This is a genomic window from Sphingobacterium tenebrionis (assembly GCF_037126265.1).
Classification (GTDB): Bacteria; Bacteroidota; Bacteroidia; order Sphingobacteriales; family Sphingobacteriaceae; genus Sphingobacterium; species Sphingobacterium tenebrionis.
Map to the genome: position 1 here is coordinate 173,014 of NZ_JAYLLN010000001.1, position 57,671 is coordinate 230,684.

Below are 57,671 nucleotides of genomic sequence, written 5' to 3' on the forward strand. Positions count from 1 at the left end.
ACGTTAGAGTTGTTAGCTTTCAATTCTTGAGCTAATTTATCTAAGGTAGCGTAAGATTCAGTTTTCAATACAGAGCTATCAAATTCGAATTGAATTGGAGCGTAGTATCCTGAAGAAACAGTACCATCAGTTAATTGTTGCTCTGGGAATTTGATTGGACATCCTGAACCATCAACTACAGTACCTGCAGGAGTTCCTGGACATTTATCAAATTTATCAGATACACCGTCACCATCAGAGTCTTTGCTCAATTGATCAACAGTACCTTCTAAAGTGGATACACGTTGTTTCAAAGCTTCAACTTCGTTACGTAATGAAGGGTCTTTCAACTCATCATATAAAGTAGCAACTGGGTTAGTGAACGTTAAGTTCTCTTTATCACGAGATCCTAAAGTGAATTCTAAACCACCGTATAGGTTAGAGAATTTTTGTTTTCCGTCGTAACGAACTGGTCCGTATAACAAGTTATCATCAGTGAAGTTCATTGTGTAACCTAAGTTCAAGGCAACAACTTCAGATAATTTGAATTTAACACCAACACCTACAGGGATAAATCCTGTTAAACGGTTGTCGCGGTCACCTGTTTCAGTACGGTCACCGAATACTTCTTCTCCCCAGTTACCTGCATTATCATACTCAGTACCTGTGAAGTCGTTGTTCGAGAATTGAACTGGGTTATGAGCCATAACTCCCATACCTACTTTAGCGTAGAAGTTAACAGCATTCTCTCTTCTCATGAAGTCGATAGTACCTAATTGGAAAACTCCGTTTAAGCTAGCAGCCCAGTTAACTGAAGTTTCAGCAGATTTAGCACCAGCTGGAATCCATGCAGTACTTTCTACACCATTGTTTGGAGCTAAGTCATGGTTGTAAGTTTTGATACGACCACGGTTACCTTCTAATTCTAAACCGAATAGGTGAGAGAATTGTTTACGGATAGTTAAACCATAGTACTCACCTACTTTATTTTGGAAGTAACCTACTTTTTGACCAAAACCGTTTTGACCACCTAAGATAGTGTTAGGAGTAGTAATACCACCTTGAACACCGATAGACCAAGTTCTGTATTGACCTCTACCACCAAATACTGTTGGGGTTTGTGCTTGTGCAGTCTCAGCGAAACCTAAAGCGGCTACTAAAGAAGCTGCAACAGCTGTTTTTTTAATTGTAGAATAGTTCATACTCTTTTTTTTAAGGTTATTAAAATTTTTAATTGTTTCTAGTTGTTAATCAATTTAACATAACTTAACAATAACGATGCCAAAAAATGTTAAAACTTAAAAAGCGTATTTTCAATACTAAAAACGCTGCTTTTTCAGCGTAAAAATAGTTATTAACATTTTATAACGCAAATTTTTTGATAAAACTTTGTTCCAATTCAATAAAATTGACACAATGTTAATCCCCATGTAGCCTTTTTGCTACAAGATGTAATGGATAACAGCCAAGGTAAGGCCACCTAATAAGGCACTCACAGGTATGGTTAGAATCCATGCCCATAATAAACTAATGGTTACTCCCCATCTCACAGCTGATACCCTTTTCACCACACCAACCCCAATGATCGCACCGGTAATAGTATGTGTTGTAGAAACAGGAATACCAAAATGTTCCGTAATACCTAAGGTAATCGCACCTGCAGTTTCCGCACTGACCCCTTCCAAAGGCGTTACTTTTGTAATCTTGGTTCCCATGGTCTTCACGATTTTCCAACCGCCACTCATGGTTCCAGCAGCGATGGCTGCATAACAGGCCAATGGCACCCACTCAGGCATTTCTTCAAATGTACCTATTACGCCTTGCGCAATCAATGCCGTAGCGATGATACCCATTACCTTTTGTGCATCATTACCACCATGCGCAAAACTCAACCCCGCGGATGAAATCAACTGCAGGATCTTGAACCAACGTTCAGCAACTGCCGGGCGAGCTTTTTTACAGATATTGATAATAATTAAAGTAATGATGATCGAAATCGTCATACCTACTAGAGGCGCTAGGATAATAAAAGATAAGATCTTTAATGTAGCGCTCAAGTTAATGGCCTCGATTGGATTTACACCTTGGAAAACAGCGAAAGCCATCCCCGAACCGGCAAAACCACCGATCAATGTATGGCTCGAACTGGATGGAATTCCATAATACCAAGTAAATAAGTTCCAAGAAATGGCCGCGACGAGGCCGGCGAATATCACCTCGAGGGTGATGTACTCTTCAATTACCGTCTTGGCGATCGTATTGGCAACCTTATGGTCAGTAAATACGAAATAAGCAACGAAATTGAATATTGCCGCCCAAAGAACCGCCATAAAAGGCGTAAGGACTTTGGTCGATACGATGGTCGCGATTGAGTTTGCGGCATCATGAAAACCATTGATATAATCAAAGGCAATCGCCAAAACAATCACGACAACTAATAATGTGGTTATCCCCATGATAAAAATTTGTAATGAAATAAAGGTAAAAAAACGATTACGCGTTTTTCACTAGGATACTTTCTAATACGTTGGCAACGTCTTCACATTTATCGGTAGCATCTTCCATGGCCGATAATACCTCTTTGTTCTTGATCAGGTTGATCGCATCCTTTTCATATTCGAAAAGATCAGCTACAGCTTTATCAAAAATATAATCTGCTTTGTTCTCCACGCTGTTGATACGAACGCAAGAATCCGTAATATTTCTGATGTTCTTCAGGTCTTTCAGTTCAAATAATGCTTTAGCAACATGTTCAGTAGCTTCTACGATAAGATCAGAGATCTCTTTCATCGCATCACTCGGGTTTTCTACCTTATATAATTCCATACGGTTTGAAGCACCATGGATAAAGTCAGCAACATCATCCAATGAGCTCGCTAGAGCGTGGATATCTTCACGGTCAAATGGAGTAATAAAGTTTTTTCCAAGTTCTAAATGGATCTGGTGGGTTAGGTTATCCCCTTTGTGTTCTAGGTCTTCCAACAATTTAGAATTGTTTTTTCTAAGTTGTAGATCAGAGGTATGAACACTCTCTTTTAATAACTTAGCCATTTCGATCAAATTCGAGCCAGCTTGCTCAAATAAAGGGAAGAATTTTTTGTCCTTCGGAACGAAGTATTGAAAAATGCTATTCAACGACATATTTTGAATTTTAGTAGCGCAAAAATATGGACTTAATGTTAAGTTAATGTTAAGTTTTTATAAATACCCCCAATTAGGCCTTTTCCAATGTAAAAGAAAAGGTGGTCCCAATACCCTCGGTACTACGCACATGCACATTTTGATGATGAGCTTCAATGATGTGCTTCACAATCGCTAAGCCCAAACCTGAACCGCCAATCTCCCTCGACCTACTTTTATCTGTCCTAAAAAAACGCTCAAAAACCCTTGGCAGGTTCTTTTCCTCTATCCCAACTCCATTATCCGTAATCTCGATCAAAATTTGATCGATTAAAGGATGAGTCTTAATGCTCGTTTTTCCGTTTCTCTTTCCATATTTGATGGAATTGTCAATCAGATTCACCAAAACCTGCTGTATCTTCTTCCGATCAGCTTTTACAAAAATCGGATGATTTCCTTTTGAACTAAAATCTAAAACAATGTTCTGTTCGTTGGCTTTATATTCCAAGTCATCCAGCGTCTCCTTGATCAACACCTGCAGATCAAATTTTTCCTTTTCAATCAGCACAGCTCCGGATTCCAATTTAGCGATTTCATCCAGGTCATGGATCAAATAGCTTAACCTGTCCAGGTTCCGAGAGGCCTTATTCAGAAAATTAACAGCCATTTCCGGATTATCCTCCATCATCCCATCCTGCAAGGTTTCTATATAACCCTGAATAGCGAACAGTGGAGTCTTAAATTCGTGTGATATATTGGAAAGAAATTCTTTACGGAATTTCTCCTGAGCTTTAAGTTGATCGATTTCGGATGCCTTCTGTTTCGCCCAATCCCTAACCTCCTTCTCCGCATCCCCGATAGGGTCGTCAGACTTATGGTCACCTAAGGCGTCCTTTAGCTCTTTTCCCAACTTCAGGTTGTGGATCAATTTATAGACAGATTTTATCCTTTCGTATACAAATTTCTGAAAAACATAGTTCAGTAGGGAAAACGAAAGAATAAAACTCAGGATGAGAATAAAGATGAAAGTTGGGAAATCCCGTTCATAATAAAAGTTCATGCCCGCCAGGATCAGCGAGAACACAAAACTGATGATCAATATGAGCGATCTGAAATTCATGGATTATACGCGAGCGATAACCGTTTTTCCACCTACCACTTTATCGTTGATTTTAACATTGATTTCGGCATTCAAAGGCAAGAATAAATCCACACGAGAACCGAATTTGATAAATCCGAATTCATCGCCCTGTTTTACTTCCTGACCCTCTTTTACATACCATACGATCCTTCTGGCCAAGGCTCCGGCGATCTGGCGGAACAACACTTCTACACCATCTTTACGTTTAACCACAACCGTCGTACGTTCATTATCCGTGGAAGACTTCGGATGCCAAGCCACCAAAAATTTACCGGGATGATATTTGAAGAAACTTACCATTCCAGAAACAGGATTTCTATTCACATGCACATTCACTGGCGACATAAAGATCGAAACCTGCAATCTTCTTTCCTTGAAATATTCCGTTTCCTCCGCTTCTTCGATAACCACTACTTTTCCATCCGCCGGGCATAAAATTACACCATCATCGATGCTGATCTTTTTGATAGGGCTCCTGAAGAACTGCACAATCGTGATAAATAAGATCGCAGATATTATATAAAGTATCCAAGTAACTACCTTGCCCGCATCAAAATAATGCGCAATGGCCAAGATCACGAATATGAATAAAACAACAAGTGCTAAACTGGTATATCCTTCTTTATGGAATTTCATGATTAAAAATTTCTCCAAATATAATTAAACTTAGGAAATCCTAAGGGTTCTCTGCTTTTCTAATGATTTTAACCGAATGAAAGAGCAACGAACCATCCCCAGCTTTTTGCGCTATGAGATTCACTGTCAATTCATCATCCACATATTCCCCATTTACAAATGAGGGAATATAATTTCCAATTTCCCCCAAGGCAGAAGCAAAAATACGGTCAAAATCCGGATTGAACTTGGTCGCTACCTTTGCCTTTTTGGGAATTCCCCTCTTATCCACCTCCACGGTATAGGTGATTTCATATTTGGATAGATCAGGGATTTCTGCGCCCTCAAAATAATCGCTGATGGCCTTTCCTAAATACATGGTATATCCCGTAAAGTCATCAAATGTACAATCTTTGGACACAAAATGTTCGCCGCGCATAAAAGGCTCTATAGGCCAAAGTGGATATCGAGCAGCATCATATACTTCTTGTGTATAGTAATCGTAGCCCTCCCTGAATGCGCCATTAGGCGCATAATATTCTTCGCCGGCTTCAACCGTCCCTTTGTCATCCTCAAATAATACCTGCCATTTACCAACTGCAAATCCATCCCTGATATTTCCGCGCAAACGCACAAATGGAAATCCATAGGGGTTATAGCCTGCGTAAGGCACCTTGAAATTATACTTTCCATTGCCATCCATCACCAAACGGCGACCCCGGTCATCCATCAATGTCATTAATTTCACGGTTTCACCCTGATGCAGCACCGTCATCAAAAGATTGCCATCAGGATAGAAGAAATTCAATTCGCCAACAGGGACACCCTGTTGATAGGTCATCTGCCATTTTAATTGTCCATTCGGATGATAGGCTTTAAAAATACCCTCTTTGATGCCTTGACGGTAACTCCCTTCCAGCAATAACTTACCATCCAGTGAATAATCCTTGAACTCCCCAATAAAAAAGCTTGTTTTGGCATTAAATTCGGCAATCCGTTCAATGGAATGGAACTCACAGTTTTTATCGACCAAAAAGTAGTTCTTGTCGTAATAAAAACGGACCAGATTACTATCCGCCCTTTCCATAAATACAGGTTTCGCTTCCTGAGCTTGGGCGTTCCACCCAAGGACAAAAAGCATGATCCCTATTAAGATTGCCTTGAATATCTTCATGATTATTATCCTTCCAACACAGTTAATTAATGTGCCTCTAACCAGTTTCTTCCTTGACCAATTTCGATCTCAATAGGAACTTCCATATTGATCGCAGATTTCATACGATCTGAAATGATCGCTTTAAAAGTTTCAATTTCGTGATTCGGAACATCAAACACAAGCTCATCATGCACCTGCATGATCATTTTCCCCGCCAAGCCCTTCTCCTCAATATCCTGTTGGATATTGATCATCGCAATTTTGATCAGATCTGCCGCAGAACCTTGAATAGGTGCATTGATCGCATTTCGTTCCGCAAAACCACGAACCGTCATATTGGCCGAATTGATATCCCTTAAATAACGACGTCTTTTTAAAATTGTTTCCACATAGCCATTCTCCTTTGCGAATTCGATCACCTCACTCATGTATTGGCGAATACCTGTATATTGTAAGAAATATTGGTCAATGATCTCAGCCGCTTCTTTTCTTGGAATCCCCAAACTTTGCGATAGGCCGAATGCCGATTGCCCATAGATAATCCCGAAGTTCACCGCCTTTGCATTCCTACGCATATCCGAGGTCACCTCATCCAGGGCTACCCCATAAACCCTTGCTGCTGTCGCACGGTGAATGTCCAAACCTTGATGGAAGGCATCTTGCATATTCTTGTCCTTGCTCAATTCGGCCATGATCCGCAGCTCAATCTGCGAATAATCCGCCGATAACAGTGTCCAATTCTCATCCCTACTGATAAAAGCTTTTCGAACCTCCCTGCCTTTTTCCGTACGGATAGGGATATTCTGAAGGTTCGGGTTGGTTGAACTCAAACGTCCCGTTGCGGCCACAGCTTGGTTGTAGGAAGTATGGATCAATCCGGTCTGCTGGTTGACCAAAGTTGGCAGCGCATCCACATAAGTTGATTTCAATTTCTGTAATTGCCTAAAGGAAAGGATGTCCTGAACAATGTCCGACTTGTTGGCCAGTGCCAACAATACATCCTCTCCGGTTTTATATTGTCCGGTCTTTGTTTTCTTAGCCTTCGGATCCAATTGAAGTTTATCGAACAACACTTCGCCCAATTGTTTTGGAGAAGCGATGTTAAAGGTACAGCCAGCCTTTTCATAGATCTGCTGTTCCAATAATTTCACATCCTTTTCGATCTCTTTCGAGAAATTCTGCAAGGTCAGCTCATCTATCTTTACCCCATTGCGTTCTACCGAAGCCAATACCCTTAATAACGGAAATTCCACATCCTCTGCCAATTGCAAGGTCGAAGTTTCCTGCAATAAAGGTTCAAATTTATGTTTCAGCTGCAGTGTAATATCTGCATCCTCACCCGCATATTCCTTGATCTTCGCCAATTCCACATCGCGCATATTGCCTTGGTTCTTTCCCTTGGCACCTATCAGTTCGGTAATAGAAACCGGACTATATTTCAGGTACGTCTCGGCCAGATAGTCCATATTATGGCGCGTATCCGGATCGATCAGGTAATGAGCCAACATCGTATCAAATAATTTCCCTTTTACCTGTACATCATAGCGGGAAAGGATAAGCATATCGTATTTGATGTTCTGCCCGATTTTCTGAATCTGTTCATTCTCAAAAATCGGTTTGAACAGGTTAACAGTTTCCTGAGCCTGAAGCGGATCCGAGGATACCGGTACATAATAGGCTGTCCCAGGTTCAAAACTGAAAGACATTCCGACCATCTCCGCATTTAGCGCATCCAATCCGGTCGATTCCGTATCAAAAGAAAAAGAAGGTTGCGAAGCTAAAAGTTTCACCAACTTCTCCTGTTCAGCAAATTCATCGGCCAATATATACGTATGCGTGGTGTTTTCAATGGTATTCAATGGGGAAGAATCTTCTATTTCCTCCGCTACAATACCAACACCAGCATCCGTTGGAATGGCAAAAAGATCCATCTGTCCGCCTTTCGGCACCGCATTTTCGGCCATATTAAATCCATCGCCAAAAATCCGTTTTCCTAAGGTTTTAAATTCAAGTTCCACAAAAAGTGGCTCCAAAACGTCTTTATTAGGCTCTTCCAGTTCCAAGCCCTTTTCGTCCAATTCCACAGGTACATCCAATAAAATGGTCGCCAATTTTTTAGAGATCAACCCTTGATCCGCAAAATTCTCCACATTTTCCTTCAGCTTTCCCTTCAATTTGTCGGTATTCTGGATCAGGTTCTCCACGGAACCAAATTCTTGGACCAATTTTTTTGCGGTCTTCTCGCCAACTCCAGGGATCCCTGGGATATTATCCACCGCATCACCCCATAGACCCAATATATCAATCACTTCATGTACGTTATTGATCTCCCATTTCTCCAATATCTCCGGAACACCCAATACCTCCGCGCCATTACCCATCCGAGCAGGTTTGTAGATGAAGATGTTTTCCGATACCAATTGGCCGAAATCCTTATCCGGCGTCATACAATAAACAGTATACCCTTCTTTCTCACCCTTTTTCGCCAAGGTACCGATGATATCATCGGCCTCATAACCATCCATGGTGATGATTGGGATGTTAAATCCTTCAATCAAACGGAAAATATAAGGAATCGAAGCAGCTAGATCTTCCGGCATTTTTTCCCGTTGTGCCTTATAGGTTTCAAACTCCAGATGCCTGTTGGTAGGGGCTTCTGTATCGAATACAACGGCAATATGAGAGGGTTTCTGGTTTTTTAATACATCCAATAGGGTATTGGTAAAACCCATGATGGCACCTGTATTTAAACCGTATGAAGTTAACCGTGGGGTCTTGCTCAAGGCAAAGTAGGCACGGTAGATCAATGCCATCCCGTCGAGAAGAAATAACTTTTTCAAATTTTTAATATTTACGATATAAACAAAGTTAACAAAATCATTAGACCCAAAGATTAACAAAATTTTTCCATTTTTGCGAAAGGATATGCGGATTCATCTGTTAATGAAATAGAAAATGAGAGGAATAGTAACAAAATCTACAGGAAGCTGGTACCAGGTCATGGACGATGATGGGCAGAACTACGAATGTCGTATCAAAGGGAAGTTCAGGACCCAAGGCATTAAAACAACCAATCCCATTGCGGTGGGCGATTTTGTGGAGTTTGAACTCGAACCCGGGCAACAATCCGGTGTCATCAATACCTTGCTGCCGAGAAGAAACTATATCATCCGCAGATCAGTGAACCTTTCTAAACAGACCCAGATCATTGGTGCTAATTTAGACCAAGCGGTATTGGTTGTTACTTTAGCATCTCCGGCCACCTCCACCGGTTTTATCGACCGTTTCTTGGTTACGGCCGAAGCGTACAGCATTCCGGCGATCCTTGTCTTCAATAAATTAGACCTCTTCTCCGAGGAAGGATTGGAAATCCTAGCAGAATACATGGCTTTATACGAAGGCCTTGGCTACCCTTGTTATGCCGTATCGGCTTTGAAAGGAGAGCATATCCAAGAACTTCAAGAACTGTTGAAAGACAAGACCACTTTGGTTTCCGGACATTCAGGCGTAGGAAAATCGACCTTGATCAATGCCGTAGTGCCTGGGTTGGAACTGAAAACAGGGATCATCTCCGAGTGGTCCGACAAAGGTAAACATACCACCACCTTTGCCGAAATGATCATGCTTCCATTTGGGGGAAAACTCATCGATACTCCTGGAATACGCGAATTGGGGATCGTTGATATCGAACCGCAGGAACTCTCCCATTATTTCCCCGAAATGAGGGCTTTGATGAACCAATGTAAATTCCATAATTGCCGACATATCAACGAACCTGGATGTGCTGTTCTGGAGGCTTTGGAGAATGGCGAGATCGACCCTTCCCGCTACGATAGCTACCTCAGCATCTACAATAACGAAAATAATCGCAAATAACTAAACATATTGGCCATAAATTTGTTTCGTATTATTGAACGACAATAAACCATCGTTTACAGAATCGTATGAAACCAGTTTGGAAATGGATTATAGGGGTATTAGTAGTTATTATTATCGCCGTTATTGGGGTGGGTTGGTATTTTAACCGAAACTGGAAACCTTTATTGGAAGAGCGATTGAAGGAAGTGGTGCATAACTCCACCAACGGCCTCTATTCGCTTCGTTACGACGACCTGGACCTGAATATCACCCTTGGAAATGTGACTTTGAAGAACGCCGAGCTCATTCCAGATTCTGCTGTTTACCAAAAGATGGTCCTGGCCAAGGAAGCACCGAACAGCCGTTTTCATATCAAACTGACCAATCTGAAAGTACGCAGCTTCAACCTTTGGGATGTGATCCGGAAAAGGAAATTGTTCATAAAGAACATCACTTTCGAATCACCCGATATCCACATGATCTCCGAATACCATGCCTATAACGATACGATCAAACCTAAGGAAACTAAAACCTTATACGACAATATCAAGGATGTGTTCAGTTCCGTGAATGTAAGGGATATCAAGATCGATAACGTCAAATTTAAGTTCTCCAAAATTGAAGAGGGGAAATCTTCCGACATTCAATTGGATAGCATCGGGATCAAGGTGCATGATGTACTCTTGGATGAAACCTCCATCAAGGATACCACCCGCTTGTTCTACACAAAAATGGTGGAAATCGATGTCCCTGGTTTTGAATACGACCTTTCCAACGGGTTATATGTGGCCAAATTCGACCGCTTGACCATCAATACGCAAGAACAGAACGTGCTCTTGACCAAGGTGGTATATAAACCCAAAATGAGCAAAGGGAACTATTTTAAGACAAGGGGCCAGAATGTAACCATGGCCGATCTCCGCTTTGATACCCTTCGTTTTGAAAAACTGGACTTCAAACGGGTGATCGATGACCAGCAGACCATTGCCAGGAATGTGCAGATCAAAAATGGATCGATCTCCTTATACAACGATAAACGATATCCAAAGAAGAGCTCCAATAAAATTGGGAAATCACCACACCAACAATTGTTGAAACTGAAGCAATTGATCCATATTGATACTGTTTTCTTAAGCAATGTAGATGTCTTATATGGCGAATTCTCTGCGAAATTCCATCAAGAAGGGGTTATAACCTTCAACAATGCGTCGGGGATCATCACCAATGTCACCAACGATAGCCTTCACCTGAAGAAAGAGCCTTGGATGCGGGCAGATCTGAGCGCTAAGATTATGAACCAAGGATTGCTAAAGATCAATTTTGGATTCAATATGATGAGCAAGGCCGGTGAACATACCTATAAGGGAACCTTGGGAAGGATGCAGGCCACCGCTTTCAATAAAATATTGAAACCTTTGCTGAACGTAGAAATCGGCGAAGGAAATATCCGTGGAATCAGCTTCAACATGCAAGCGAATGATCGACGTAACTGGGGTGATTTCCGTTTCGATTACGACCATTTGAAAATCAACCTGCTCAACAAACCGGGAGAGGATATGAACAAAACCAAAAAGGGGATCTTATCCTTTGTGGTCAATAATGTCCTGATCAATGATAGTAACCCCGACGCCAATGAAGTTTATCATATTGGAAAAGTCAACTATACCCGTGTTCCTGAACATACCTTCTTCAAAACTTTGTGGCAAAGTCTTTTGGAAGGAATTAAGCAATGTGCAGGAATCAGTAAGGAACGTGAGGCGAAACTCCTAGGGGCGGCGGAAAACGTGAAGGAAATAACAGAAGGCTCTAAAAACGTCATCAAAAAAACCGGTAATTTCTTTAAAGGACTGTTCAAGAAGAAAGATAACGAAGATAAAGAAGAAAAAAAGGAGAAGTAATCCTATGTTTGTAGAATGGATTCATTTTTCAGCTTCCTAAAATTCATATTCCGGTACCATAATAAGGTGGTGGATCAGGTGCTGTTCTACATCAGCCTCATCTGTACCATCACGATGGTACTGCACGTAGGTTATATTACGGATCCAGAATTAGCGCGTTATACTGAAACGACTGTTGTTTTCATGTATTACGGGCTATTTTTATTTGAGGCCATCCGTACGATTTCCTCCATTCTGGTGGCTCGCAGGATCAATGTTTCCCATTATTCGGGGGTCGTTGTAACAGCCTACTTTTTGCTGATCACCCTCGCGCGTTTTACCGGTGGATTCCTTGAAAACTTCGCAAAAGATGAATGGCTTTACCTGGGGATTTTCATCATGTTTATCTCAGAACTATCCCGAAGCAGCCTCTTTTTTGATAACTTCTACTTTAATCCGACTATTTTATTCGTCGTTTCCTTCCTGGGACTGATCGTCTTGGGATCCTTTTTATTGATGCTCCCTAGAACGACCATTGAAGCTCCACTCAGTTTTGTAGATGCTTTTTTCATGGCCACAAGTGCCGTCTGTATTACCGGGCTAACCGTAACAGATATATCGACCAATTTCTCTGTTTTCGGGCAATCGGTGATCATGGCTTTGATACAGATCGGGGGTTTAGGGATCATGACCTTTACCGGCTTTTTCGGATATTTCTTTTCCGGCGGCTTTTCCTTTAAGAACCAATTGATGTTCGGGGAGATCTTGGGCGAGGATAAATTAAACTCCGTTATTTCAACCTTATTGACCATTATCTTTATCACTTTCCTCTTTGAATTTATCGGTGGAATATTGATCTTCTTTTCTTTGGATCCCAAATTATTTGAATCCATTGGAGAACAGATTTTCTTCTCCGCATTCCATGCCATATCCGGATTCTGTAACTCCGGATTTACTATCATTAAAGATGGGGTAACCAATGAGAATTACCGATTCAATTATAATTTTCAATTGGCCGTATCTTCCATGTTCATTCTTGGTAGTTTAGGTTTTGGAACCATCTTTAATTTCTATACCCTGGTAAAGGAAAAAATCATTTCCTTTTGGTGTAAGGTTATCCAAAAAGGAAACTATCGACATAAGCCCATGGTCTTCTCCTTCAATTCGCGCTTTATTGTATTGTGCAATATCGTGGTGATCATCCTGGCTACGATCTCATTTTTTTTCCTGGAGAGAAACCATACCCTGATGGAGGATAAGTCTACTTACGGGCAATGGGTATCTTCCATTTTTATGGCCAACTCCTCCCGATCTGCAGGATTCAACAGTGTGGATCTGAACTTTGTGAATATTCCAACCTTGATCATGATCGTGACCTTGATGTGGATAGGGGTGTCTCCAGGCTCTACGGGTGGGGGTGTGAAGGTAACAACGGTGGCTATTTCCCTGATGAACATTGTCGCACTGGCAAAAGGAAAGGAATCCATTGAAATCTACAAAAGAAAAATTGCCTCCGAATCGGTCAATAAGGCATTTGCCATTATCCTCTTATCGATCTTGACCATTTCGTTGAGCTTTATCTTATTGAATTTTTCCGATCCAAACCAGGACATGATGTCCCTGCTTTTTGAATCGGTATCGGCATATACCACTTGTGGGCTTTCATTAGGCATTACGCCTTCCTTGAGTTCCACCAGTAAGATTATCCTGATGGTCACCATGTTCGTCGGTCGTGTCGGGATGTTGACCCTTTTGGTGGCCTTCATCAAGAATACCAAGAACAAAAGTTATATTTATCCAACTGAAAAAATTCTGTTTTAAGCGCTATGAAATATATTGTATTAGGATTAGGACATTTTGGGAGATCCTTGGCGATCCACTTAACGGAGTCGGGACATGAGGTCATCGCGGCTGATATTAACATGAATCTGGTCGAGCAGAACAAAGATAAAATTACCCATACCGTATGTTTGGATAGTACGGATAAAGAAGCGGTGAGTTCGCTCCCTCTTCGGGATAGCAATGCCGTGATCGTGGCGATCGGTGAAGATGAAGGTGCATCCCTATTGACCATCGCGCTGCTGAAACAGCTTAAAGTAAAGCGGATCATCGGTAGGGTGGTCTCCGACCTGCAAAAAACCGTATTGGAAGCGATGAACATTGAGGAATACATCATGCCGGAAGAGGAAGCCGCAGAACGATTGGCCATGCGCTTGGACAATATCGATATCGTAGATTCCTTCAAGGTTTCCGAAAAATACAGCATCATCGAGACCAAGGTTCCTGCCAAATATATCGGCATGACCTTGAAAGAAGCTGATCTGACCAATAAATATAAGGTTATCGTCCTGACTACCGTTCAGGTAGAAACAGAAACCTCAGGGGATGGAGTGACCCGAACCTCCAAAGAAGCATCCGGTATTGCCAAAGCCGATATGGTACTGCGGGAAAATGATCTTCTTGTCCTCTTTGGGGAATTGTCCAATATTAAGAACTTGATTCAAAAAGCATAAATATTAAAATCATTTCTATATTTTTGGGCGTATATCATTAATAACCCTTTATTACAATTCATGAAAAATTGGTTTAAGGAAAATCAGACACATTTGTTTATCATCGGGATTTTCCTCCTTATCGTTGTATTTTACTTTACGCCTGTATGGCAGGGTAAAACCTTGTTGCAGAGTGATGTAATGCAAGCCAGAGGAAGTCAGAAAGAGATTTTTGATTTCAGAGAAAAAGACGGTAATACGCCCTTGTGGACCAACTCCATGTTCGGCGGAATGCCAACCTACCAAATATGGTACGACCATGCCAACAACGTGGCAAGTTATATAGGTCCAGCTTTGCGTAAAGCTTTCCCTCCACCGGCAGATGTTCTTTTGTTGTTCTTATTAGGGGGTTATTTCCTGTTTTCGGTATTAAAGATTCGACCTTGGTTGGCCGCCATCGGTGCGGTGGCCCTGGCGTTCTCCTCGTATAATTTTATGTACATTGAGGCTGGGCATATCAATAAAGCCTATGCCATCGCCTATATGGCGCCCATCATCGGGGCGGTCATTCTCTGTTATCGGGGGAGCCGACTCTGGGGGCCTGCTATCTTAGCCTTATTCCTAGCCTTAGAGATCCGTTCAAACCATATACAGATGACTTATTATCTGTTTATTGCCTTACTGGTATTAGTGGGCTTTGAACTGTACTATGCGATTAGGGACAAGAAACTTAAAAACTTTTTGCAGGCAACGTCCATGCAGCTGATCGGGGTATTGGTCGCGGTTCTGGTCAATGCTTCGGTATTATTCCCAACCTACGAATATTCCAAACTGACCATCCGCGGAAAGGCGAATATCACGAAAGTGACAGAGCCAGGCAAAGATGCACATGGCTTGGATAAGGAATATGCCTATGCTTGGAGCCAGGGTATTGGCGAGACCATTACCTTCTTGATTCCACATGCTTATGGTGGTAAAACATCGGGGCTGTTGGATGAGGAATCCAATGTGGTAAAAACGTTTTCCAAAATGGGTATTCCAGCGGATCAAGCCCTGCAATATGCCAATGGCTTAACACCAACCTATTGGGGTGAAAAAAGCTTTACCCAAGGGACTTGGTATTTTGGTGCAGGAATTATCTTCCTGTTTATCCTGGGTTTGGTGATCGTAAAGGATCGATTGAAATGGTGGATCCTTGCTGCAACCTTATTGACCATCTTCTTATCCTTCGGACGCCATTTCCCACTGATATCCGATCTTTTCTTCGATTATATCCCGATGTACAACAAGTTTAGGGCGGTTGAATCGATCTTGGTGATTCCTTCGGTGTTGATTCCTTTATTGGCGATCATGGCGGTTCATGAAATCATCACAAGGGGAACTGAAATTGTGGATCTGGATAAAAAAGTGTTGTACACCGGTGGAGCTGTTGCTGCTATCTGTTTACTGATTGCTTTGATGCCTAGTTTATTGAATCTGAGGACCTCGACCCATCAGGAATATGTTTCCATGTTGCAGGAACGTACCGGGGATCAGGCTTTGACCACGGAGATTGTCAATGCGTTGATAAAGGACCGTTCGGCAATGGCATCTGCGGATGCTTGGCGCTCCTTCTTCATTGTAGCCTTGACCTTTGGGTTTGTATGGGCATTTATTAAGAAGAAGGCGAATGTAGCCATTATGTTGGCCGGAATCGGGCTGATTACTTTGGTTGACCTTTGGTCTTTTGATAAACGCTATTTAAACAACACTTCTTTTGTAGATAAGGATATATATGAACGTCCGATCCCGGAGCGTGAGGTAGATCAGTTGGTCCATATGGATAAGGATCTTTCTTACCGAGTATTGGACCTGACGACCAGTCCTTTCCAAGATGCATCGGCCTCTTATTTCCATAAGAGCTTGGGTGGATACCATGCGGCGAAATTGATGCGTTTCCAAGAGGTTATCGAGAATCTGTTTGATAATGGATTGAACGAGGATGTATTGGATATGATGAATGTTCGTTACTTGATTGGGAAAAATCCAGAGAATGGTTCAGAGAATATTCAGCGTCGTAGCTCGGCATTAGGAAATGCGTGGTTTGTGAACAATGTGAAGTTTGTGAATGGCAGCAATGCGGAGATGGAAGCGATGAAAACCTTCGATCCTAAGAAAGAGGCGATCGTGAATGAAGGCTTAAAGGATTTGTTTGGAACAGTTTCTATTGGTCAGCCGGTAAATTCAGATATCAAATTGGTTTCTTACCACCCTGATACCATGAAATATGAGTATTCTGCGCCTAATCAGGTGTTTGCAGTGTTCTCGGAAGTGTTTTATGATAAAGGTTGGAAAGCTTATGTGGATGGCGAGGAAGTGCCAATTATCCGTACGGATTATCTGTTGCGTGGATTGTCATTACCAGGCGGGAATCATAAAGTGGAATTTGTCTTTGCTCCGAATAGTATGAAGATTTCTAATGTTATTTCGTTGATCGCTTCTATTATTTTGGTGCTGGGATTTGCTGGGGCGATTTATATATCGCTGAAGCATAGAGGGAAATCACCGCAGGTAAGTAAGGCGCCGCAGGTAGTGAAATAATATTCTCGTCATTGCGAGGAACTCTACCGTCATTGCGAGGAGGTACGACGAAGCAATCTTTCGATTAGTCCAAAGATTGCTTCGTTCCTCGCAATGACGTGTTTTTTTACAAAACCAACTTCAACTGCGGATCCGTCACCCTGAAAGTCTTTCGATGATGTGGCGTTATCCCCAGCTCCAAAACCGCCTGCCTATGCTTAATAGTTGGATATCCCTTATTACTCCGCCAATCATATTCCGGAAAATCTCCAGCAATACCCTCCATATACTCATCCCTATACGTTTTTGCCAATATAGAAGCCGCTGCAATCGACAAATACTTCCCATCTCCCTTTACTATACAGCTATACGGCAACTCCCCATAAGGAATAAACTTATTCCCATCAATAATCAAATACTCCGCCTTCACCTGCAACATATCCAATGCCCTATGCATCGCCAAATACGAAGCCTTATGAATATTAATCCGATCAATCTCTTCCGCCGAAACACTTGCCACCGCAAATGCCAATGCCTCCTGTTCAATAATCGGCCTTAATTCCATCCTTTTCTTCTCCGAAAGCTTCTTGGAATCGTTCAAAACCGGATTACAATACCCCGCCGGAAAAATAACCGCCGCAGCAAAAACAGGCCCTGCCAAACATCCTCTTCCAGCCTCATCACAGCCCGCCTCCAAAAATTCCTCCTGAAAAAACGACAACAAATCCATGAAACAAAGATAGTAAAGATAGTATTTAGTATTTAGTATTTAGTATTAAGACCTCGGCGCCATACGTCTAACTACTAACTACTAACTACTGAAATGTAATATATGTGATATAAACCGCTATTTACATTAATTTACACTTCTTATTATTTTCTTTGCAGGAGATTCATGATAAGTAAACTTTTTTACTTATACTGTTGTCAATAAGAAGGTTATCAAAGTAAACATGAAAAGAATTATCATTTTTAGTTGTTTAATTTTTGCTTGTTCTAGCTTATTGGCTCAGAAAAAGAAAGAAAATTACCAGATCCTGCCCAGCTTTCCGGTGAAAGTGGATGCAGAATTGACAGAGTGGAATGGAAAGTTAAATCTGATCGATGCAGATAGCAGTTGGATGTTTGGGGTCAGCAATGATGCCGAATACATCTATGTGGCGATGCGGATCAAAGATGCGGTATTACAGCAGGATGCGGTTCGCAATGGGATTATCATCAATGTGAACACCGATGGGAAGAAGCGGGATGGTGCGCAGTTGATTTTTCCGGTACCCGACAGTGAGACCCTACGGGCAATGGCCAATGATGAGAATCTTCCGAACATGAATGTACGCGAAGAACTGATCAAGAGAAGTAGAGGTTATGGGGTGAAAGGATTCTCCAGGATTGTGGATGGTCGTTTGTCTTTCGACAATACCTACGGGGTGCAGGCCGTTGCGAAACTGGAAGGTAATGAAATCTTGAGCTATGAATCAAAAATTCCTATCAGTGCATTAGGGTTGAAAGATCCTAAGCAAGCGTTGGGTATACAGGTGATGATCAACAATCGTTTTGCCCAGTTGCAGAAGATGTTGAAGAACCAACCTAGCCAGACGGGAAGGTATGGAGGGATGTACGGTCGGCCGGCACCATCCATTAAGAATCCTTACAAGATGAAGACGGATGTCTGGATTGTAGGGAAGCTGAATGAGCAATAAAATTAATTTATGGATAGAATTAGAAAAGCTTTGATGTTGGTTTGCATCTTAGCGCTGAGCATGAGTGTTCATGCACAAGCAAATCGAGTGGTCGAGGGTATGCTGCGAGACACGGAATCTAGACCTATTTCTGGGGCTACGGTTTACTTAATGTCAGCTACAGACACCCTTAAAACAAGTTCAACGAATGCGGGTTTCTTTACGTTTACCAACGTAGCTGCAACGAAATTCACCATTCGGGTAAGTAGTTTAGGCTTCCAAGCGGTAGAAAAGGAAGTGGAATTTCCGGAAGGGCAAAAGGAAATCCGCGTACCTAGCTTCGCATTGGCGGTAAATGCCAATCAAATAGAAGAAGTTGTGGTTGCAGGTGTCTTGACCGTACAGGTAAAAGGCGACACCGTAGAGTACAGCACGAAAGACTTAAAATTACGCCAGGGAGCAGTGGCCGAAGACGCTTTGAAACGTCTTCAGGGTGTGGAGGTTGATAAGGATGGTAATGTAACTGCACAAGGGGAGAATGTTACCCGTGTACGCATTAATGGTAAGGATTTCTTTGGTGGTGATGTGAAAACTGCTACGCAGAACCTACCTGCCAATATCATCGAAAAGATCCAGGTGGTAGATGATTTCGGCGATATGGCCAACATCACCGGTAATAAATCGGGTGATTCCGAAAAGGTATTGAACATCCAGATCGATCCGAAATATAACAAAGGTTTTATGACCACCCTCCGGGCGGGTTATGGTACGGATAATACCTACCAGGCTACCGGTATGTGGATGGGCATGACCGATAAGACCCAAGTGTCGGTTTTAGGAAACCTTAATAACATCAATGCCCCTCTATTTGATTTCAACACTTCCGGTGGAGGTGCCAGAAGAAGAATGGGTGGCGGTGGCCGTCCAGGTGGAGGTATGTTCGGTAACCCAAGTGGTATTACAGATGTAGGTTCCATCGGGGTGAATATCCGTCATGATTTCTCTGAAAAACTAAAAGTATATGGTAACTATTCTTTCGGAAGGGATGATAATAACACTTTTACAAAGAGTTTGATCGAATATACACTTCCTGAATTGAAGCAGGTGGAAAACACCGAAGATAATGGCAATAGAATTACGACCAGTCATCGTATGGAAGCCAATCTAGAATGGAACATTACCGATAGGGATTATATCAAACTTACTCCACAGTTCGGATACAACGATGTGAACAATAACTCCAATACCTTTGCAAGCACTTTTATCTCCGACTTGTTGGATAATGAGCAAACCCAAAAAGTATTGACCAACACCAATGTTCCACGTTATAGCATCAGTGGTTTGTATAACCGTAAATTGAACGATAAAGGGCGTAATCTATTCTTCAATTTCAATTACGATAATTCAGCAACCGAAAACGATTACGACAGAGTATTGGAACGTATGGTGGCTGATCCCGAAAATGCGAATACGCCATTAAGGGAAATCTATGAAAAAACCTTGCAGGAAGTGAATAACAAAAGTTGGAATGCAGGTACTACCTTATCCTATACAGAGCCTCTTTCCCAATATGGTAAATTGGAATTGACGTATGACTTTAATAAGAACGCATACAACAATAAAAACTTCCAAGATGCCTTTAATGAAGATGGATCCTCTAATCCTGATGAGGAATTAAATTTCCACTACCTACAGGATTATTCCTTCACTACCCATCGTATCGGAGCAAGTTATATGCACGAGAACGAGAAGGTAAAATATTCATTGGGTGCTTCCGTTCAACCTTCCGTTTTGGAAGGAGATGCCTCCTCGGATGACGCCAGTGCGTTGATCAACCGTAAGAACTTCAATTTCATTCCTATTGCTAGGTTTGAATACAAGTTTTCCCGTCAGAAAAGTTTGAGTCTGAACTATTCCGGTCGTTCCAACGAACCTTCCGTTAATCAGATCTTACCATACCAAGTAAGTAACAACAGAACAAGTACAACGATCGGTAACCCTGATCTGGATCCTGAATTCAGACATCAGATGACCATCCGTTATCGTGGAGGAGATTTCCAAAAAGGAAATACATTCTTTGCGTTCGTTAATGGTAGCTTGACCAAAGACCGCATTACCAACTTCAACAAAAGTTATAATGAGCCAGGTTTAGGTATGATCAGAGAAACCAGGTTCTTGAATGCAGAAGATCCGGTGTATAACATCAGTTCCTTCTACCACTTCGGTAATTCGCTGAAAGAGAAAACCTACAACTTGATGTTGATGGGAGGGGTTACTTACAACAAGAACCTGTCGTATATCTCGAATGATCCTACTGCTGAAGTAGGTGAAAAGAACGTGATCAACAACTACGTATTCATGCAGGGATTAAGTTTCCGCTATACGCCTTCTGAAAACTTGGAGATCAGTCCAGGTGTTCGTTATAACTATAACTTATCGAGAAATCAGTTGCAGACACAGAATAACAACAATGTATCATCCATCACACCAACATTGAACGGATCGGTAAACATTACCAAATCCACTATTTTTGGTGCCGATTTATCTAAGACCTTCAATAAAGGATATGGACCATTGACCAGTGCAAATCCATTTATCATCAACACCTATATCGAGCAGCGTTTCATGAAAGATGACCGCGCGACCCTACGTCTACAAGCCTATGACTTACTGAATGAACAGACCAACATCTCCAGAACAGTAGCAGAAAACTACTACGCGGATACCCAAACCAACAGGTTGGGCAGATATTTCATGTTGATGTTCACCTTCAAACTTCAGAAATTCTCTGGTTTGCCACCATCAGATGATCGTGGATTCCCAGGGCCAGGCGGTAGAGGGCCTAGATTCTAATTTAGATGTCTTTAGATATTAGATGATAGATGTCAGAAGATAGATTCTATACGTCTGATAATCGATGTCTTATAAAGGATGTCTGATAATAAAAAGTAGAATATAGATCACACCATAAAAGCGAGAGGCTTCTGAAAGGGAGCCTCTTTTTATATTCTTTATTTTATCCCATTTTCGTATGATAAAACACACTTTTCTTGATGAATTCGGTCTTAAAGTATGGTTAAACCAAGGTAAAAGCATCAAAATGGGATCAAACCATAGGAATTACATACTTTCACATTACTTCCCATGGTTTCAGTTCGACCCTGCCCAGAATTAGGTATTCGAATAAACATTGATTAACATTATAAGACTATCAAAATAAGGCTATCAAACCCTAGGTCTTAATACTAACTACTAACTACTAAATACTAACGCTAAAATACTACCTTTGCTTGATGGACCAAAAAATTTTCCAACTTGATAATGGACTGAGGGTGTTGTTGCATCCGGACAGGTCGGCGATTACCCATGCCTGCTTGATTGTCGATGTGGGTTCCAGGCATGAACAGTATGGGAAATTTGGAACAGCCCATTTTATTGAGCATCTCTTGTTCAAGAGGACGGAGAGGCGCAGTACCAATCAGATCCTGAACCGTTTGGAATCTGTCGGAGGCGATCTGAATGCCTATACCACCAAAGAGTATACCTGTATACATGCCTCTTTTCTCCATCCTTACCTTGACCGGGCATTGGATCTATTTGAGGATCTAATTTTCCATTCTGTTTTTCCGATGGATGAAATGGAAAAGGAAAAAGGCGTAATCCTGGATGAGATGGCATCTTACCAAGATAGTCCGGAAGATGCGATCATGGATGATTTTGAGGATATGGTGTTTGCAGGATCTGGTTTGGGACATAATATCCTCGGTTTGGAGGATGATCTGAAATCTATTGAACAACAGGATATAAGGCAGTTCATAAATACCCATTATGCCACTTCCAAAATGGTGATCGCCATTTCGGGGAATTATACTGAAAAGAAGCTGTTGGCAATAGCCAACAAGGTTTTTGGACGAGTGGCCATTAACCTTTGGGATCATGCCGCAGAGAGTTTCCAAAAGCCTAAAAAGCAGGAGCTGGCATTGACCAGGCCGATTAATCAGGCCCATTATGTATTGGGTGGACATGGTTATGGGATCTATGATGACCGAAAAACGGGGCTACTGCTGTTGAACAATTTGTTGGGAGGTTATGGCATGGCATCTATCCTCAACCTGAATATCCGGGAGAAATACGGTATTGCGTATACCATCGAATCAAATTACAGTTTGTATTCGGATACCGGACTTTTCAGTATCTATTTTGGTACGGATGAGGAAAAGGTTGAGAAAGCTTTACGATTGGTCCGAAAAGAACTGAACAAACTAAAGGAACAGCCCTTGTCGGAGACCTTTTTACAAAGGGCAAAAAATAAGTTCAAAGGGCAGATCGCTTTGGCCGAAGAGAACCGGATGAGCCTGATCATTGCGGAAGCGAAGAATATCCTCGATTATGACCGCGTAGTTACCCTTTCGGAAGTCTTTGAAAATATCGATAAGGTGAGTACGAAGGAGATCCAGGAAATCGCCAACGATGTTTTTGGCGATGATAACCTTTCTTCCTTATCATTCATTCCAGAAGAATAAGGAATTTTTATATTTGTGATAGAAAAAAGAACCTGATATGAAGACAGCGTATATTTTCCCTGGACAGGGAGCCCAATTCGTAGGAATGGGTAAAGATTTGTATGACTCGAGTGAGGAATCAAAAGCACTTTTCGAACGTGCGAATGAGATCTTGGGTTTCCGTATTACAGACATCATGTTTGCCGGAACAGACGAAGAGCTAAAACAGACCAAGGTTACCCAACCTGCCATATTTTTGCATTCCGTAATTCTAGCGAAAGCTTTAGAGGATCAATTTCAGCCTGCGATGGTTGCTGGGCACTCACTAGGGGAGTTTTCTGCCTTGGTAGCTGCAGGAGCATTATCTTTTGAAGATGGTCTTCAGTTGGTGGCAAAGCGCGCAAATGCGATGCAGAAAGCCACAGAATTGGAGCCTGGAACGATGGCTGCCATTTTAGGTTTGGACGATATTATCGTGGAAGAGGTTTGTGCGCAGATTGAAGATGTGGTGGTTGCAGCGAATTATAACTGTCCCGGACAATTGGTGATTTCTGGAACGGTAGCTGGAGTGGATAAAGCTTGTGAGAAATTATTGGAAGCTGGTGCGAAAAGGGCGTTGAAATTGCCGGTTGGTGGTGCGTTTCACTCGCCACTGATGGAAGCTGCAAAGCAAGAATTGCAGGCGGCGATTTTAGATACGGAGATTACTATTCCGGTTTGTCCGATCTATCAGAATTATGATGCGAACCCTTATCAGGATCCGGTGGCTATTAAGGAAAATTTAATTGCGCAGTTGACTGGGGCGGTTAGATGGACCCAAACGGTGGAAACGATGTTGGCAAATGGCGCTGAAGCTTTTGTGGAAGTTGGTCCTGGAGCGGTATTGCAAGGTTTGGTGAAGAAGGTGAATAGACAGATCCAGACCTCGTCTGCGACGGTATAAATAATAAAAAAAACAGATCGGAAGGATCTGTTTTTTTATTTAAAAATTATTTTTTCGCCAATGAATGCTGCGAAATTGGTTTTTTAGCAGATTCTATGAGTTCTTTCATCTCAAGTTTTATATAATCTATTTCAGAAGAGGACCCTGTTAACTTATAACGAATGATACCATCTTTATCAACTATAAATTTGGCAGGTATTCCAGTAATACCCAACTTTTCAGCTAATATTTTTCCATTATTAGGATCTTTCTGATCATCATAAACCACTTCGAAAGGATAATTGTTTTTGCTAATAAAGCTTGCCACATTTTCTTTATAATTTTTATCCCTTTCCCAAGTGTTGATGAATAAAAATTTTACATTATTGTCATTGGCATACATTTCTTGTGCTGCTTTCATTGCTGGGAAAGATCTTATACACGGACCACACCAAGTTGCCCAAAAATCTAATATTAGTGTTTTACCTTTTAAACTTTCCAAACTAACTTTCTCGCCCTTAAGGTTTAGTAGTTCAAAATTTGGCATAGTTTGATTTATTGCAAATTGTGAAATATGCTCTTGAATGTATTTAATAACTTCATTATCCAATCTATTGATATAACCTTCAAAACCCTTATCGGAACCATTTAATGAAGTGTAAAGTTCATGCATTTTAGTTTTAAATGCAAAATTGCCCGATTTATAAATCATTTCTAATTGTTGAAGGGCCTCCAATTTTCTGCCTGCATTTTCCAAAGCCTTGAAATAGGTATTGCTGAACCGCGAAGCAAATGTTGGATTTTTTGAAATGGCATTTTCCAATAATGTCATCACTTCTTTATGCTTACCTTGATTACTGTAGATATTTGCTAATTGTGAAACATATCCAGGATATCCTACCGCAGCAAAACCAGCCTTATTATCTTGTTGATCTTTGGGGAGGTTCATAAAATATTCTGCATCTTCAATGGAGGTTTGAATTAATGGAATTGCCGATAAAGTGTCTCCTTGTTGTAGTAGTGTTGTCGCAACAGGAATAAATCCTTGGGCCCGCCAAAAACGTTCATTTAATTGATTTAGATAAGATAAAGATTTTTCTTTATTGCCTTCTTCAATATATGAATTCGCAATATTTGCAATAAGGTAATCATATGCTATTTTAATTTCATCTGTTTTTGGGATCGGCCATTTTTTTAACAGTTTTTTATAGCTATTTTCTTTGTCTTTCGCAGTTTTCTGTTTATAGAAATCATTAGTAACAAATTCTTGTCTTGCCACAAGACTTTTCGGATATTTTTTTGCAATTACACTTCGTAGAGAATCAGAACTTTCTTCACGTCCTAATTGATATAAGTAATTACTGATTACTTCTAGACGGTTAGCATCCTTGGAGGTTTTTGCCTCTAAACTTAATTCATTCGCAAGTGTGTTTTTTTGAGCTAAGGAGCCATTTTGAACAATTTCATTCATTCTTTTTGTCGCATCATCAATTTTGTTCTGCGCGAACAATGAACTTGTCATAAATAGCAATGCTGCGGTAGTTTTAAATTTCATGTTTTTAATATTTATAGGCTAAATCAATTATTTTTCCAAAGCCAGAGAATGTTTTATCAAGACTCTCAATAGCTCCAGTCTGGTTTATTTTAAAGAAATATACTTTGCCTTCTGAACCGTTCCACGTGGATAAAATAAGACGGGGGATAGAATTGCCATATCCATGTTTTTGGAATTTTATTTTTGTTGCAATTTCATTTGAAGGAAGAGTGTATTCAATAGTATATGTATTTGAGGTTACTTCATAGCGATAGAGTTTTCCATCATTTACATAAAATAGATGCGGAGAAAGGGTGGAGGCAGTTATATCTGATGCCTGAGCAATACCCGGTGAAATTATTTCTTGTTTTCCAACAGTAATTGAAGGATTTGAGGCGTTTCTTAAGGTTCGGAATTGGAGCAGATATCCTTTGCCTCCATCATCCTTCATAATGGCATTGCGGATCTCTGTTATGTTGGAGGAGTCTAGTTTTATTAGATCTAAGCCTACGTTATTCATATCGAAGATGCTACTGTTTTGGTTAGCTTCATCAAATGAATTTAAAGCACTTGTGGTAACTCCATAAAACCGTTTGTTTTTTGTGTCAAACATGATGATGTTATAGGTATCTGTATAACTGTTGCCAGAAATATGTTGAGGGGCCAAAACATAATCATAACCATTATTTGGAGACCTTAGCTGGGCTCCAAATTTTTTAGCTCCTGGGAAACCTCCGACCATATTAATATGAACATGCCCATCATTTAACAAAACACCAACATTACTACCCGAACTACCTCCCCAAGCAATATATGACGGCTTTATAATATTTGGTGGCGAAAAGAACAGGTATTCATAATCGAATCTTTTTTTCATGGTTGTTCCATCAAGTTCAACGGCATCAGTTTCCCCAACGATATAATATTTTTTACCACTGGGCCCGACATCATCAGTTATTGATGCATTCGAAATAGTAAATGATTTTGGATTTACGATTGGATGATTGCTGTTTCGAAATGAATAAATATCATGGTACACTGTGCCATTATTTAAAATCATCGATAAATCTGCTTTTCCCGATTTATCTTCTAAAAACATCCATCCTTGAGTGAAAATGTCAGATATACTTAACTGGTAAAAATGAAATGAAGAAATACCATTAATGTTGTTTGTAACCTTAAAGGTTAATTTATAAGTTTCCCCAATAGTAAATATATTAGGGTCAATGATGTAATCTAAATTCTTCGTATTAGAAATTTTTGTGCTATCCTGAACATAGGACGCACTTGGAGAATTTAAATAGACAAACCATTCGTAGGATAGATCATCATTATTTCCATTAAGTTGAATTTCAGGGTTTAATTTTAATGAAGATCCTTGTTGAATAAATATAGTTCCCACAATGGATTGATCGTTAACCTCAATTTTTGGGACATTTTGGTATTCGTAATTTCCTTTATCTTTTGCGCATCCATACATAGTTAATCCCAATATGAAGGCTATAAACGTGTTTTCAAATTTTATTTTCATATCATTATATTAAGGGATTATCACTCTATTTCCGTTTTCATCCATTAAAGGACCATTCATTTTCTCATATTCATAAATTGCTATCCTAGCCTTGTTGATCATATTGCTTTGGTCTTGTGGGAATAAATAAGGCACGTTCCAAGCTGTATAATTTAACTGTTGGGTTAGAAATAAAATTTTAGTATTGGAATAATCCCCAAACATATTCTGCCATAATGTTTGCCAATTTGTTGGTTTACTCAATAAATCTGTTATCGAAAAACGTAGAGTAACTCGATTGATTTTTGAATTTCCTATTACATCTTCATATCCCACCTCGAAATTTTCATTTTCTGCAATTAATAAATCTGCTCTGACTGTACTATCCTTTAGACCCTCTCTTCTGAAAAAAATAAGTTCAGCTGACCCATTTGAGCTATTCGCGGGAATAAATAGGTTATCAATTTTAAAATGATATCCTAACTTTGCCGTGGAACCTTCTTTAACTTTTACTGCAATTTCTCTATCTACGTCCTTAGGAAAGCCGATGATTCTAAAGTTGAGTGCAATAGTATCAGAAGTAACATTGGTAGGGTCAAAAGCAAAGCTTTTTTCGATACTATCTCTAGAAGTTTCAGTAGTATTTTTAAGAAAATATACTTTTGAATCTTCTTGATACATTAAGGGTTTATCTTCACTACAACCAATGAGGAATAGAAGTGAACATAAAAAGCCAAATATATTTGTCCAATTTTTCATTTTTTTGATTTTAATTTAATCCAAATTCGATTTCTTTATTTGGAATCGGGAAAACGTATTTTCCTAAGTTGAACGAGTAGTCCACTGTATTTTGAATGGAAGTGAATTTTTTACGTTTATAATAATACCATAATTGCCCTTCAGCGATAAATTCCTTTCGATATTCTTTAAAGATTTCTGAATCTAGTTGGCTTGAATTGGTAATGTTTGTATTAGTTAATGCAGGGATAAGGCGCGCTGTCCTTACTTTATTGATATATCCCAAGGCTTCCTGAACTGTAGGACTAGCTTCAGCTGCTATATAATACATTTCAGCTAATTTGATAACTGGAATTAATTTTTGGTTCACATTGTTAATGTTCGAACCCACATAATATTTATTGCTGTATACAGTTGATACATTAAATACATTCCACCTGGAGTTGGAGGCTTGAGGTCCTCGGATATCTATAGCATGGCCAGAAACCGATACTTCAAAATAATTGTTCAAATTAGTCTGAGTAGAAAAATAATCTTCACCTTCGGCGGCATTACTTTCAGTCTTGAAATAACGATCAGATACTGTTTTTAAATCTGATTTGTAGACTGAAAAGATATGTTCTGTACTAAAAATAGCATTTGAAGAAGCTAATGTAGGATTTGTAGTATTTGTGTTGCCATTTACGAAATAGAATTTTTCACTAGAAATCACTTCCTTAGAATATTTTAAAGCGTTTTCTTTATCTTCATTATATTGATAAACCCGAGCTAATAAAGCTTTGACTGCCCAATAATTTAATCGGTTCTGTCGGAATGATTGAAACAATTCTAGATTATTTTTCCCAGCATTGTCTTTAATTTGATCTATTTCCTGATCAATGGACAATAATTCTTCAGCAGCTTTTAGATCAATGATAATTTGGGAAATAATTTCTTCAAAGGATAATGATTTAGAAGGATTGACTGAAAATGCTGTCATATAAGGGATGGTAGATTGTTCGATAGGTTGTAATTGTGATTTTACAGGAGCGAACAATCGCAATAAATCAAAGTGGACCATTGCTCTAATTGCCAATGATTCCCCTTTGATCAAATTAAAATTATGCGGTTGAAATAAATGACGATTTGCATCGATATCCTTTAAAATGTAATTTGTTTGGGCAATAATACTATATTGTTCACTCCAAAGGCTGTTAATGGTAGCTTCAACACCAGCGTCGGCATAATTATACCTAGCTAATTGACCATACATATCAACAGTTTGATTCGCTTTGTTTTGGAACAATTGCGCCAAGACATCCAATACGCCATATCCTAAGTTTTTTCCATAGCTATTGTTTTCAGCCATTTTTTGGTAAGTGCCAATTAGTGCATCTATGTATCCTTGTTGCGAGCTGAATTGTTTGTTTTCCGTTGTTTGTGTGCTAGGTTGCACATCCAACCACTTATTACAGGAATTTAGCGTAAAAAATATTATTGATAAAAAGATTAGTCCAATGATGGATTTCTTTCTCATGTTGATTTTCATTATTAATTCCATCTTAATTAAAAACTAGTTGATATTTGAAATGTAAATGATCTGCTGAACGGATAGTCTAAGCCACGTTCTCTTCGGATACTTGAAAATCGAAATACATCGTTTGAGAATGCCGTTATCTTCGTATTTCTCATACCCCATTTTTTAGAAATTTCATCATTGAAACGATAAAAGAGGGAGATGCTTTCTAAGGACAGGAGATTGTCATTTTGGACAAACCTTGATGTAGCATAGGTTGGTGTAGTATTTCCATATCCATCGGCATCTATTAGTCCTTTATAGAACGTGTGGTCTCCTTGATTTAACCAGCGTTCTTCTGAAACTCTTCTGTCAACATTATAAAGTCTAACATTTACATTTTCTACTCTGTCGACCAAGGTTTGATTATAAGATTGACCCCCCATTTTGAACCGAAAAAATGCGTTTAATCCAATTCCATTATACTCAAAGTTTGTCCCAAAGGTACCTTCTAGATCTGAACGAGTATCACCCACAATAATTTGATCTAATGGATTGTATGTATTTGTTAATCGGCCATCCTTGGTTAGGAAGATTTCATAACCCGTAGCAGGATCAATTCCCAAAGATGGTACTGCCCAGATAGCCGTGGTGGATTGACCTTCAGCAAATCGAGTAATTGGTAAAGTAGATAATTGTTCATCTGCCGCTTTATTCAGAGCAGATATGGTGTTTGATACCCTTTCGATTTTATTTTTAACCGAGAATAGGTTCAAGAAAATAGACAAATTGTTCCGATTGTTAGGATTTGAAATAATATTAAATTTCGAATATAGTTCCCAGCCATTTGATTTTAAGTCGCCCATATTTTCCTTAAAATCGATAAACCCCGATGAAGGAGCTGTTGAAATAGAAGCAATTGACCCTTGGGTTTTCTCAATGTAATAATTCGCCGATAGATCAAGCCTGTTAAATAAGGTAATATCTACTCCTAAATTGTTCTTTTGAGTTTTCTGCCAAGCTAAATTTGGATTTCCGTATCCGAGTAAATAAGTGCCGATCATGCCACGATATTCCGTGGCTGTAAAATATCGTGATGTGGTAAGTCCGTAAAATGAATCAAAATTCTGTGATCCAGTGTATCCAAACGAATAACGGATTTTAAGTCTATTAATACCTTCAATATCCTTTATTAGATTTTCATTATGTAAATTCCAACCTGCCCCAGCTGACCAAAATGGAGCAAACCGGTTGTTGGAACCAAATTGTGATGAGCCATCAACCCTATATGAAAAATCTAATAAATATCGATTGTTATGAGCAAAGGATATATTTGAAAACAGGCCAGCAAGTCGCTTTATGTTTTCAGTTCCGATAGGTTTACTGCCAAGGTCGAACTGAAGCCCTTGAGTTATATCATCCATACTTGCATTTGGAAATCCAACAACCAAAAACCTTTGTGTATTGTTATCCTCCTGGGATATATTTGCTCCAAGGGTTGCGAATATGAGGTTTTTACCAAACGTTTTACTTAAGTTGGCTGAAAATATCCCCTCGTAACGCTGATTTTTTCCGTAACCTTTATTGTATGACCCCTTTTCAAATGTGGGTGTGTTAGCAAATGTTGAATGTTGTGCAGGTAAGAATTTATCGGATTCATCCGCTTGGAACAGGTAAGCAAATGTTCCGCGTAATTTTAGCCAGGAATAAGCTTGCCATTCCAAGGCAAAATTATTGATAATACTATGGTACTTCGTTTGATCCAAGATATTGAGACTGGCATCATATAATGGATTAGTCGGTCTTCCAACATAACCCGTTAGGTTATTGTAAGTATCAAAATTTGTTAGCCTTGCACCGGTATCTTCGTTATAAATTTCCTCGAGATATAACTTATAGGAACCATCCGAATTAAACGGAGTCCAATATGGATTTAATTGGGTATACTGTTTAAAAGACCCAAAAGGTGAATTATTCCCTAAATTACTTACCAGTGTAAGATCGTTCTTGAACATTAGATTCTTAAAACGATAGGATAGAAAAGTATTACCAGTCATAGTCTGACGGTTAGAACCTTTCATAACTCCAGAGTTGTTATAATAATTTAAGTTGATTCCATATTGAATTTCGTCTTTCCCTCCTTCCACATAAATATTGTGTTTTTGTCCAATCCCTGTACGGATTGGTTGTGCTAGCCAATCTGTGTTTACTCCTGAAGTAACAGCCCTTAATCTCTCATTGTATATGGTTTTCAGTTGTTGATCGACTGAATTCCAGGAATAGTCATATACACCAATCTGCTTTTCAATAGCTAATTTTTCAGAAGAATTTAACACATCGTAATCTAAGATGTCAGGGGATTCAATGGTGGCATTTCCAGTATAGGTTAAATTTAGTTTCCCTGCTTTAGGTCGTATAGTTTCTATTACTACAACTCCATTTGCTGCTCTAGATCCGTAGATAGATGTCGCAGTAGCGTCCTTCAATAAATCGATGCTTTTTATTCGTGTCAAATCCAGATCATTGATTCGTGCTAAAGAGACCTCAAAACCATCTAAAATAAATAGGGGAGTATTTGGATTGTTTGAATAATTAAATGGATTATTGGTGGAAGTGTTTGGATCTATTAGACTATTTCCTCCTCTTAGAGTTACCTCGGGTAGAGCATTAGGATTAGCTCCTAAATTTATGTTTTCCGGCATTTGAAAAGAGGGATCTAAAGATCGCAAAGCAGTTAATACATTGTCGCTGGAAACATTCTGTAATTGTTCTTGGGTGAAAGATCTTGCTGCCCCAGTATACATTTCCTTAGGTCTTTCAAATAAACCAGTAATTACCACATCTTCTATTTCTTGGGCTTTTGCAGGTTTCAACTGAATGGTTAATTCTGACCTTCCATCAAGTTCAACATCTTGGGTTTCAAATCCAATCATAGATAGGCTTATTGTTACCTGACTATGAGGTAAAATAAGACTCCAATGTCCATTTTGATCTGTTGCTGTGTTTAGTTTGAAGTTTGAAGAGTTAGTTTTTAGATTTTTTACCTGAACAGTAACCCCGGCAATGGGTTTATTTTGTTCATTAACAACTATTCCAGAAACCGTTTTTTGATAAACTTCAGAACTTTTGTTTAACTTTTCCGTTGGTTTATCTCCTACAAATAAAATAATGTTATTTCCTCGCTGTACATAAGTTAATGGCGTATTTTTCAGCACCATGTTCAAAGCTTCAGCCATTATTTCATTGGATAAATCAATTGAAATTTCATTATACTGGGCAACAATATCACTAGGATAAAAAAAGCTAAACCCAGATTGTTTTTGTAAATCGGATAATATTTGTTTTAAAGTTGCCTGTTTAAAACTGATTTCGACTTTAGTCGTATTGACATTTTGTCCAAAACTATTTGGTGTCGCAAATAGGTTTAAGGTTATTGTGGACAACATTGCACAAACCAATTTTATTTTCATAAGAAAACGGAAGTTAGACTGTTTATGCAAGGTGGTAAGGAGATGTAATCTACCCCTTGCAAAAAACCGTAGTTTTTGCATTATTTGTAATGGGATTAAGTGTAAACAATTGATTTAATTCTCCGGACTCCCCATTATGCTTCCTAGGGCTTGGGGGGTCTTGTTTTTTGGATTAAGTAGAATTTGAGTTTAGTTTCATATTTTTTGGTTTTAATGGTTGTTATTAGTTAAGGTTTTTGTTTTCTTTAATCTGATATCTCTTGTTTTTCAATTTTATAAAGGTTGTATTGGTAGTTACGCATAAGTTAGTAAGTACTTCCTCCAATTTTTCTGTTCCTTTATATACTCCGGATATTTTCAAGTTGGCTAATTTGGGATCCATTAATTCTATATTAACTTGGTAACGTCGTTCCAGCTTTTTAGTTAAATCCGAAAAAGTTAAAGCTTCAAAATTCATGTCTTCTTCCATCCATGCCATTTCATTTTTGGAAACTTCATTTAGAATTTTTATATCCTCATCCACCCGTTGGTTTTCTGGGATGATTAACTTTTGTTTTGCTTGGAGAATTCCTAACGTTTTATTTTCTTTTTCAACCCGTACTTTGCCATGGTCAACTATAACTTCAATGGTTTTACCGTTTGGGTTAGCAAGAATTGAAAAAGCAGTTCCAAGTACAGTAGTTTTAATATTCGCTGAATTTATAATGAAGGGTTTTATTTTATTTGGTGTCACATCAAAATATGCTTCACCTATTAGTTCAACCTCTCTGTCTTCAATTCCAAATTCTTTTGATAATAAAATTTCACTTCCGGGTCTTAGAATTACAATACTACTATCTGGTAATATGATATGTCTATTTTCAACTTGATTTATTGGAGTTTTAGCTAGTTGCTGAAAATCTTTCTGTTTGATTTGAAGAAATATCAAAAATGATGAAAACAACAAAATGGCAGCTGCTGCAGAATAAGATATCCTTTTGCGATATTTTAGTTTTGCATGCTTATTAACTGTTTCTTCCCAAATGGCAGATTTTATTTTATTTTCAAAGGATTGAAAGCTTTGGTCTTCTAAATCCCATACGATATCATCCTCCAATTGGGATTTATACCAAATCTCTAGACTCTTTTTCTCTTCCAGAGATGCTTTTCCAGAGAGGTATTTCTCAATCAGAATTTTGATTTGTTTTTCTTCCATAATTTTTGGGCTTCATATATATGTACCTTCTCGAAAGACATAACCCTATATGGAATTAAAAAAAATAGAAGTGAAATTAAAATAGTAATAAGAATACCAAGCTTAGGCCTACCTTATGGAGGTTTATACGAAGGATTTTTATGGCTCTGGTAATATGTGCTTCGACAGTTTTTACACTAATATTTAAATTGTCAGAGATTTCTTGATTGGTTAAATAGGTTTCTCGACTTAATTTGAATATGATTCGACATTTTTCTGGAAGTTTTTCTATTACCCCATCTAAATAGTCTTTGAGGAAACGTGCTTCAATTTTGTCGTCTTCAAGATATGAATCTGCTTGTTGCAAACCTTGCTCAATCTCGTTGAGTCTTTTGTTTTTATATATTACTTTAAATGTGCTGTATTTTACTGCAGTTGCCAAGTATCCTTCAATTGAATCGATTTCAATTTCTTTTCGGTTATTCCAAATAGAAATAAAAACTTCTTGAACCACTTCTTGGGCTTGTTCCTTATCCTTTAAAATATGATAGGAAATAGCAAGCAGTTTTTTCCAGTATTTATTATAAATTTCTGTAAACGCCTTCTCCGAGCCGGATTTTAAGGCGGTTATAAGTTTCCTATTTTCACTTAGCTTTTTCACAGAAATAGATTTAATCAGATTTTCAAATCTCATAAAAAAATGAATAATTCCAAAATCTGTCTTTTTTGAAGGAGATTACAATATAGGGAAATGTGATAATTAAAGCAAAAAAAGCCGATTCATTTGAATCTGCTTTTTTGCTTTAATTATCGGCTGATAATATTTTTAGACTTTTATACTTTTACAGCCCGAAAGCCTTTTTCACCTTATCCACATAATCCAATTTCTCCCAGGTAAACAAATCGACTTCTACCGTCTTTATCTCCCCGTTAGAATTTTCAAATGTCTTAGTCACTGTTTTTGGGGTTCTACCCATATGACCATAAGCAGCAGTTTCCGCATAGATCGGTTTTCTAAGTCCTAATCTAGTTTCAATGCCATAAGGCGTCATATCAAACAGTTCAGCAATAATCTGTGCGATTTCACCATCGGTTTTGTTCACCTTCGAAGTACCATAGGTATTCACATAGATACCCATCGGATCCTTCACACCGATCGCATAAGAAATCTGTACCAATAACTCATCAGCAACACCAGCTGCCACTAAGTTCTTGGCAATATGTCTTGTTGCATACGCTGCAGAACGGTCCACTTTGGATGGATCCTTTCCGGAGAAAGCACCACCACCATGTGCCCCCTTACCACCATACGTATCCACAATGATCTTTCTTCCCGTTAAACCGGTATCTCCATGTGGTCCACCGATCACGAATTTTCCCGTTGGGTTGATATGGTATTTGATCTCCCCATTGAACAATGCCTGTAATTCAGGTTTCAATTGTGCCTTCACACGCGGGATCAGAATATTAACGATATCCGATTTGATTTTCTCCTGCATTTCCTTTTCTTCCGCAAAATCATCATGCTGGGTCGAAATAACGATGGTATCAATACGCACAGGTTTGTGGTTGTCATCGTATTCCAAGGTCACCTGCGATTTCGCATCAGGACGTAGGTAGGGAATGCTATCATTCTCACGGCGTAGAGCCGCTAGTTCGTATAATAAACGGTGGGAGATATCCAATGCCAAAGGCATGTAGTTCTCGGTTTCATTGTTCGCATACCCGAACATGATCCCTTGGTCACCCGCTCCCTGTTCTTGCCTGGTCACGCGGTCAACCCCTTGGTTGATGTCAGCCGACTGCTCATGGATGGCCGAAAGCACACCACAGGAATTGGCTTCGAACATATACTCGGATTTGGTATATCCGATCTTTTCGATCACCTGACGGGTTATCTTTTGAACGTCTAAATAGATTTTTGATTTTACTTCGCCAGCCAACACGACCTGTCCGGTGGTTACTAGGGTTTCGATTGCTACGCGTGCATCTTCGTCCCAGGCTAGGAAATTATCGATCAATGCATCCGAAATTTGATCTGCAACTTTATCTGGATGTCCTTCAGAAACAGACTCGGAGGTAAATAAGTATGCCATAAGTGTTTTTTTTACGGTGGCAACAAAGCTACGATAAGTTGCATTATTTAAAAAGTATTTCAACCAAATTATTATCTTTAGCGGAATTATCAGATTGAGATGGCAAAGAAACGCATACTGTTTATAGTCAATCCCATATCCGGGGGGAAGAAGAAAACGGCATTTAATAAACAGGTATTGGAGGTGTTGGATTTAAGCCGATTTGAACCTACCTTTAAATTAACAAATCATGTGAACCATGGCTATGAGCTGGCCAAAGAAGCCATCGAAGAAAAATACGATGCGGTAGTCGCTGTGGGGGGCGACGGGACGATCAATGAGATCGGATCGGCTTTGGTAGGCTCGGAAATTCCACTGGGCATTGTCCCGGAAGGTTCTGGAAATGGACTCGCCTTATATTTAGGAATCCCCATGAACGAATCGGCCGCTTTGCGCCGAATCAACCGTTTCGAATTCCTGGCCGTAGATTGTGCCAAGGCCGAAGACCGGAATTTCTTCAATATCGCAGGCATCGGCTTTGATGCCTCGGTAAGCGATAAATTTGCAGGCGAAACCTTTCGTGGACCGGTAGGTTACTTACGCACGGTCATCAATCTTTTGAGTAAATATAAACCCAAGAAATATAAATTATTGATCGATGGGGAGGAATATGAGCGGGAAGCCTTTATGATTTCGGTCGCCAATTCGCCCCAATATGGCAATAATGCCTACATCGCGCCGAATGCTTCGATCACAGATGGCGTATTGGATGTATGTATTGTGCATAAATTTCCGTTATATACATTACCCTTGATGATTTTCCACCTCTTTAATAAGACGGCCGACCAGTCGGAATATGTGGAGATCATACCGGGCAAGAAGATTTGTATTGAACAGGAAGGTAAAGCTCCGGTCCACTTGGATGGGGAACCGATGGATCTCGGCCAGCAGATCCATATCGAAGTATTACCAAAAGCATTAAATATTATTTGTTAATTATGGCAAAACAGAAGAAGCAACGATTTGAAGGGATCGTATATTCTACGGATTCCGACTATTCCTATCAGGAATTTGATTCCGATGAGGACCGGGATACGCTTCCCAAGGAGAAGCAGAAGCTAAAGGTAGGTAGGGATAAGAAGGCCAGGAAGGGAAAAACCGTTACATTGGTGATGGGATTTATCGGCAAACAGGATGATTTAGAATCACTTTCCAAGGTTTTGAAGCAAAAATGCGGGGTAGGTGGAAGTGCGAAAGACGGCGAAATTCTGATACAAGGGGATTTTAAAGAAAAAATAATCCAGTATTTGGAATCCGAAGGTTATTCTGTGAAAGGCATTGGCGGTTAAGGGATATTTATCGCCTTAACCTATTAAAAAACAAAGAAATACTTGGTTTAAATGGTTTAAAATGGGTTGCTGTGGCAACGTTTATTGTGAGTAAATGCTCACTTAATTTTAACATTTAACGATTTGATAATTTGCATATCAGAAAAAAAATGGTTTTCATTGTAAAAAAAACAGTAATGTTAGACCGTTATGTACATAAAGTGATGAAGCATTGATTGGAAACTGCTGTAGCATATCAATGAGGACATAGACAGGCTTTAAATGCACTCTTATTATATCTTCAAATTAATTTTGTTTTTAACAGAAAATGCTATATTTGTTTTGAATTTATGTAAAATAACGCGATTTAGCTTGCATAAAATTGAATTTAACTTAATAATTAAACAACAGTAAAAAATCTAAAAATTAGTAAAAAAATGGCAAACGCACCAAAAACTACTACAGCCCCAGCTAAACAAGACAGTGGCACCGCGGGTAATTTATTTGCGAGTTTAGCAATTATCATTTGTTTGGTGATTGGTTACTTGGTTTACGAATTTGTAATGGGTGATCCAGCAAACTTTATCGACGGAAATCGCGAGAATCAACCAGTACCGGGTAACTATATGGGTATGGTTTATCATGCAGGTTACATCGTACCAGTTCTATTGGGATTATTCTTAATGGTATTCGTATTCTCTATCGAGCGTTTTATCGTTATTGGTAAAGCATCAGGTACAGGAAACGTAGGTAACTTCGTGAGAAAAGTACAAGGTTTGTTGAGAACAGGTAACATTGATTCAGCTATCCAAGAGTGTGATAAGCAAAAGGGATCTGTAGCAAACGTTATCAAAGCGGGTTTATTAAAATATAAAGATGTTGAAGCTAACCCAGGCTTAGATACTGAAAAATCGGTATTGGCTATCCAAAAAGAAATCGAAGAGGCTACAACATTAGAAATGCCGATGTTAGAGAAAAACCTAACGGTAATTGCAACGTTGGTTTCTATCGGTACATTAACAGGTCTATTAGGAACAGTAACAGGTATGATCAAGGCCTTCTCGGCGTTGGCAACTGGTGGTGCTCCTGACCAAGCAAAATTAGCGAATGGTATCTCTGAGGCCTTGATCAACACGGCAACAGGTATCGCTACATCTACCGTAGCTATTATCATGTACAACATCTTAACTTCTAAGATCGATACATTAACATATTCTATTGACGAGGCTGGTTTCTCAATCGTACAAACATACGCTGCAAACCACAAATAAGAAGATCCTGAAAAAAAGTTGAAAATAATTTATGCATTCTTCAACTTTTCAGCATCATCCTTATGAAAGCAATAGAGTGTTAATTTAAAGAAGTAAAGAAATGGGAAAAGCAAAAGTAAAAAGAGCCGGTACCTCCATCGACATGACGGCGATGTGTGACGTATCGTTCCTGCTTCTAACATTCTTCGTATTGACGGCAACAGCACGTCAACCAGAAACGATGCCCGTAGACACTCCTGCCTCTACTACACTAGAGAAACTACCAGACGATAACCTGGCAGTGATCTCAGTGAACCACGGAGGGAAGGTGTTCTTAGGAATCAAGAATCCTAACGTTAGGAAACTGACTCTTGAGAAGATGTCTGCAAAATACAGCATCCCATTCTCGGCCGAAGATTACGAGAAGTTCAAATTGATGGACGACTTCGGTGTCCCAATGAAGGAATTGCGTGGTTTGTTGTCTTTGGAAAAAGACAAGCGTAAAGAGGATGTTCAAAAAGGTATTCCTGTAGATAGTACAGAGGCCAATTCGAACGAGCTTTACCACTGGGTACAGCAAGCCCGTATCGCAACGGTGGAATTCAATCGTGAGCGCGCTGAAAAAGAGAAGAATTTCGTTGATCCAGGTCAATTGAAAGTCGCTATCAAAGCAGATGCAACCGAGAAATATTCCGTAATGAATTTGATCATTGAAACCTTGCGTAACCAAAAACAGAACAGATTCAGTTTTGTGACCGGATTACGTACGGAGAAATAATAGAATAAAATGGCAGAATTAAATCAAGACTCCGGAGGCGGTAAAAAAGGCGGGAAAGTCAGGTCGAAGAAAAACGGTGGTAAGGTAGATTTAACCGCGATGGTGGATCTAGCCTTCTTACTGATCACCTTCTTCATGTTGACAACGTCTTTAAGTAAGCCGCAAGCGATGGACATTGCCTTCCCTGATAAGAACAAAGATTTATCGGAGCAAAATCCAGAATTGGAAATTGCAGACAACCGTTCGATCACCTTATTATTAGGTTCAGACAATAAAATCGTTTGGTATTACGGCCAGTTGGCTAATCCGATCACTCCACCAACAGTAGTTGATTTCTCCAAAGAAGGTATCCGCAAAGTGCTTATCCAAATGAAAGCACAGGTTCCTCAAGCTACAGGCGGTAAAGACTTAATCGTCGTTATCCGTCCAAGTGATGAGTCGGTACACCTGAATACGGTAGATATATTAGACGAAATGAAAATCGTAGATATTAAACGTTACATGATTTCCAAGATCAAACCTGAAGAAGTACAGGTGTTGAAAGATAATGGAGCATACAACGTAAAATAATTACGGTAAAAATTTAAAGATATGATAGGTTCAAAATTAGATTTATTTAAGAAAGAATGGCTTGATGTCGTTTTCGAGAATAGAAATAAAGAATATGGAGCTTATGCCTTACGTAAGTTCGCGCCCAAAGCCACCAATATTGCTTTATTCTCCGTATCGGCAGTTGTTCTTTTCTTTGTAGCTGTGAAAGCCTTCGACCTGAACATCTTTCCTGAGAAGGAAGTGGTTCAAGAAGTTGATCTAGGCCCAGTTACCCTAGAGGATTTGGTACCTCCACCTGAGCCGGAAGAAGAAGAGCCTCTTCCACAAGAAGAGACACCTCCTCAACGTATACAACAAGATCCTCCAGCAGAAGACTTGATCCGTTTCCCAGAACCTAAGGTAGTGGATTCGAGACAAGTAAAAGAGGAAGTTGTTACCCAAGAAGAGATCAAGGAGAAAAACGCTACACCAGCAAGGTTGACCCTAAAAGGTACACCAGGTGGTACAGCAGTTCCTCCGGGAGAATTCGGAAGTAAAAAAGTGGATGGTGCTATCACAGGTTCCCTTAAAGGTTCACCTGATGGAGACCCGAACAAAGTTTATGACTTTGAGTCGGTAGAGGTTCCAGCAGAATACCCAGGTGGTATCAACGCTTTCCGTTCATTTGTTCAGAATGCATTGGTTTACCCTCCAGCAGCAATTGAGGCTGGTGTAAAAGGAACTGTTCAGTTATCTTTCGTTATCGATAGAAACGGAAAGGTGACAGACATCAAAATTGACAAAGATTTGTCTCATGGTATCGGGCAAGCAGCAGTTGCTGCATTGAAGAAATCCAAGAGCTGGAACCCTGCCATTCAGAACGGTAGGAAGGTACCTGTGAAGTTCTCCTTGCCAATCCGTCTTGACTTGTCTCAACAATAAGATACATATGTCGGATAATCCAACAAGAAATTCTTTTAGACGGAAATCGCCCACACAGCGATTTCTGTCTATTTTAGGGCTTGCCATGTTCCTGTTCTATTTCGTGTTGGGGCTATTGATCATCTTTTGGAAAGGCTTTCCCATCGAAATCAACCCCGCCTTCAAGAACATCTTTGGTGTGCTATTAATTGTATATTCCTTTATGCGCTTCGCCCGTCTGTGGCAAAATAATTTTAGGGATTAAATTAATCCTTAGCGCATATTTATATTCTAAATAAATATGAAGCGTAAGTTTTTAAGTTCTTTGCTTATTATAGGTTTATTGACCTTTGGTATTTCTTGTTCCAATTCGAAAACTGCGGATAAAATAGAAGTAGCCAAAGGTACCGGTGAGCCCAATGCCAGCACGGATAAAAATGATATCCTAACGGGGGAAATGACGGTCATCGTGGACGAAGCGGCCACTTCCATTCTGAACGAACAGTTGGAAGTATTTCGCTCTTCCTATGTGAACACGAAGATTCAGGTCATTTCTAAACCGGAGCGGGAAGCGATCAACAGCCTGATTCAAGGTGATGGTTCTATGGCCATTTTGGCCAGGGAACTGACAGAGCGGGAAAGCGCCGGGTTTGGAAATCGACAAATTACACCGAGAATCTTCCCAATATGGAATGATGGTGTGGTTTTTGTAAATAATATTTCATCCCCGGATACTTCGATCAACGTGCAGACGTTATCTTCATTGATGAAAGGTGATGCCTCCGGGAAAACCTTGTTGTTGGATAATATAAATTCCAGCATGGTTCGAAAAGTGAAGGAATTCAGTAAAGTGGATCAAATTTCCGCTAAATCTGTTCAGGCGATGAAAACGTCTACCGAAGTTCTTAAACAAATTGAAACAAACGTTAATGCGATAGGTATAGTCTCCTATTCCCAGTATTTGGATTATAGAAGGCAATTTGGAGAAGAAAATAAAATTCGTATCTTAAGCCTTCAAAATACGGGCAGTGATGGCAAGACGGTATTTACCAAGCCTTCACAAACTACCTTCGCAACGGAGGAATACCCCTTGAAAACGACGTTTTACGTATTGAATTATCAACCGAACATGGGTTTGGGAATTGGTTTTTCAGCCTTCCTTACGGGCGACCGTGGGCAAAGGGTGGTGCTGAAATCAGGACTGTTGCCAGTGACCATGCCAGGTAGAGAAATATTAATTAGAGATAACATAAATTAGTTTATAACAAAGAGTAAATAATAGATTATGACAAACAGCAAATTATTTTTAAGTCTTTTGTTAGCGGGAGCAGTAGGAACTGCAAGTGCACAAAGTTTAAAGGATGCTAAGGCTGCCATGGAAGTTGAACAATATGGTAAAGCAAAGACCATGTTACAGCAATTGGTAACCAAAAAAGCAAAAGATGGAGAAAACTATTTTTATTTAGGACAAATCCACCTGATCAACGAGAAGGTAGACTCTGCAGCTGTCGTTTTCCAACAAGGTCTAACAGCTGATCCGAAAGAGAAGTTGAACAATGTTGGTTTGGGTACCGTTGATTTGGAAAAAGGTAATGTTGCCGCTGCTGAGCAGAAATTTGCAGAAGCTAGCAACAACATTGGTAAAAAAGAGTATTTAAATCTTTATTATATCGGTAGAGCGTATATCGATGCGCCAAAACCAGACTATAAAAAAGCGATTGAATACTTAACCAGAGCGAAAGAAATGAATGCTAAAGATCCATTGATCTCCGTAGCATTAGGTGACGCTTATGCTGGTCTTCGTGAAAACAGCCCTGCATATGTAGCTTACCGTGACGCTTTGGCGATCAATGATAAGTTATTGGCACCAAAGATCGGTCAAGCGATCATCAGTAGAAGAGCGCAGGCTTATGATCAAGTTTTGGAAGATTTGAATTTGTTAACAACAGAACATCCTGACTATGGTCCGATCTACCGTGAGATTGCAGAAACGTATTACCAATCATCTCGTAAAGCACCAGATGAGCAATACCGTGAGATCAACTTAAAAGCGTTGGAAGCTTATAAAAAGTATTTGACCTTAACAGGAGATAACTCCGTAGATGCTAAACTTCGTTATGCGGATTTCTTGGTATTCTCGGGTAACTACGATGAGTTGAAAACCGTTTCTCAAGAGTTGGCTGTGATCCCTGATGTAGATCCTAAAGTATTCCGTTATTTGGGTTACTTGGCTTTCACACAGGACAAAGATTACGCAAAAGCGAATGAGAACATGACGCAGTTGATGTCAAAGGTAGACACTAGCCGTTTGATCGGACGTGACTTTTTGATCGCTGGTATGTCAGCGGTATTAGCTGGAGACAAAGCAAAGGGATTGGAGTATCTGAATACAGCCATTTCGAAAGAAGGAGAAGATGATGACTTTGATGCAGAGATCGCAGAAACTGCTTTCTTGAAATACCAAGAAGGTGAGATCGAAGCAGCGAAGGAATTATTCAAAATCCCTGCGGCTAATCCAAAATCAGCATTCTATGCAGATGCTAACTACTATTTAGGACAAGCAGCTTATGGTGTTGGTTCGAAATTAGTAGCGGCTCCAGAAGGTGTTGAATTGACTCCTGAGCAAGCGGCTGCAAAATACAACGAGGCAAAACCTCATTTGGAAGAAGCAGTAAGAGCATTAGGAATTGCAGCGCAAGCTACAGAGCAACGTGCTAAAGACATGTACCTGATCCCATCTTTGTACTACAAAGGTTTGTCGGAAATGGCATTGGATAACATGTTAGGTAATCCTGAAGCAGCTAAAGGTATTTTCGTAGATTCATTCACGAAATTATTGGATGCGATCAAAGCTTCTACCAAAGAAGATCCTAACAACAACGTATATGCAGCTGATGCGCATACCTACCTAGGATATTACGCATATATCAAAGGTGATAATGCAAAAGCGAAAGAGCATTTCAATCAAACAATTGCGTTAAGACCAGAAGATGCATTTGCAAAACAAATGCTAGAGAGTCTGTAATTTATAATGATTCAAAATAACAAAAAGGGGGCCGTTACAGATAACGGTCCCTTTTTTTGTTGACTTAATTTGCTATTTTTGTTATTCTACTAAATAGGGGTAAACTATAGATATGAATGAATTAGCTAGCCAAAGCGCACCTGTAGACTATATTCCAATTTTGATACAATTAGCTGTTGCTGTTGGGTTTGGTGTGACGACTATTATCGGCACCCATTTAATTGGTCCGAAGGTACGGACGGAGAATAAATTAGGCGCTTTTGAGTCGGGAGTGGAAGTGGTCGGAAATGCCAGACAGCCATTCTCTATCAAGTATTTTCTAGTTGCGATCCTTTTCGTGATTTTCGATATCGAGGTTATCTTCATGTATCCTTGGGCCGTTAATTTCCGTGAATTTGGGTGGCAGGGTCTAATCGAGATGTTCGTATTTATGGGACTCTTGTTGTTAGGCTTTATTTACATTATTAAAAAGAAAGCATTGGATTGGGATTAACCTGAGCAGGTTAATCTTTTCCATTTAAGGGAGACGAATAAAATGAGCAATATTACCTTAGCGGATAAGCCTCCAGGTGTAGAAGGGGCGGGATTTTTTGCAACGACTTTGGATAAGGCGATCGGATTGGCGCGTGCCAATTCCTTATGGCCTTTACCGTTTGCAACATCCTGTTGTGGGATTGAATTTATGGCAACTATGGGATCGACTTATGACCTGGCACGTTTTGGTGCGGAGCGTCCGAGTTTTTCACCACGCCAGGCAGATATGTTATTGGTGATGGGGACCATTGCCAAAAAGATGGCTCCGGTATTGAAGCAGGTGTATACCCAGATGGCAGAGCCACGTTGGGTAATTGCTGTTGGTGCCTGCGCTTCCAGCGGAGGTATTTTCGATACCTATTCGGTATTACAGGGGATCGATGAGATCATTCCGGTGGACGTTTATGTTCCTGGTTGTCCACCACGCCCAGAAGCTATCCTGGATGGCGTGTTGAGACTGCAGGATATCGTGAAGAACGAATCCCTCAACCGTAGAAATACCCCGGAGTACAAAGCATTATTAGAAAAATACGGAATTGCAACAGAAAATGGATAAGTTGACCAATCAACTCGTTATATCAAAGTTACAGGCCACTTTTGGCGACAAAGTGTACAACTTCAGCGAACCTAAAGGTTTGTTGACCCTTGAAACAGATCGAGAGACCATTATTGATCTGCTGATGCTGATCAAGGAAGATGAATTTATGCAGTTTATTTACCTGACGGATATCACGGCGGTCCATTATCCTGAATTGGAAAAGGAATATGCAGTGGTATACCATGTGCATAGTCTGATCCATAACGTCAGGATCCGTATCAAGGTATTTATCACCGCATCAGACCCTCGCATTCCTACAGCCTCCTTCCTTTGGAACGGAGCCAACTGGATGGAACGGGAGACCTACGATTTCTTCGGGATACAGTTTGAAGGGCATCCTGATCTGCGCAGAATCCTGAACATGGACGACCTTGGCGTATTTCCGATGCGCAAGGAATATCCATTGGAGGATCCGAACCGAGTTGATAAAAAGGATTTTTATTTTGGCCGTTAAGGGAGCAAGAAAATGAGCAAACCTATTACCCGTATATCATCCAACGCACCGGTATTTGAGGACAACGATCCGCAAGAGGATCTGATCACCCTGAATATTGGTCCTACCCACCCTGCCACCCATGGTGTATTCCAGAATGTGGTTCAGATTGATGGGGAGCGTATTGTGGGCGGTGTTTCCACCATTGGATACATCCACCGCGCATTTGAAAAAATAGCAGAACATAGACCATATTACCAAATCACGCCATTGACCGACCGTTTGAATTATTGTTCCTCACCGATCAATAATATGGGTTGGCACATGACCGTGGAAAAATTGTTGGATATTGAGATTCCAAAACGTGTGCAGTACATGCGTGTGATCGTGATGGAATTGGCGCGTATTGCCGACCATATTATCTGTAACGGTATCCTTGGTGTGGATACTGGAGCCTTCTCAGGCTTCTTGTACGTGATGCAGGAACGTGAGTTCATCTACGAGATCTACGAAGAGATCTGTGGTGCTCGTTTAACGACCAATATTGGTCGTATCGGTGGTTTTGAGCGTGATTTCAACGATGTTGCCTTTGAAAAAATCAGGGAATTTTTAGTTCGTTTCCCGCCGGTTTTGAAGGAGTTCCAAGAACTGTTTGACAGAAATAGGATCTTTATCGAGCGTACGTCCAATGTAGCCGCGGTTACTCCGGAGCAGGCCTTGGATTACAGCTGGTCGGGACCAATCCTTCGTGCTACAGGAGTGGATTACGATGTTCGTGCGCATTCGCCATACTGTTCCTATGAAGAATTCGATTTTGATATTCCGGTAGGTACCAATGGGGATGTTTATGACCGGTTCATGGTTAGAAACGAAGAAATGTGGCAGTCGATGCGTATCATCGAGCAAGCCTTGGAAAAAATTGAGAAAGAACCGAAAGGGGTATTCCATGCGGATGTACCTGCTTTCTACCTGCCTCCAAAAGAGCAGGTTTATACCAATATGGAGGCCCTGATCTATCACTTTAAAATTGTGATGGGTGAATGGGATGCTCCAAAGGAAGAGGTCTACCAAGCGGTTGAAGGTGCGAATGGTGAACTGGGATTCTATCTGATCAGTGATGGAGGCCGTACGCCATATCGCCTGCACTTCCGCAGACCATCGTTCATCAACTACCAGATGTTTGCACCGATGAGCAGTGGTATGTTGATTTCGGATGCCATTATTAACATGAGTAGTTTAAATGTAATTGCAGGAGAATTAGATGCTTAGTGTAAAAGAAAATATGATCGTTGAGTTTTCAGCGGATCTATTGAAACAGTTTTCGGAGGTCGTAAGTCGTTATCCTGAAGGAAAACAAAAATCGGCACTTCTCCCAATCCTGCATATCGTACAAGCAGAATACGGATGGTTAAGTGTAGATGCGATGGAAAAAGTAGCGTTGTTTTTGAACATCCAGCCTATCGAGGTTTTCGAGGTGGCTACTTTTTATACCATGTTTCTATTACAACCATCAGGAAAATTTCTTTTAGAGGTTTGTCGTACCGGACCTTGTTGTCTGGTAGGGGCCGAAAAGATCATGGACCACCTGGAACAGAAGTTAGGTGTAAAAGAAGGCGAAGTTACCCCGGATGGGCTATTTGCCTGGAGAGGGGTAGAATGTTTGGCGGCATGTGGTTTTGGACCTGTGCTTCAGATCGGTCCAAGCTATACCTTCTATGAAAACCTAACGGTTGAAAGTGTGGATCAACTAATCAGCGATTTAACCAATAAATCAAAAAACGAGGCTTAGTATCATGGGACGCAAGTTATTATTAGAACATATCAATGTGCCAGGAATCAATACCCTAGCGGTTTACCGCGAAAAAGGAGGGTATAGAGCCGTTGAAAAGGCCTTGAAGAGCATGTCTCCAGAAGATGTGGTGGAAGAGGTAAAGAAATCAGGGCTTCGTGGTCGTGGTGGGGCAGGATTCCCTACCGGTATGAAATGGAGTTTCTTGGCGAAACCTGAAGGTGTGCCGCGTTATTTGGTTTGTAATGGTGATGAATCGGAACCAGGTACATTCAAAGACCGATATTTAATGACCTATATTCCCCATGCATTGATCGAAGGAATGATCGTTTCGAGTTATGCATTGGGCGCAAATACTTCCTATATCTATATCCGTGGCGAGATGATGCCACAGATCAGGATCATGGAAAAGGCGATTGAGGAAGCAAAGGCAGCTGGTTATCTAGGAAAGAATATTCTGGGTACAGGTTATGACCTGGAAATTTATGTACAACCGGGAGGGGGTGCCTATATCTGTGGTGAAGAGACCGCGCTGTTGGAATCATTGGAAGGGAAACGTGGAAATCCAAGGATCAAGCCGCCATTCCCAGCCGTTGCCGGACTTTACAATTGCCCTACTGTAGTAAATAACGTAGAATCAATTGCTGCTACCGTTCCAATCGTGAATGATGGTGGTGAAGAATATGCAAAAATCGGTATTGAACGCAGTACTGGAACAAAATTGATCTCCGCATCTGGTAATTTGGTTAAACCAGGGGTGTATGAAATCGAAATGGGTCTTCCGGTAGAAGAGTTCATCTATTCGGATGAATACTGTGGGGGTATTGCCAATGGTAAGCGCCTGAAGGCTGTTGTAGCCGGAGGTTCTTCCGTTCCAATCCTTCCTGCGAACCTGATCACACATACCATCAATGGAAATCCGAGGTTGATGACCTATGAGTCATTGGCTGATGGAGGTTTTGTGAGTGGTACGGCGATGGGATCGGGCGGTTTCATTGCGTTTGATGAGGATCAATGTATCGTGAGAAATACCTACAACTATACCCGTTTCTACCGTCATGAAAGCTGTGGACAATGTTCACCATGTCGTGAAGGAACTGGATGGATGGAGAAGATCCTATACAAGATCGAGCATGGACATGGAAGCATGGAAGATGTGGATCTGTTATGGGAAATCCAGCGTAAGATTGAAGGGAATACGATCTGTCCTTTGGGAGATGCGGCAGCATGGCCTGTAGCGGCAGCGATCCGTCATTTCAGGGATGAATTTGAATGGCATATCCTGCATCCACAAGAAGCACAGCAACGTAATTATGGTTTAGCGCATTATGCCGATCCTTTGGTTCCCGTAACGGAATAAATAGGATCTTGATTTAAGAAGGATTATAATGGCAGAAGAAATACAAAAATTTAAGGTTACAATAGACGGGATCACCATTGATGTTGATCCTGGAACAACCATATTGAATGCGGCAAGACAGATCGGTGGAGAGATTGTACCTCCGGCGATGTGTTATTACTCCAAGTTGGAAGGCTCTGGAGGAAAGTGCCGTACCTGTTTAGTGAAAGTGAGCAAGGGATCAGAAAAGGACCCGCGCCCTATGCCTAAATTGGTCGCATCGTGTAGAACTACCGTAATGGATGGCATGGAAGTGCTGAACATCACGGCACCAGAAGTGGTAGAAGCTAGAAAAGCCGTGGTGGAGATGTTATTGATCAACCACCCTCTGGATTGTCCGGTTTGTGACCAAGCAGGTGAATGTAAGCTACAGGATTTAGGGTATGAACATGGCGCGCTACAACAGCGCTATGAATTTGAAAGAAGAACATTTGAGCGCATTGATATAGGCGATAAGATCCAACTGCATATGAATCGTTGTATTCTATGTTATCGTTGTGTTTTTGTGGCCAACCAATTGACGGAGAAAAGAGAACATGGAATCCTGAACAGAGGAGACCATGCCGAGATCTCTACGTTCATCCATCAGGCATTGGATCATGATTTCATAGGTAATGTGATCGATGTATGTCCTGTTGGAGCATTGACCGATAAAACCTTCCGTTTCAAGAACCGAGTATGGTTCACCAAACCGGTAAATGCGCATTGTAACTGCAGCAAATGTTCCGGAAAGGTAACATTATGGTACAAAGGTACCGATGTAATTCGTGTTACGGCTCGTAAGGATGAGTTTGATGAGGTCGAAGAGTTTATCTGTAATGAGTGTCGTTTCGAGCGCAAGCATACGGATGATTGGGTATTGGAAGAACCAACCAAGGTAAGCGACCAATCGGTAATCGCTTCCAATCATTATGAGGCATTCAACCCACCTGCGGTGATCAAGAATGATCCGCAATTGAAGGAGGCGAATGTGGAACAGTTAGCAAGATCAGAAAAATTGAAATAAGCAAGGGAAATGGATACAGCCTTTATTATTGAAAAATTAATATTAGTAGTCATTGTATTTGTCATCACGTTGGTGATCGCTATGTACTCTACCTTGGCCGAGCGTAAGATCGCCGGTTTTATGCAGGATCGTCATGGTCCGGATCGTGCAGGGCTCTTCGGGATACTTCAACCATTATGCGATGGTGGTAAATTCTTCTTTAAAGAAGAGATTATCCCTGCAGGTGCACATAAATCCCTGTTTATTCTTGGTCCTACCCTGGCCATTATCACGGCCTGTATCAGTTCGGCAGTGATTCCGTGGGGACAGACCCTAACCATCGGTGATCGTTCAATCTTATTGCAGGTAGCAGATGTAAACATCGGCGTATTATACATTTTTGGGGTTATTGCCTTAGGTGTGTATGGTATAATGTTAGGAGGATGGGCATCAAACAATAAATTCTCTTTAATGGGAGCTATCCGTGCAGCATCTCAGAGTATCAGTTATGAGATTGCGATGGGACTTTCCATCATCGCTTTATTGATGGTTACCCAGACTTTATCCATTGGAGAAATCGTAGCACAGCAATCAGGCTTTGTCAATTGGAATATATGGGCACAACCTTTAGGATTCCTGATTTTCATGACCTGTGCATTCGCTGAATGTAACCGCGTGCCTTTTGACTTACCGGAGTGTGAGACCGAGTTAGTAGGTGGTTACCATACAGAATATTCGTCCATGAAATTAGGATTGTACATGTTCTCGGAGTACATCAATATGTTCGTTTCATCATCCCTGATGGCGGCTTTGTATTTCGGAGGCTATAACTTCCCATTCATGTATGATTTAGGTCTTTCGGAAAACTGGATCACCATTATCGGTACCCTGGTTTTCTTCCTTAAGATATTTGGTTTTATATTTTTCTTCATGTGGATCCGTTGGACCCTTCCGAGATTTCGTTATGATCAATTGATGAATCTAGGATGGAAGATGTTGATCCCATTGGCCATTGCGAACATCGTTCTGACCGGGATCATCACGATTGTGAAGGATACATATTTTAATTAGCGGGGGTATTATGCAGTCATTATCGAATAGAAAAAAAGTATTAGAACAAAAACCGATGAGCTTTTGGGAGCGGATCTATCTTCCTGCGATCGCCAAAGGCTTATCCATCACCATAAAACACTTCTTCAAGAAGATCCCTACGATCAAGTATCCGGAGGAGATCCGTCCTTATTCAAAGAACTTCAGGGGACAGCACTCCCTAAAACGCGATGAATTAGGAAGAGAACGTTGTACCGCTTGTGGTCTTTGTGCCTTGTCCTGTCCGGCCGAGGCCATTACTATGACCGCTGGTGAAAGACAAAAAGGAGAAGAGAACCTTTACCGAGAAGAGAAATACGCCGTGGTATATGAAATAAACATGTTGCGCTGCATTTTCTGTGGTCTATGTGAAGAGGCATGTCCGAAAGAGGCCATTTATCTGGATGGAAAACATGTTACAGCCGATTATTTAAGAAAGGATTTTATTTATGGTAAGGACAAATTGTTGGAACCAAAATTTGATATCACCAAATTGTCTTCATCAACATCAAATAATTAACCTATGACTATTTTTTATTTTGTAGCCTTTTTGTCCATTTTCTTTGCGTTGATGACCATCTTCACAAAAAATCCGGTACATAGTGTGCTATATTTAGTAATTACATTTTTCACCTTTACCGTTCATTATATTTTATTGAATGCCCAGTTCCTGGCTGTGGTCAATTTTATTGTGTACATGGGAGCCATTATGGTTTTGTTCCTTTTCGTACTGATGCTTTTGAACCTGAACAAGGATACGGAGCCTATGAAATCCAATTTGGTGAAGTTCATGGGCGCTATTGCAGGGATGTGTCTATTGGCTACCTTCCTAGGAGCATTCAAGGTAATTGAAACAGATAATGGGATGGTGCAAGCGCATGAGAACATCGGTTTGGTGAAGAACCTGGGTAAGGTATTGTTCAGCGATTTCTTACTTCCATTTGAGATTTCCTCTATCCTGTTGTTGACAGCGATGGTAGGAGCGGTATTATTGGCTAAAAAAGAACCAAGAGTAAAACATGGATAGTCTTTTTCAAAATATGCAGGGGATTCCCATGAATCATTATTTGATTTTCTGCAGTATTATTTTTGTCATTGGGGTTATTGGGGTGTTGATCCGCAGGAATGTGATCATCATCATGATGTCTATTGAGTTGATGCTGAACTCCGTGAACCTTTTGTTAGCGGCCTTTTCGGCATACAGTGGAGATCCTAGTGGACAAGTGTTTGTATTCTTTATCATGGCTTTGGCCGCGGCGGAAGTGGCGGTTGGTTTGGCCATCATCATTATGGTGTACAGAAACACAAAATCGGTGGATATAGAATCCCTTAGTAAATTAAGGTGGTAGTATTAGAATATTAGATTGCTATTAGATATGATTGAATTAATTTGGACAATACCTTTAATACCACTTTTGGGATTTGTGGTCTTGGGATTATTGAGAAATCAACTTCCTAGACCTGTAATTGCCGTTATTGGTTGTGGGGTGATCCTGGGATCCTTTTTATTGAGCTGTGGAATCTTTAAGGAGGTATATGATGCAAGACAATTAGGAGAGAGTGGCGTATTCTCGAAAGAGATCTTCAATTGGTTTACCGTAGGTAGCTTTAGTTTGAACCTGAGCTTTTTGGTAGATCCATTAAGTGCCATCATGCTATTGATCATTACAGGAGTAGGGTTTTTGATACACCTCTATTCTTCCTGCTATATGTTGCATGACGATGGTTTTGGAAAGTATTTTTCCTACCTGAATCTATTTATCTTTTTCATGTTGCTGTTGGTATTGGGCTCCAATTACCTGGTGATGTTCATCGGCTGGGAAGGGGTTGGACTATGTTCTTACCTATTGATCGGTTTCTGGTTCAAGAACAGTAGCTATGCCAAAGCAGCTAAGAAAGCATTTGTGATGAACAGAATCGGTGATCTGGGTTTCCTGATCGCGATATTCTTTATCCTGGCGAATTTCGGTTCCTTGGAATACAGCGAAGTATTGCCAAAGGCGGCTTTATTGCCGATGGGCGATAGTTTGCTGCTGGTGATTACCTTATTGCTATTTGTGGCAGCTACAGGTAAATCGGCTCAGATTCCATTGTTTACCTGGTTACCGGATGCGATGGCTGGTCCGACCCCGGTTTCTGCCTTGATCCACGCCGCGACGATGGTTACAGCGGGTATCTATATGATCGCCAGATCCAATATCATGTTTACCCTTTCACCAATCACCATGGAGGTCATTGCGATTATCGGGGTAGCTACAGCATTGATCGCTGCTTTCATTGCGATCACACAAAACGATATCAAAAAAGTATTGGCCTATTCTACGGTTTCGCAGTTGGGCTATATGTTCTTAGGTTTGGGAGTGGGTGCTTTTACGGGCGCATTTTTCCACGTATTGACCCATGCCTTTTTCAAAGCCCTGTTATTCTTGGGTGCCGGTTCTGTTATCCATGCCATGAGCAGTGAACAGGATATGCGCTCCATGGGCGGTTTGAAGAAAGCCTTGCCGATTACCTTCATCACCATGATGATCGGTACAGTGGCGATCGCCGGTATTCCACCGCTTTCCGGTTTCTTCTCTAAGGATGAGATCTTGGCCTATGCCTTTGTGTCCAACCATGTTTTCTGGGTCTTAGGTTTCTTAGGGGCACTATGTACGGCCTTTTATATGTTCCGTTTGATGTACCTGACTTTCTACGGAAAATTCCGTGGTACCAAGGAACAGGAGCATCATTTACATGAATCGCCTTGGCAGATGACCCTTCCATTAATCATCTTGGCAATCTTATCGTTTGTAGGCGGAGCATTGAATATCCCAGAAGCTTTAGGAGGCGGACATTGGTTGAAAGAATTTTTAAGTCCGGTATTTGCGCAGACCAATGCAGTGGCTACGCCATTTGAACTGTCGCACAGTACCGAATATATCCTGATGGCGGCTTCGGCTATTGGAGCTATCATCATGGCTTTCGTAGCTTATCAGAAATACGTGAAGAAAGAAGATATCCCTCAAGCTGATGGAGCAACCGAACAATCCGGTCTCTACAAACTATCCTACAACAAACTGTATGTGGATGAATTGTACGCCGCGTTATTTGTAAAACCATTGAACGGCCTTTCGAAATTCTTCCACCGTGTAGTGGAGAAATCAGGCGTTGATGGTTTGGTAAATGGCATCGGAGATTTATTCGTTTCTTCGGGCAAAGGCGTTCGCCAATTACAGAGCGGACATGTAGGGTTTTATATTTTCATGATGGTGATTGGAGTTATTGCCTTCATGCTTTACGGATTATTTACAATCTAGAACAGAATTTTAGGAATCAATGGATAACCTTTTTATACTGCTTTTATTACCTGTCGTAAGTGCCATCATTTTGGCATTTATGAAATCAACATCTGCAAAATGGGCAGCTTTTGTATTGGCCTTGCTACAATTGGGCTTGACCATACCATTTATCTGCAATTTTGTGCCAGATGCCAGCGTACAGTTTTCACAATCCTGGAGCTGGATTTCCAACTTGGGCATTAACTTCCATGTTGGATTGGATGGCATAAGCCTACCGATGTTGATCTTAACCAATGGGTTGATCCCGTTGATCATCCTGGCGAGTTTCGGACATCAGAAAACTGGAAATTTCTATGCCCTGATCTCCTTTATGCAGGCTGGTTTGGTCTTGGTATTTATTTCTTTGGATGCTTTCTCCTTTTATATAGGATGGGAAGCTGCCTTAATACCGATCTATTTTATCTGTGCCTTATGGGGCGAGGGCGATCGTATCCGCATCAACATGAAGTTTTTCGTGTATACCTTCTTCGGAAGTTTATTGATGTTGATCGCCATCATCTATCTATACCAACAATCAGGAACGAAAGATCTTTCATGGACTACCCTGACGCAATTAAGCTTAACAGAAGGATCCCAACGTTGGATATTCTGGGCATTCTTTGCGGCATTTGCCATTAAGATTCCTTTGTTCCCATTCCATTCTTGGCAGCCTGATACCTACACCCATGCACCAGCAGCGGGAACCATGCTGTTATCCGGGATCATGTTGAAAATGGGTCTTTTTGGATTATTGCGTTGGTTACTTCCTTTGGTACCTGATGCCGTAGCGAGCTATGGTATGGTGGCCATGATCATGAGTTTGATCGGAGTAGTCTATGGTTCCATCATCGCTTTCAAGATGAATGATGCGAAACGCTTGATCGCCTATTCATCCATTGCGCACGTAGGTCTAATTTCTGCTGGTATTTTCTCCTTCAGCCAAGAAGGATTGCAAGGTGCGGTTCTTCAGATGATCAACCACGGTATTTCGGTGGTGGGTCTTTTCTTTATCATCGATGTGATCCAACAGCGATTGGGCACGAGGGATCTAAAGGAATTGGGAGGATTAGCGACAAAGATGCCTATCCTAGCCATCTGCTTTCTGATCATCCTAATGGGAGCGATCGGTTTACCATTGACCAATGGTTTCATCGGTGAATTCTTATTGTTGAAAGGGATCTTCTCCACAGCCGAGCATGGCGTTTGGTATGCCGTAATCGGAGGTACGACCCTGATCTTTGGAGCTGTCTATATGTTGCGCTTTTTCCAAAAAGCCATGCTGGGAACTGCTCAAAAGGATGTTTTGGATATTCAGGATGTAAGAGGATATGAAGCGTTATTGCTGATCATCATCAGTGCATTGGTTATTATTATCGGTGTTTTCCCGAACTGCTTATTGCATCTTTCGGAGGCATCGGTAAGTCAATTATTACAACAAATTAAATAAAACAGGATTAACAAGATATTATGAGTGCGATTATCACACTTTCTCTATTAGGTATACTTATTTTGTATTTGGGTTTGTACAAGGCCAAAAATGCATTGTTGCCTGTTAGCATTTTAGGATTGGTTGCAGCTTTAGGCTTAGAGATCTATGCTTGGAACCAAACGGCAGAACCATTGTACAAAGGCATGGTCTTATTTGACCATTTTGCACTTTCGTTTTCCATTGTCTGTATTTCATTGACAATCCTTATCCTATTCCTTTCCAAGGAGTACTTTAAAGCGATCTCTGATAATATTGCAGAATATTATACCCTGATCCTCTTTTCCCTGACCGGTGCTTTGATGGTATGTTCCTACCATAATTTTGCGATGCTGTTCATTGGGTTAGAGATCATGTCCGTAGCCTTGTACATCTTGGTGGGTATCCGCAGAAAAGACAAAGCTTCGAATGAAGCTTCCCTGAAGTACTTTTTGATGGGTGCATTCTCCACCGGTTTCTTATTGTTCGGTATTACCCTATTGTATGGTTCAACAGGTTCATTTGACCTGGCGGCCATCAAACAATATATCTTAGATAATCCAACCTCTGTTTCGCCGATGTTCTACGCGGGGATCCTGTTGTTGTTGGTAGGTCTATGTTTCAAAGTAGGTGTGGCTCCTTTCCACTTCTGGACGCCAGATGTGTATGATGGGGCACCGATCTTGATCACCAGCTTTATGAGTACCGTGGTGAAGATTGCCTCTTTCGCTGGTTTCTTACGTCTGTTCAGTACCGTATTGGTTCCATTGAACGAATTCTGGACACCTGTGCTGATGACCGTAGTGATCATTACCCTTTTCGTTGGTAATATCTCGGCCTTGATGCAGACCAGCTTTAAGCGTATGATGGCTTATTCCAGCATTTCCCAAGCGGGTTATATGTTGTTTGCCATCCTTTCCATTGGACCTAATTCTGCCTCTGGTATCCTGACCTATTCCATGGCGTATGGCTTGGCATCCGTGATCGCTTTTGGTGCTTTGATCCTGGTGAAGAGATATGTGGGTTCGGACCAATTTGAATCCTTTAATGGATTGGGAAAAACAAATCCAGGTCTTGCATTTGCCGTAACCGTGGGTATGCTATCCTTAGCTGGTATTCCTTTGACCGCTGGTTTTATCGGTAAGTTCATGATGTTCAGTAATGTGATGAATGATTACCATACCGTCTTATTGGTATTGGCGGCAATCAATGCTGCGATAGGGGTTTATTATTACCTACGCGTGGTGGTGCACATGTATTTTATGAAACCATCCGAAGAGCATGTGGTAAGTTTACCAATTAATTTCAAAGTGGTGTTTATCGTTGCAGTGATTTTAACTATCATTTTAGGTGTCTATCCGAATGCAGTAGTCGCACTGATCTAGCTACTTAGGCTTCAGAATTAAATTAAACAGAATATTTTGGGAAAGCACAACATAAAAGTTGTGCTTTTTTCGTTTAATAATTTGAACTTTCACAACAAATTGTATCTTTATAAAGTTCCAGTTTTTATTATGAGGAGTGTCCGATTCTTTTGGGTTTTTTGTGTTTTTTTAGGCGTTCTATGCACTGCATGGGGCAACTTGATGGCGCAATCCCTCATTACGGGCAAAGTGGTAGATATGGAAACAGGGAAGGCCATTGCGGGTGCAACGGTAACCAACCTAAACAGTAGGGAAGCCACTTCTACCGATAGTTTGGGTATCTTCCGATTAAAACGCCCTCAATCTTCCAATAATTTTCTGTTTAGGGCCCTAGGCTATAAAAACCTACGGACTCCTGCGGTTTTGGATTCCCTCCCGGATTCCATCGCTTGGATCATCGAATTGGATCCAGACGAAAACGCCATCGAGACTATTACCATTACCCATCGGGGAAAATACAGCAACAGGAACAATAAAGCGGTGGAGCTGATCGACCTGGTGATCCGCCATAAACATCAGAACCGTCTGACCGGAAAGGACAGTCTGCAGTTTCAACAATATGATAAACTGAAGTTCGGCTTTGTTGATCCTAAACCGACCATTCGCAAAGGTATCCTGGACCTGAAGTTTCTTTTCCAGAACATCGATACCCTCAGTCAGCCTGGAAAGAAATTATTGGCGATGTACCAGGAGGAAAGCAACGCCCATGTGTATGGGAAAAGGAACCCATCAAAATTCAAGAAACAGATCTATAGCCAGAAGAAAACGGAGTTTGACCAACGCTATATCAACAATCCCAACATTCAGGAATTCATGAACTATATGTTCCAGCAGGTGGATGTCTACGATGAATCCATCTATCTCTTGAATAAACAGTTCTTAAGTCCGATTGCAGACAATGGGAAG

General features: G+C 40.5%; 49 protein-coding genes (2 of these 49 only partly in view). 33 read left to right on the forward strand and 16 right to left on the reverse strand.

Annotated features, from left to right (window positions below):
- The 7 genes from VJ786_RS00790 to polA all read right to left on the reverse strand — a co-directional run.
- On the reverse strand, positions 1–1,181 hold the 5' portion of the coding sequence (locus VJ786_RS00790; protein WP_336557052.1) for an OmpA family protein. 214 nt of this gene lie to the left of the window's left edge; 1,181 of the gene's 1,395 nt are visible here — the first part of the coding sequence; it begins with the start codon at positions 1,179–1,181; its stop codon lies beyond the left edge, outside the window.
- A 240-nt stretch (positions 1,182–1,421) separates the two neighbouring features.
- Positions 1,422–2,435: an inorganic phosphate transporter gene (locus VJ786_RS00795; RefSeq protein ID WP_099365027.1), complete on the reverse strand. Its 1,014-nt coding sequence runs from the start codon at positions 2,433–2,435 to the stop codon at positions 1,422–1,424.
- A gap of 37 nt (positions 2,436–2,472) precedes the next feature.
- Positions 2,473–3,120, reverse strand: a complete 648-nt coding sequence (locus tag VJ786_RS00800; protein ID WP_099365026.1) for a DUF47 domain-containing protein — start codon at positions 3,118–3,120, stop codon at positions 2,473–2,475.
- Positions 3,121–3,193: 73 nt separating this feature from the next.
- The gene (locus tag VJ786_RS00805; RefSeq protein WP_336557053.1) at positions 3,194–4,219 is read right to left on the reverse strand and encodes a sensor histidine kinase; all 1,026 of its coding nucleotides are present in this window, start codon (positions 4,217–4,219) and stop codon (positions 3,194–3,196) included.
- Positions 4,220–4,222: 3 nt separating this feature from the next.
- Positions 4,223–4,876, reverse strand: a complete 654-nt coding sequence (locus VJ786_RS00810) for a phosphatidylserine decarboxylase family protein (protein WP_336557054.1) — start codon at positions 4,874–4,876, stop codon at positions 4,223–4,225.
- Between the two features lie 40 nt (positions 4,877–4,916).
- On the reverse strand, positions 4,917–6,029 hold the full coding sequence (locus VJ786_RS00815) for a toxin-antitoxin system YwqK family antitoxin (protein ID WP_336557055.1): 1,113 nt from the start codon (positions 6,027–6,029) through the stop codon (positions 4,917–4,919).
- A 26-nt stretch (positions 6,030–6,055) separates the two neighbouring features.
- A complete protein-coding gene (polA, locus tag VJ786_RS00820; protein WP_336557056.1) occupies positions 6,056–8,851 on the reverse strand; it encodes a DNA polymerase I in 2,796 nt (931 codons plus the stop codon).
- Positions 8,852–8,966: 115 nt separating this feature from the next.
- Here polA and rsgA point away from each other — a divergent pair, with 115 nt between their 5' ends.
- The 5 genes from rsgA (at position 8,967) to VJ786_RS00845 (ending at position 16,818) form a co-directional block, all read left to right on the forward strand.
- On the forward strand, positions 8,967–9,887 hold the full coding sequence (rsgA, locus tag VJ786_RS00825) for a ribosome small subunit-dependent GTPase A (RefSeq protein WP_336557057.1): 921 nt from the start codon (positions 8,967–8,969) through the stop codon (positions 9,885–9,887).
- Positions 9,888–9,955: 68 nt separating this feature from the next.
- Positions 9,956–11,767 carry a hypothetical protein gene (locus VJ786_RS00830; RefSeq protein ID WP_336557058.1) on the forward strand — a complete coding sequence of 604 codons (1,812 nt, stop codon included), beginning with the start codon at positions 9,956–9,958 and terminating at the stop codon, positions 11,765–11,767.
- Positions 11,768–11,782: 15 nt separating this feature from the next.
- Positions 11,783–13,567 (forward strand): TrkH family potassium uptake protein, encoded by a 1,785-nt coding sequence (locus VJ786_RS00835; protein ID WP_336557059.1) that lies wholly within the window; start codon positions 11,783–11,785, stop codon positions 13,565–13,567.
- Between the two features lie 5 nt (positions 13,568–13,572).
- A complete protein-coding gene (locus tag VJ786_RS00840) occupies positions 13,573–14,259 on the forward strand; it encodes a potassium channel family protein (RefSeq protein WP_099365018.1) in 687 nt (228 codons plus the stop codon).
- Positions 14,260–14,319: 60 nt separating this feature from the next.
- Positions 14,320–16,818 carry a YfhO family protein gene (locus tag VJ786_RS00845; RefSeq protein WP_336557060.1) on the forward strand — a complete coding sequence of 833 codons (2,499 nt, stop codon included), beginning with the start codon at positions 14,320–14,322 and terminating at the stop codon, positions 16,816–16,818.
- Between the two features lie 106 nt (positions 16,819–16,924).
- On the opposite strand, the gene rnhB is transcribed toward VJ786_RS00845, so the two are convergent.
- Positions 16,925–17,527 carry a ribonuclease HII gene (rnhB, locus tag VJ786_RS00850; RefSeq protein WP_134778258.1) on the reverse strand — a complete coding sequence of 201 codons (603 nt, stop codon included), beginning with the start codon at positions 17,525–17,527 and terminating at the stop codon, positions 16,925–16,927.
- A 223-nt stretch (positions 17,528–17,750) separates the two neighbouring features.
- Between rnhB and VJ786_RS00855 the strand changes: the two genes are divergently transcribed.
- From VJ786_RS00855 to fabD, 4 genes are all read left to right on the forward strand, one after another.
- Complete coding sequence (locus tag VJ786_RS00855) at positions 17,751–18,497, forward strand: DOMON domain-containing protein (protein ID WP_336557061.1); 747 nt, start codon at positions 17,751–17,753, stop codon at positions 18,495–18,497.
- Positions 18,498–18,506: 9 nt separating this feature from the next.
- Complete coding sequence (locus VJ786_RS00860) at positions 18,507–21,329, forward strand: outer membrane beta-barrel protein (RefSeq protein ID WP_336557062.1); 2,823 nt, start codon at positions 18,507–18,509, stop codon at positions 21,327–21,329.
- Positions 21,330–21,769: 440 nt separating this feature from the next.
- Entirely contained in the window at positions 21,770–22,999 is a 1,230-nt protein-coding gene (locus tag VJ786_RS00865) for a M16 family metallopeptidase (RefSeq protein WP_336557063.1), read from the forward strand.
- A gap of 37 nt (positions 23,000–23,036) precedes the next feature.
- Positions 23,037–23,921: an ACP S-malonyltransferase gene (gene fabD, locus VJ786_RS00870; protein ID WP_336557064.1), complete on the forward strand. Its 885-nt coding sequence runs from the start codon at positions 23,037–23,039 to the stop codon at positions 23,919–23,921.
- Positions 23,922–23,967: 46 nt separating this feature from the next.
- Here the strand turns inward: fabD and VJ786_RS00875 are convergent, their stop codons facing one another.
- The 8 genes from VJ786_RS00875 to metK all read right to left on the reverse strand — a co-directional run bounded on the left by VJ786_RS00875 (position 23,968) and on the right by metK (position 35,917).
- Positions 23,968–25,455 carry a redoxin domain-containing protein gene (locus VJ786_RS00875; protein WP_336557065.1) on the reverse strand — a complete coding sequence of 496 codons (1,488 nt, stop codon included), beginning with the start codon at positions 25,453–25,455 and terminating at the stop codon, positions 23,968–23,970.
- Positions 25,456–25,459: 4 nt separating this feature from the next.
- A complete protein-coding gene (locus tag VJ786_RS00880; protein WP_336557066.1) occupies positions 25,460–26,965 on the reverse strand; it encodes a PKD-like family lipoprotein in 1,506 nt (501 codons plus the stop codon).
- A 9-nt stretch (positions 26,966–26,974) separates the two neighbouring features.
- Positions 26,975–27,703 carry a DUF4843 domain-containing protein gene (locus VJ786_RS00885; RefSeq protein ID WP_099365009.1) on the reverse strand — a complete coding sequence of 243 codons (729 nt, stop codon included), beginning with the start codon at positions 27,701–27,703 and terminating at the stop codon, positions 26,975–26,977.
- Between the two features lie 10 nt (positions 27,704–27,713).
- Entirely contained in the window at positions 27,714–29,198 is a 1,485-nt protein-coding gene (locus VJ786_RS00890) for a RagB/SusD family nutrient uptake outer membrane protein (RefSeq protein WP_336557067.1), read from the reverse strand.
- Between the two features lie 29 nt (positions 29,199–29,227).
- Positions 29,228–32,647, reverse strand: a complete 3,420-nt coding sequence (locus VJ786_RS00895) for a SusC/RagA family TonB-linked outer membrane protein (RefSeq protein WP_336557068.1) — start codon at positions 32,645–32,647, stop codon at positions 29,228–29,230.
- 223 nt (positions 32,648–32,870) lie between these two features.
- The gene (locus VJ786_RS00900) at positions 32,871–33,842 is read right to left on the reverse strand and encodes a FecR family protein (RefSeq protein ID WP_336557069.1); all 972 of its coding nucleotides are present in this window, start codon (positions 33,840–33,842) and stop codon (positions 32,871–32,873) included.
- A gap of 76 nt (positions 33,843–33,918) precedes the next feature.
- Positions 33,919–34,515 carry an RNA polymerase sigma-70 factor gene (locus VJ786_RS00905; protein ID WP_099365005.1) on the reverse strand — a complete coding sequence of 199 codons (597 nt, stop codon included), beginning with the start codon at positions 34,513–34,515 and terminating at the stop codon, positions 33,919–33,921.
- 148 nt (positions 34,516–34,663) lie between these two features.
- Complete coding sequence (gene metK, locus VJ786_RS00910; RefSeq protein ID WP_134778249.1) at positions 34,664–35,917, reverse strand: methionine adenosyltransferase; 1,254 nt, start codon at positions 35,915–35,917, stop codon at positions 34,664–34,666.
- 99 nt (positions 35,918–36,016) lie between these two features.
- Between metK and VJ786_RS00915 the strand changes: the two genes are divergently transcribed.
- From VJ786_RS00915 to VJ786_RS01030, 24 genes are all read left to right on the forward strand, one after another.
- Positions 36,017–36,892 carry a diacylglycerol/lipid kinase family protein gene (locus tag VJ786_RS00915; RefSeq protein ID WP_099365003.1) on the forward strand — a complete coding sequence of 292 codons (876 nt, stop codon included), beginning with the start codon at positions 36,017–36,019 and terminating at the stop codon, positions 36,890–36,892.
- A gap of 2 nt (positions 36,893–36,894) precedes the next feature.
- Positions 36,895–37,245 (forward strand): translation initiation factor, encoded by a 351-nt coding sequence (locus VJ786_RS00920; RefSeq protein WP_134778248.1) that lies wholly within the window; start codon positions 36,895–36,897, stop codon positions 37,243–37,245.
- Positions 37,246–37,661: 416 nt separating this feature from the next.
- The gene (locus VJ786_RS00925) at positions 37,662–38,495 is read left to right on the forward strand and encodes a MotA/TolQ/ExbB proton channel family protein (RefSeq protein ID WP_099365001.1); all 834 of its coding nucleotides are present in this window, start codon (positions 37,662–37,664) and stop codon (positions 38,493–38,495) included.
- Between the two features lie 100 nt (positions 38,496–38,595).
- Positions 38,596–39,252 carry an ExbD/TolR family protein gene (locus VJ786_RS00930; protein ID WP_134778247.1) on the forward strand — a complete coding sequence of 219 codons (657 nt, stop codon included), beginning with the start codon at positions 38,596–38,598 and terminating at the stop codon, positions 39,250–39,252.
- A gap of 9 nt (positions 39,253–39,261) precedes the next feature.
- Positions 39,262–39,822, forward strand: a complete 561-nt coding sequence (locus tag VJ786_RS00935) for an ExbD/TolR family protein (protein ID WP_099364999.1) — start codon at positions 39,262–39,264, stop codon at positions 39,820–39,822.
- Positions 39,823–39,843: 21 nt separating this feature from the next.
- Positions 39,844–40,725, forward strand: coding sequence for an energy transducer TonB (locus tag VJ786_RS00940; protein WP_134778246.1), 882 nt, complete (start codon positions 39,844–39,846; stop codon positions 40,723–40,725).
- A 7-nt stretch (positions 40,726–40,732) separates the two neighbouring features.
- The gene (locus VJ786_RS00945) at positions 40,733–40,969 is read left to right on the forward strand and encodes a hypothetical protein (RefSeq protein WP_099364997.1); all 237 of its coding nucleotides are present in this window, start codon (positions 40,733–40,735) and stop codon (positions 40,967–40,969) included.
- Positions 40,970–41,005: 36 nt separating this feature from the next.
- Positions 41,006–41,962, forward strand: coding sequence for a PstS family phosphate ABC transporter substrate-binding protein (locus VJ786_RS00950; RefSeq protein ID WP_336557070.1), 957 nt, complete (start codon positions 41,006–41,008; stop codon positions 41,960–41,962).
- Between the two features lie 27 nt (positions 41,963–41,989).
- On the forward strand, positions 41,990–43,729 hold the full coding sequence (locus VJ786_RS00955; protein WP_099364995.1) for a tetratricopeptide repeat protein: 1,740 nt from the start codon (positions 41,990–41,992) through the stop codon (positions 43,727–43,729).
- 112 nt (positions 43,730–43,841) lie between these two features.
- Positions 43,842–44,222, forward strand: a complete 381-nt coding sequence (locus VJ786_RS00960; protein ID WP_099364994.1) for an NADH-quinone oxidoreductase subunit A — start codon at positions 43,842–43,844, stop codon at positions 44,220–44,222.
- 42 nt (positions 44,223–44,264) lie between these two features.
- Positions 44,265–44,819 carry an NADH-quinone oxidoreductase subunit B gene (locus tag VJ786_RS00965; RefSeq protein ID WP_134778244.1) on the forward strand — a complete coding sequence of 185 codons (555 nt, stop codon included), beginning with the start codon at positions 44,265–44,267 and terminating at the stop codon, positions 44,817–44,819.
- The gene (locus VJ786_RS00970) at positions 44,812–45,315 is read left to right on the forward strand and encodes an NADH-quinone oxidoreductase subunit C (RefSeq protein WP_134778470.1); all 504 of its coding nucleotides are present in this window, start codon (positions 44,812–44,814) and stop codon (positions 45,313–45,315) included. Before VJ786_RS00965 ends, VJ786_RS00970 begins: the two co-directional genes overlap by 8 nt.
- 12 nt (positions 45,316–45,327) lie before the next feature.
- Positions 45,328–46,563, forward strand: a complete 1,236-nt coding sequence (locus tag VJ786_RS00975) for an NADH-quinone oxidoreductase subunit D (RefSeq protein ID WP_209023082.1) — start codon at positions 45,328–45,330, stop codon at positions 46,561–46,563.
- Positions 46,556–47,083 (forward strand): NADH-quinone oxidoreductase subunit NuoE family protein, encoded by a 528-nt coding sequence (locus tag VJ786_RS00980; RefSeq protein ID WP_336557071.1) that lies wholly within the window; start codon positions 46,556–46,558, stop codon positions 47,081–47,083. Before VJ786_RS00975 ends, VJ786_RS00980 begins: the two co-directional genes overlap by 8 nt.
- A 4-nt stretch (positions 47,084–47,087) precedes the next feature.
- On the forward strand, positions 47,088–48,443 hold the full coding sequence (gene nuoF / locus VJ786_RS00985; RefSeq protein WP_099364990.1) for an NADH-quinone oxidoreductase subunit NuoF: 1,356 nt from the start codon (positions 47,088–47,090) through the stop codon (positions 48,441–48,443).
- A gap of 28 nt (positions 48,444–48,471) precedes the next feature.
- On the forward strand, positions 48,472–49,488 hold the full coding sequence (locus VJ786_RS00990; RefSeq protein WP_134778243.1) for an NADH-quinone oxidoreductase subunit G: 1,017 nt from the start codon (positions 48,472–48,474) through the stop codon (positions 49,486–49,488).
- A 9-nt stretch (positions 49,489–49,497) separates the two neighbouring features.
- Positions 49,498–50,538, forward strand: coding sequence for an NADH-quinone oxidoreductase subunit NuoH (nuoH, locus tag VJ786_RS00995; protein ID WP_134778242.1), 1,041 nt, complete (start codon positions 49,498–49,500; stop codon positions 50,536–50,538).
- Between the two features lie 10 nt (positions 50,539–50,548).
- Entirely contained in the window at positions 50,549–51,076 is a 528-nt protein-coding gene (locus tag VJ786_RS01000) for a NuoI/complex I 23 kDa subunit family protein (protein WP_099364987.1), read from the forward strand.
- A gap of 3 nt (positions 51,077–51,079) precedes the next feature.
- Positions 51,080–51,583 (forward strand): NADH-quinone oxidoreductase subunit J family protein, encoded by a 504-nt coding sequence (locus VJ786_RS01005; RefSeq protein WP_099364986.1) that lies wholly within the window; start codon positions 51,080–51,082, stop codon positions 51,581–51,583.
- Complete coding sequence (gene nuoK, locus VJ786_RS01010; RefSeq protein ID WP_099364985.1) at positions 51,576–51,905, forward strand: NADH-quinone oxidoreductase subunit NuoK; 330 nt, start codon at positions 51,576–51,578, stop codon at positions 51,903–51,905. Before VJ786_RS01005 ends, nuoK begins: the two co-directional genes overlap by 8 nt.
- 27 nt (positions 51,906–51,932) lie before the next feature.
- Entirely contained in the window at positions 51,933–53,855 is a 1,923-nt protein-coding gene (gene nuoL / locus VJ786_RS01015; RefSeq protein ID WP_336557072.1) for an NADH-quinone oxidoreductase subunit L, read from the forward strand.
- 19 nt (positions 53,856–53,874) lie between these two features.
- A complete protein-coding gene (locus tag VJ786_RS01020; RefSeq protein WP_134778240.1) occupies positions 53,875–55,323 on the forward strand; it encodes a complex I subunit 4 family protein in 1,449 nt (482 codons plus the stop codon).
- 20 nt (positions 55,324–55,343) lie between these two features.
- Positions 55,344–56,726, forward strand: coding sequence for an NADH-quinone oxidoreductase subunit N (locus VJ786_RS01025; protein WP_336557073.1), 1,383 nt, complete (start codon positions 55,344–55,346; stop codon positions 56,724–56,726).
- 201 nt (positions 56,727–56,927) lie between these two features.
- Positions 56,928–57,671, forward strand: the 5' end (the start) of a protein-coding gene (locus VJ786_RS01030) for a DUF5686 family protein (protein ID WP_336557074.1). Its footprint extends 1,716 nt past the window's final position; only the first 744 of its 2,460 coding nucleotides appear in the window; it begins with the start codon at positions 56,928–56,930; its stop codon lies off the right edge, out of view.

Coding starts and splice junctions, on each gene's coding strand:
- VJ786_RS00855 (WP_336557061.1), top strand. CDS start 17,751: ATGAAAAGAATTATCATTTTTAGTTGTTTAATTTTTGCTTGTTCTAGC.
- VJ786_RS00920 (WP_134778248.1), top strand. CDS start 36,895: ATGGCAAAACAGAAGAAGCAACGATTTGAAGGGATCGTATATTCTACG.
- VJ786_RS00990 (WP_134778243.1), top strand. CDS start 48,472: ATGGCAGAAGAAATACAAAAATTTAAGGTTACAATAGACGGGATCACC.
- VJ786_RS00880 (WP_336557066.1), bottom strand. CDS start 26,965: ATGAAAATAAAATTTGAAAACACGTTTATAGCCTTCATATTGGGATTA.
- VJ786_RS00915 (WP_099365003.1), top strand. CDS start 36,017: ATGGCAAAGAAACGCATACTGTTTATAGTCAATCCCATATCCGGGGGG.
- VJ786_RS00955 (WP_099364995.1), top strand. CDS start 41,990: ATGACAAACAGCAAATTATTTTTAAGTCTTTTGTTAGCGGGAGCAGTA.
- VJ786_RS00860 (WP_336557062.1), top strand. CDS start 18,507: ATGGATAGAATTAGAAAAGCTTTGATGTTGGTTTGCATCTTAGCGCTG.
- VJ786_RS01005 (WP_099364986.1), top strand. CDS start 51,080: ATGACTATTTTTTATTTTGTAGCCTTTTTGTCCATTTTCTTTGCGTTG.
- VJ786_RS00960 (WP_099364994.1), top strand. CDS start 43,842: ATGAATGAATTAGCTAGCCAAAGCGCACCTGTAGACTATATTCCAATT.
- VJ786_RS00875 (WP_336557065.1), bottom strand. CDS start 25,455: ATGAAATTTAAAACTACCGCAGCATTGCTATTTATGACAAGTTCATTG.
- VJ786_RS00840 (WP_099365018.1), top strand. CDS start 13,573: ATGAAATATATTGTATTAGGATTAGGACATTTTGGGAGATCCTTGGCG.
- VJ786_RS00810 (WP_336557054.1), bottom strand. CDS start 4,876: ATGAAATTCCATAAAGAAGGATATACCAGTTTAGCACTTGTTGTTTTA.
- nuoL (WP_336557072.1), top strand. CDS start 51,933: ATGATTGAATTAATTTGGACAATACCTTTAATACCACTTTTGGGATTT.
- VJ786_RS00800 (WP_099365026.1), bottom strand. CDS start 3,120: ATGTCGTTGAATAGCATTTTTCAATACTTCGTTCCGAAGGACAAAAAA.
- nuoK (WP_099364985.1), top strand. CDS start 51,576: ATGGATAGTCTTTTTCAAAATATGCAGGGGATTCCCATGAATCATTAT.
- VJ786_RS00890 (WP_336557067.1), bottom strand. CDS start 29,198: ATGAGAAAGAAATCCATCATTGGACTAATCTTTTTATCAATAATATTT.
- rnhB (WP_134778258.1), bottom strand. CDS start 17,527: ATGGATTTGTTGTCGTTTTTTCAGGAGGAATTTTTGGAGGCGGGCTGT.
- VJ786_RS00830 (WP_336557058.1), top strand. CDS start 9,956: ATGAAACCAGTTTGGAAATGGATTATAGGGGTATTAGTAGTTATTATT.
- nuoH (WP_134778242.1), top strand. CDS start 49,498: ATGGATACAGCCTTTATTATTGAAAAATTAATATTAGTAGTCATTGTA.
- VJ786_RS00905 (WP_099365005.1), bottom strand. CDS start 34,515: ATGAGATTTGAAAATCTGATTAAATCTATTTCTGTGAAAAAGCTAAGT.
- VJ786_RS00885 (WP_099365009.1), bottom strand. CDS start 27,703: ATGAAAAATTGGACAAATATATTTGGCTTTTTATGTTCACTTCTATTC.
- VJ786_RS00930 (WP_134778247.1), top strand. CDS start 38,596: ATGGGAAAAGCAAAAGTAAAAAGAGCCGGTACCTCCATCGACATGACG.
- fabD (WP_336557064.1), top strand. CDS start 23,037: ATGAAGACAGCGTATATTTTCCCTGGACAGGGAGCCCAATTCGTAGGA.
- rsgA (WP_336557057.1), top strand. CDS start 8,967: ATGAGAGGAATAGTAACAAAATCTACAGGAAGCTGGTACCAGGTCATG.
- VJ786_RS00945 (WP_099364997.1), top strand. CDS start 40,733: ATGTCGGATAATCCAACAAGAAATTCTTTTAGACGGAAATCGCCCACA.
- nuoF (WP_099364990.1), top strand. CDS start 47,088: ATGGGACGCAAGTTATTATTAGAACATATCAATGTGCCAGGAATCAAT.
- VJ786_RS00940 (WP_134778246.1), top strand. CDS start 39,844: ATGATAGGTTCAAAATTAGATTTATTTAAGAAAGAATGGCTTGATGTC.
- metK (WP_134778249.1), bottom strand. CDS start 35,917: ATGGCATACTTATTTACCTCCGAGTCTGTTTCTGAAGGACATCCAGAT.
- VJ786_RS00970 (WP_134778470.1), top strand. CDS start 44,812: ATGGATAAGTTGACCAATCAACTCGTTATATCAAAGTTACAGGCCACT.
- VJ786_RS01020 (WP_134778240.1), top strand. CDS start 53,875: ATGGATAACCTTTTTATACTGCTTTTATTACCTGTCGTAAGTGCCATC.
- VJ786_RS00895 (WP_336557068.1), bottom strand. CDS start 32,647: ATGAAAATAAAATTGGTTTGTGCAATGTTGTCCACAATAACCTTAAAC.
- VJ786_RS00975 (WP_209023082.1), top strand. CDS start 45,328: ATGAGCAAACCTATTACCCGTATATCATCCAACGCACCGGTATTTGAG.
- VJ786_RS01000 (WP_099364987.1), top strand. CDS start 50,549: ATGCAGTCATTATCGAATAGAAAAAAAGTATTAGAACAAAAACCGATG.
- VJ786_RS00845 (WP_336557060.1), top strand. CDS start 14,320: ATGAAAAATTGGTTTAAGGAAAATCAGACACATTTGTTTATCATCGGG.
- VJ786_RS00980 (WP_336557071.1), top strand. CDS start 46,556: ATGCTTAGTGTAAAAGAAAATATGATCGTTGAGTTTTCAGCGGATCTA.
- VJ786_RS00795 (WP_099365027.1), bottom strand. CDS start 2,435: ATGGGGATAACCACATTATTAGTTGTCGTGATTGTTTTGGCGATTGCC.
- VJ786_RS00805 (WP_336557053.1), bottom strand. CDS start 4,219: ATGAATTTCAGATCGCTCATATTGATCATCAGTTTTGTGTTCTCGCTG.
- VJ786_RS00835 (WP_336557059.1), top strand. CDS start 11,783: ATGGATTCATTTTTCAGCTTCCTAAAATTCATATTCCGGTACCATAAT.
- VJ786_RS00865 (WP_336557063.1), top strand. CDS start 21,770: ATGGACCAAAAAATTTTCCAACTTGATAATGGACTGAGGGTGTTGTTG.
- VJ786_RS00935 (WP_099364999.1), top strand. CDS start 39,262: ATGGCAGAATTAAATCAAGACTCCGGAGGCGGTAAAAAAGGCGGGAAA.
- VJ786_RS00815 (WP_336557055.1), bottom strand. CDS start 6,029: ATGAAGATATTCAAGGCAATCTTAATAGGGATCATGCTTTTTGTCCTT.
- VJ786_RS00925 (WP_099365001.1), top strand. CDS start 37,662: ATGGCAAACGCACCAAAAACTACTACAGCCCCAGCTAAACAAGACAGT.
- VJ786_RS00900 (WP_336557069.1), bottom strand. CDS start 33,842: ATGGAAGAAAAACAAATCAAAATTCTGATTGAGAAATACCTCTCTGGA.
- VJ786_RS00950 (WP_336557070.1), top strand. CDS start 41,006: ATGAAGCGTAAGTTTTTAAGTTCTTTGCTTATTATAGGTTTATTGACC.
- VJ786_RS01025 (WP_336557073.1), top strand. CDS start 55,344: ATGAGTGCGATTATCACACTTTCTCTATTAGGTATACTTATTTTGTAT.
- VJ786_RS00965 (WP_134778244.1), top strand. CDS start 44,265: ATGAGCAATATTACCTTAGCGGATAAGCCTCCAGGTGTAGAAGGGGCG.